The organism is Streptomyces sp. NPDC048349 (assembly GCF_040651925.1).
GTDB lineage: Bacteria > Actinomycetota > Actinomycetes > Streptomycetales > Streptomycetaceae > Streptomyces.
Genome location: NZ_JBEZLA010000031.1, coordinates 1 through 57,138, shown reverse-complemented (window position 1 = coordinate 57,138; position 57,138 = coordinate 1). Strand labels below are relative to the sequence as shown.

Annotated in this window: 49 protein-coding genes, 1 tRNA gene and 1 pseudogene (1 of these 51 only partly in view); 32 read left to right on the top strand and 19 right to left on the bottom strand. The window is 72.6% G+C overall.

Annotation, left to right across the window (positions count from 1 at the left end):
* A protein-coding gene (locus tag AB0D44_RS18590; protein WP_362591725.1) for a CoA transferase crosses the window boundary here: on the top strand, window positions 1-963 show its 3' portion. 378 nt of this gene lie to the left of the window's left edge; 963 of the gene's 1,341 nt are visible here — the last part of the coding sequence; the start codon falls outside the window, past its left edge; the stop codon is at window positions 961-963.
* Between the two features lie 25 nt (window positions 964-988).
* Here the strand turns inward: AB0D44_RS18590 and AB0D44_RS18585 are convergent, their stop codons facing one another.
* Window positions 989-1,492, bottom strand: coding sequence for a GNAT family N-acetyltransferase (locus AB0D44_RS18585; RefSeq protein WP_362591722.1), 504 nt, complete (start codon window positions 1,490-1,492; stop codon window positions 989-991).
* 38 nt (window positions 1,493-1,530) lie between these two features.
* Between AB0D44_RS18585 and AB0D44_RS18580 the strand changes: the two genes are divergently transcribed.
* Window positions 1,531-2,334 carry an exodeoxyribonuclease III gene (locus AB0D44_RS18580; RefSeq protein ID WP_362591719.1) on the top strand — a complete coding sequence of 268 codons (804 nt, stop codon included), beginning with the start codon at window positions 1,531-1,533 and terminating at the stop codon, window positions 2,332-2,334.
* Here AB0D44_RS18580 and AB0D44_RS18575 read toward each other — a convergent pair.
* Window positions 2,316-3,002, bottom strand: a complete 687-nt coding sequence (locus tag AB0D44_RS18575; RefSeq protein ID WP_362591716.1) for a MerR family transcriptional regulator — start codon at window positions 3,000-3,002, stop codon at window positions 2,316-2,318. The genes AB0D44_RS18580 and AB0D44_RS18575 overlap by 19 nt on opposite strands.
* A 165-nt stretch (window positions 3,003-3,167) precedes the next feature.
* Between AB0D44_RS18575 and AB0D44_RS18570 the strand changes: the two genes are divergently transcribed.
* The 4 genes from AB0D44_RS18570 (at window position 3,168) to AB0D44_RS18555 (ending at window position 6,769) form a co-directional block, all read left to right on the top strand.
* Window positions 3,168-4,706 (top strand): NAD(P)/FAD-dependent oxidoreductase, encoded by a 1,539-nt coding sequence (locus AB0D44_RS18570; RefSeq protein ID WP_362591814.1) that lies wholly within the window; start codon window positions 3,168-3,170, stop codon window positions 4,704-4,706.
* Window positions 4,703-5,623: an alpha/beta hydrolase gene (locus tag AB0D44_RS18565; RefSeq protein ID WP_362591713.1), complete on the top strand. Its 921-nt coding sequence runs from the start codon at window positions 4,703-4,705 to the stop codon at window positions 5,621-5,623. Before AB0D44_RS18570 ends, AB0D44_RS18565 begins: the two co-directional genes overlap by 4 nt.
* Complete coding sequence (locus AB0D44_RS18560) at window positions 5,620-6,504, top strand: SDR family oxidoreductase (RefSeq protein ID WP_362591710.1); 885 nt, start codon at window positions 5,620-5,622, stop codon at window positions 6,502-6,504. The genes AB0D44_RS18565 and AB0D44_RS18560 overlap by 4 nt, the downstream gene beginning before the upstream one ends.
* Window positions 6,505-6,580: 76 nt before the next feature.
* Window positions 6,581-6,769, top strand: a complete 189-nt coding sequence (locus tag AB0D44_RS18555; protein WP_362591707.1) for a hypothetical protein — start codon at window positions 6,581-6,583, stop codon at window positions 6,767-6,769.
* Between the two features lie 361 nt (window positions 6,770-7,130).
* On the opposite strand, the gene AB0D44_RS18550 is transcribed toward AB0D44_RS18555, so the two are convergent.
* Window positions 7,131-10,394 (bottom strand): S41 family peptidase, encoded by a 3,264-nt coding sequence (locus tag AB0D44_RS18550; protein WP_362591704.1) that lies wholly within the window; start codon window positions 10,392-10,394, stop codon window positions 7,131-7,133.
* Window positions 10,395-10,562: 168 nt separating this feature from the next.
* On the opposite strand from AB0D44_RS18550, the gene AB0D44_RS18545 reads away from it, so the two are divergent.
* Window positions 10,563-11,153 carry a TetR/AcrR family transcriptional regulator gene (locus AB0D44_RS18545; protein WP_215144686.1) on the top strand — a complete coding sequence of 197 codons (591 nt, stop codon included), beginning with the start codon at window positions 10,563-10,565 and terminating at the stop codon, window positions 11,151-11,153.
* 130 nt (window positions 11,154-11,283) lie between these two features.
* Window positions 11,284-13,485: an MMPL family transporter gene (locus AB0D44_RS18540; RefSeq protein ID WP_362591701.1), complete on the top strand. Its 2,202-nt coding sequence runs from the start codon at window positions 11,284-11,286 to the stop codon at window positions 13,483-13,485.
* 156 nt (window positions 13,486-13,641) lie between these two features.
* On the opposite strand, the gene AB0D44_RS18535 is transcribed toward AB0D44_RS18540, so the two are convergent.
* Window positions 13,642-14,037, bottom strand: a complete 396-nt coding sequence (locus tag AB0D44_RS18535; protein WP_362591698.1) for an SsgA family sporulation/cell division regulator — start codon at window positions 14,035-14,037, stop codon at window positions 13,642-13,644.
* A 165-nt stretch (window positions 14,038-14,202) separates the two neighbouring features.
* On the opposite strand from AB0D44_RS18535, the gene AB0D44_RS18530 reads away from it, so the two are divergent.
* From AB0D44_RS18530 to AB0D44_RS18510, 5 genes are all read left to right on the top strand, one after another.
* Window positions 14,203-15,252, top strand: coding sequence for an energy-coupling factor ABC transporter permease (locus AB0D44_RS18530; protein WP_362591695.1), 1,050 nt, complete (start codon window positions 14,203-14,205; stop codon window positions 15,250-15,252).
* A gap of 1 nt (window position 15,253) precedes the next feature.
* Window positions 15,254-16,015, top strand: coding sequence for a cobalt ECF transporter T component CbiQ (cbiQ, locus tag AB0D44_RS18525; protein ID WP_362591693.1), 762 nt, complete (start codon window positions 15,254-15,256; stop codon window positions 16,013-16,015).
* Window positions 16,003-16,782 carry an ABC transporter ATP-binding protein gene (locus AB0D44_RS18520; protein ID WP_362591690.1) on the top strand — a complete coding sequence of 260 codons (780 nt, stop codon included), beginning with the start codon at window positions 16,003-16,005 and terminating at the stop codon, window positions 16,780-16,782. The genes cbiQ and AB0D44_RS18520 overlap by 13 nt, the downstream gene beginning before the upstream one ends.
* A 28-nt stretch (window positions 16,783-16,810) precedes the next feature.
* Window positions 16,811-17,983 (top strand): serine hydrolase domain-containing protein, encoded by a 1,173-nt coding sequence (locus tag AB0D44_RS18515; RefSeq protein WP_362591688.1) that lies wholly within the window; start codon window positions 16,811-16,813, stop codon window positions 17,981-17,983.
* A 230-nt stretch (window positions 17,984-18,213) separates the two neighbouring features.
* Window positions 18,214-18,573, top strand: coding sequence for a hypothetical protein (locus AB0D44_RS18510; RefSeq protein ID WP_362591685.1), 360 nt, complete (start codon window positions 18,214-18,216; stop codon window positions 18,571-18,573).
* 272 nt (window positions 18,574-18,845) lie between these two features.
* Here AB0D44_RS18510 and AB0D44_RS18505 read toward each other — a convergent pair whose 3' ends face one another.
* From AB0D44_RS18505 to AB0D44_RS18495, 3 genes are all read right to left on the bottom strand, one after another.
* Entirely contained in the window at window positions 18,846-19,829 is a 984-nt protein-coding gene (locus tag AB0D44_RS18505) for a hypothetical protein (RefSeq protein ID WP_362591682.1), read from the bottom strand.
* A 253-nt stretch (window positions 19,830-20,082) separates the two neighbouring features.
* Window positions 20,083-21,726, bottom strand: a complete 1,644-nt coding sequence (locus AB0D44_RS18500; protein WP_362591679.1) for a penicillin-binding transpeptidase domain-containing protein — start codon at window positions 21,724-21,726, stop codon at window positions 20,083-20,085.
* A gap of 248 nt (window positions 21,727-21,974) precedes the next feature.
* The gene (locus AB0D44_RS18495) at window positions 21,975-23,651 is read right to left on the bottom strand and encodes a phospholipid carrier-dependent glycosyltransferase (RefSeq protein ID WP_362591812.1); all 1,677 of its coding nucleotides are present in this window, start codon (window positions 23,649-23,651) and stop codon (window positions 21,975-21,977) included.
* Between the two features lie 174 nt (window positions 23,652-23,825).
* Here AB0D44_RS18495 and rsmI point away from each other — a divergent pair, with 174 nt between their 5' ends.
* The 13 genes from rsmI (at window position 23,826) to AB0D44_RS18430 (ending at window position 39,744) form a co-directional block, all read left to right on the top strand.
* A complete protein-coding gene (gene rsmI, locus AB0D44_RS18490; RefSeq protein WP_362591676.1) occupies window positions 23,826-24,722 on the top strand; it encodes a 16S rRNA (cytidine(1402)-2'-O)-methyltransferase in 897 nt (298 codons plus the stop codon).
* Window positions 24,723-24,990: 268 nt separating this feature from the next.
* Complete coding sequence (locus tag AB0D44_RS18485) at window positions 24,991-25,380, top strand: hypothetical protein (RefSeq protein ID WP_362591809.1); 390 nt, start codon at window positions 24,991-24,993, stop codon at window positions 25,378-25,380.
* A 10-nt stretch (window positions 25,381-25,390) separates the two neighbouring features.
* A complete protein-coding gene (locus AB0D44_RS18480; RefSeq protein WP_362591673.1) occupies window positions 25,391-26,287 on the top strand; it encodes a TatD family hydrolase in 897 nt (298 codons plus the stop codon).
* Window positions 26,288-26,423: 136 nt separating this feature from the next.
* Entirely contained in the window at window positions 26,424-27,935 is a 1,512-nt protein-coding gene (locus tag AB0D44_RS18475) for a ubiquitin-like domain-containing protein (RefSeq protein WP_362591670.1), read from the top strand.
* A complete protein-coding gene (rsmA, locus tag AB0D44_RS18470; protein ID WP_362591667.1) occupies window positions 27,932-28,834 on the top strand; it encodes a 16S rRNA (adenine(1518)-N(6)/adenine(1519)-N(6))-dimethyltransferase RsmA in 903 nt (300 codons plus the stop codon). Before AB0D44_RS18475 ends, rsmA begins: the two co-directional genes overlap by 4 nt.
* Window positions 28,831-29,733, top strand: a complete 903-nt coding sequence (locus AB0D44_RS18465) for a 4-(cytidine 5'-diphospho)-2-C-methyl-D-erythritol kinase (protein ID WP_362591664.1) — start codon at window positions 28,831-28,833, stop codon at window positions 29,731-29,733. The genes rsmA and AB0D44_RS18465 overlap by 4 nt, the downstream gene beginning before the upstream one ends.
* A gap of 146 nt (window positions 29,734-29,879) precedes the next feature.
* Entirely contained in the window at window positions 29,880-31,235 is a 1,356-nt protein-coding gene (locus tag AB0D44_RS18460) for an acyltransferase (RefSeq protein ID WP_362591661.1), read from the top strand.
* A gap of 28 nt (window positions 31,236-31,263) precedes the next feature.
* Entirely contained in the window at window positions 31,264-33,072 is a 1,809-nt protein-coding gene (locus AB0D44_RS18455; RefSeq protein ID WP_362591658.1) for an ABC-F family ATP-binding cassette domain-containing protein, read from the top strand.
* 156 nt (window positions 33,073-33,228) lie between these two features.
* The gene (locus tag AB0D44_RS18450) at window positions 33,229-34,869 is read left to right on the top strand and encodes a PQQ-binding-like beta-propeller repeat protein (protein ID WP_362591655.1); all 1,641 of its coding nucleotides are present in this window, start codon (window positions 33,229-33,231) and stop codon (window positions 34,867-34,869) included.
* Window positions 34,870-34,910: 41 nt separating this feature from the next.
* Window positions 34,911-36,605 carry a PQQ-binding-like beta-propeller repeat protein gene (locus AB0D44_RS18445; RefSeq protein WP_362591653.1) on the top strand — a complete coding sequence of 565 codons (1,695 nt, stop codon included), beginning with the start codon at window positions 34,911-34,913 and terminating at the stop codon, window positions 36,603-36,605.
* 124 nt (window positions 36,606-36,729) lie between these two features.
* Complete coding sequence (locus AB0D44_RS18440) at window positions 36,730-37,419, top strand: LuxR C-terminal-related transcriptional regulator (protein WP_362591807.1); 690 nt, start codon at window positions 36,730-36,732, stop codon at window positions 37,417-37,419.
* Window positions 37,420-37,494: 75 nt separating this feature from the next.
* Window positions 37,495-38,454 (top strand): UDP-glucose 4-epimerase GalE, encoded by a 960-nt coding sequence (gene galE, locus AB0D44_RS18435; protein WP_362591804.1) that lies wholly within the window; start codon window positions 37,495-37,497, stop codon window positions 38,452-38,454.
* Window positions 38,455-38,970: 516 nt separating this feature from the next.
* Window positions 38,971-39,744, top strand: coding sequence for a response regulator transcription factor (locus tag AB0D44_RS18430; protein ID WP_362591650.1), 774 nt, complete (start codon window positions 38,971-38,973; stop codon window positions 39,742-39,744).
* Here the strand turns inward: AB0D44_RS18430 and AB0D44_RS18425 are convergent.
* The gene (locus AB0D44_RS18425; RefSeq protein ID WP_362591802.1) at window positions 39,703-40,200 is read right to left on the bottom strand and encodes a MarR family transcriptional regulator; all 498 of its coding nucleotides are present in this window, start codon (window positions 40,198-40,200) and stop codon (window positions 39,703-39,705) included. The two genes, AB0D44_RS18430 and AB0D44_RS18425, sit on opposite strands and share 42 nt — an antisense overlap.
* A gap of 161 nt (window positions 40,201-40,361) precedes the next feature.
* Between AB0D44_RS18425 and AB0D44_RS18420 the strand changes: the two genes are divergently transcribed.
* Window positions 40,362-41,219: a trans-aconitate 2-methyltransferase gene (locus AB0D44_RS18420; RefSeq protein WP_362591647.1), complete on the top strand. Its 858-nt coding sequence runs from the start codon at window positions 40,362-40,364 to the stop codon at window positions 41,217-41,219.
* 2 nt (window positions 41,220-41,221) lie between these two features.
* Window positions 41,222-41,614, top strand: a complete 393-nt coding sequence (locus AB0D44_RS18415) for a VOC family protein (protein ID WP_362591644.1) — start codon at window positions 41,222-41,224, stop codon at window positions 41,612-41,614.
* An 83-nt stretch (window positions 41,615-41,697) separates the two neighbouring features.
* Here AB0D44_RS18415 and AB0D44_RS18410 read toward each other — a convergent pair whose 3' ends face one another.
* Window positions 41,698-42,369, bottom strand: coding sequence for a TetR/AcrR family transcriptional regulator (locus AB0D44_RS18410; protein WP_257559415.1), 672 nt, complete (start codon window positions 42,367-42,369; stop codon window positions 41,698-41,700).
* Window positions 42,369-43,349 (bottom strand): fatty acid desaturase, encoded by a 981-nt coding sequence (locus AB0D44_RS18405; protein ID WP_362591641.1) that lies wholly within the window; start codon window positions 43,347-43,349, stop codon window positions 42,369-42,371. Before AB0D44_RS18405 ends, AB0D44_RS18410 begins: the two co-directional genes overlap by 1 nt.
* Window positions 43,350-43,696: 347 nt before the next feature.
* Between AB0D44_RS18405 and ppc the strand changes: the two genes are divergently transcribed.
* Window positions 43,697-46,444 (top strand): phosphoenolpyruvate carboxylase, encoded by a 2,748-nt coding sequence (ppc, locus tag AB0D44_RS18400; protein ID WP_362591799.1) that lies wholly within the window; start codon window positions 43,697-43,699, stop codon window positions 46,442-46,444.
* An 88-nt stretch (window positions 46,445-46,532) separates the two neighbouring features.
* On the opposite strand, the gene AB0D44_RS18395 is transcribed toward ppc, so the two are convergent.
* The 7 genes from AB0D44_RS18395 to AB0D44_RS18365 form a co-directional block, all read right to left on the bottom strand.
* Window positions 46,533-47,267, bottom strand: coding sequence for an LPXTG cell wall anchor domain-containing protein (locus AB0D44_RS18395; RefSeq protein WP_362591639.1), 735 nt, complete (start codon window positions 47,265-47,267; stop codon window positions 46,533-46,535).
* Window positions 47,268-47,452: 185 nt separating this feature from the next.
* A complete protein-coding gene (gene pth, locus AB0D44_RS18390) occupies window positions 47,453-48,043 on the bottom strand; it encodes an aminoacyl-tRNA hydrolase (RefSeq protein WP_362591636.1) in 591 nt (196 codons plus the stop codon).
* A 90-nt stretch (window positions 48,044-48,133) separates the two neighbouring features.
* Complete coding sequence (locus tag AB0D44_RS18385; protein WP_362591633.1) at window positions 48,134-48,718, bottom strand: 50S ribosomal protein L25/general stress protein Ctc; 585 nt, start codon at window positions 48,716-48,718, stop codon at window positions 48,134-48,136.
* Between the two features lie 206 nt (window positions 48,719-48,924).
* Window positions 48,925-49,902, bottom strand: coding sequence for a ribose-phosphate diphosphokinase (locus AB0D44_RS18380; protein ID WP_030716976.1), 978 nt, complete (start codon window positions 49,900-49,902; stop codon window positions 48,925-48,927).
* Between the two features lie 134 nt (window positions 49,903-50,036).
* Window positions 50,037-51,482, bottom strand: a complete 1,446-nt coding sequence (gene glmU, locus AB0D44_RS18375; protein ID WP_362591630.1) for a bifunctional UDP-N-acetylglucosamine diphosphorylase/glucosamine-1-phosphate N-acetyltransferase GlmU — start codon at window positions 51,480-51,482, stop codon at window positions 50,037-50,039.
* A gap of 105 nt (window positions 51,483-51,587) precedes the next feature.
* Window positions 51,588-51,667, bottom strand: a tRNA-Gln gene (locus tag AB0D44_RS18370).
* Window positions 51,668-51,682: 15 nt separating this feature from the next.
* Window positions 51,683-52,576, bottom strand: a complete 894-nt coding sequence (locus AB0D44_RS18365; protein WP_362591627.1) for a hypothetical protein — start codon at window positions 52,574-52,576, stop codon at window positions 51,683-51,685.
* Window positions 52,577-52,707: 131 nt separating this feature from the next.
* Here AB0D44_RS18365 and AB0D44_RS18360 point away from each other — a divergent pair, with 131 nt between their 5' ends.
* Window positions 52,708-53,967, top strand: a complete 1,260-nt coding sequence (locus AB0D44_RS18360) for a histidine kinase (protein WP_362591624.1) — start codon at window positions 52,708-52,710, stop codon at window positions 53,965-53,967.
* A gap of 56 nt (window positions 53,968-54,023) precedes the next feature.
* On the opposite strand, the gene AB0D44_RS18355 is transcribed toward AB0D44_RS18360, so the two are convergent.
* Complete coding sequence (locus tag AB0D44_RS18355; RefSeq protein WP_362591621.1) at window positions 54,024-54,533, bottom strand: SUKH-3 domain-containing protein; 510 nt, start codon at window positions 54,531-54,533, stop codon at window positions 54,024-54,026.
* 2 nt (window positions 54,534-54,535) lie between these two features.
* Window positions 54,536-55,144: a YwqJ-related putative deaminase gene (locus AB0D44_RS18350; RefSeq protein WP_362591618.1), complete on the bottom strand. Its 609-nt coding sequence runs from the start codon at window positions 55,142-55,144 to the stop codon at window positions 54,536-54,538.
* Window positions 55,145-55,374: 230 nt separating this feature from the next.
* Between AB0D44_RS18350 and AB0D44_RS18345 the strand changes: the two genes are divergently transcribed.
* Together AB0D44_RS18345 and AB0D44_RS18340 are read left to right on the top strand one after the other, a co-directional pair.
* Complete coding sequence (locus tag AB0D44_RS18345; RefSeq protein WP_362591615.1) at window positions 55,375-56,382, top strand: SMI1/KNR4 family protein; 1,008 nt, start codon at window positions 55,375-55,377, stop codon at window positions 56,380-56,382.
* Window positions 56,372-57,138 (top strand): annotated as a pseudogene (locus tag AB0D44_RS18340) (hypothetical protein); the annotation flags it as partial. The gene AB0D44_RS18345 and the pseudogene AB0D44_RS18340, both read left to right, overlap by 11 nt.

The window sequence follows — 57,138 nt, the reverse complement described above, 5'->3', positions numbered from 1 at the left end:
GAGGCCGCGCTGGTACGGGCCCTGGGTCTGCCGTCCGCGACGCCGCAGGCGCTGCGGGCCGCGGTGGCGGGCCGGACGGCGGTCGAGGTGCAGGAGCGCGTGTACGGCGAGGGCGGGCTCGCGGTCGCCGTGGCGGGCGGGTACGGGGACCCGCGGCCGCTCGTCGAGACCGTACGGCGGTCCGGGGCGCCGGGACGGGCGCTGGGGCGGGCCCCCGCAGGGCTGCCCGCGGCCGGGGTCCGGGTACTGGACCTGACCCGGGTGATCGCGGGGCCGGTCGCGACGCGCACGCTCGGGCTGCTGGGCGCGGACGTGCTCCGGATCGACCCGCCGGGGATGGCGGAGGCGGCCGACACGTACGCGGACACCGGATTCGGCAAGCGGTCGGCGCTGCTGGACCTGGCGGCCGCTGAGGACCGGGCGGTGTTCGAGGGGCTGCTGGCCGAGGCGGACGCGGTGGTGACCGGGTACCGGCCGGGCGCGCTGGACCGGCTCGGGCTCGGGGCGGCGGAGCTGCTGGAGCGGCGGCCGGGGCTGGTGGTGGCCCAGCTGTGCGCCTGGGGCTGGGACGGCCCGTGGGCCGGGAGGCGGGGGTTCGACTCGCTGGTGCAGGCGGGCTACGGGATCGCCGCGCGGTACGCCGGTCCGGACGGCGTGCCGGGGGTGCTGCCGGCGCAGGCGCTGGACCACGGCACGGGCTACCTGGTCGCGGCCGGTGTCCTGCGCGGGCTGGCGGAGGGCGGCGGGTGCGCCCTGCGGTTCTCCCTCGCCGGGACGGCGTCGTGGCTGGTCCGCGAGGTGCCGGCGGCCGGGCCCGGTGCCCCGGGGTACGCGGCGCAGCCGTGGCTGCGCGCGTCGGACTCGGGATACGGGCAGCTGCGCCACGCCGCCAGCCCCTTCGGCGACTGGCCGGCGGGCCCGTCCCGCTGGGGCACGGACCGGGCCGCCTGGCTCCCGCGGTAGGACGGCCTCCGGCGGACGCGGTCCGTCAGGAAGGAAGGTGCAGGGGCTTGGTCATGCAGCGGCTGGAGTCGTGGAAGCGGTAGTGGCCGAACTTCGCGGACGGGGCGTACCCGCAGGACAGGTAGAGGGCGATCGCCTCCGGCTGCTGGTCGCCCGTTTCCAGGACCATCCGGGTACGGCCCGCCGCGCGGGCGTCGTCCTCCAAGGCGGCCAGGATCCGGCGGGCCAGGCCCAGGCCGCGGGCCTCCGGTATGACGTACATGCGCTTGAGCTCGGCGTCGCCGTCCGCGTAGCCCTCGTCGTTCTGGTCCTGGCTGCGCCACCCTCCGCTGGCGACGGGCGCACCGGCGGCGTCGTACGCCAGCAGGTACAGGCCCCGCGGAGGGACGAACATGGCGGGGTCGAGGAAGGTGGCGTCGCCCTCGCCGTCGTTGTACCGCTGCTGGTACTCCAGCTGGACCTGGTCATTGAGCTTGACCGCGTCCGGGTGGTCGTACGGCACTGGCTGGAACTGGATCCCGTGAGACATCGGAACATCGTACGGAACCCTGCCGCTATGGTGCGGGGATGCTCATCGTGACCTCCGTGAACGTGAATGGGATCCGCGCTGCCGCCAAGAAGGGCTTCGGGGCGTGGCTCGAGGGATCCGACGCCGACGTCGTGTGCCTTCAGGAGGTACGGGCCGAGGAAGAACAGATTCCGCAGGAGGTGCGCCGCCCCGAGGGCTGGCACACCGTGTTCGCGCCGGCCGCCGTGAAGGGGCGGGCCGGGGTCGCGCTCTACACCCGGCGCGCGCCCGAGCGGGTGCAGGTGGGGTTCGGGAGCGACGAATTCGACGCGAGCGGGCGGTACCTCGAGATCGACCTGCCCGGAGTGACCGTCGCCAGTCTCTACCTGCCCTCCGGTGAGGCCGGCACCGCGCGGCAGGACGAGAAGTACCGCTTCATGGCGGAGTTCCACCTCTACCTGCAGACGCTGAAGGCGCGGGCCGCCGCGGACGGCCGCGAGGTCGTGGTGTGCGGGGACTGGAACATCTGCCACCGGGAGGCCGACCTCAAGAACTGGAAGACGAACCGCAAGAACGCGGGCTTCCTGCCGGAGGAGCGGGAGTGGCTCGGCACGGTGTACGCGGAGGCCGGATACGTGGACGTCGTGCGCGAGCTGCACCCCGACACCGAGGGTCCGTACTCCTGGTGGTCCTACCGCGGGCGGGCCTTCGACAACGACGCCGGCTGGCGGATCGACCTCCAGGTCGCCACCCCGGGCCTGGCGGCGAAGGCCGTGAAGGCGTTCGTGGAGCGGGCCGAGACGCACCCGGAGCGCTGGTCCGACCACGCGCCGGTGACGGTCGTCTACGAGCTCGGTGTGTGACCGGAGCCGGATGCCAGCAGACGGTCCATCGCCATCGTCAGTTCGGCCTCGACGACGCTCTTGGCCAGCGGGCGCAGGCGCGGGAGGGCGTCCGGCGGGAGGTGGGCCGAGATCAGCTCGGTGAACAGGGCCGCCATCGCGTCCGCGTGCTCGCGGACGCGGCGGCCCGTCTCCAGGACGGCCGCCAGCGGTACGCCCTCGCGCACCAGGGCCGAGGAGACGTCCAGCAGGCGGCGGCTGACGTGCACGATCTCGTCGCCGTCGGTGGCGAGGTAGCCGAGGTCCAGCGAGGCGGCCAGGTTCTCCGGGGTGACCTCCCCCTCGAAGTAGTCGGCCAGCGCCTCGGGGGTCAGCCGCACCGGGGTCTCCTCCGACCAGCCGATGCCGAGCAGCTCGCCGAGCTGGCTGACGTCGCGGCCGTTCTCGAAGGCGGCGGTGAGCTCCGCGATGCCGCCGAGGGTGTGGCCGCGCTCGAGCAGGGCGGCGATGGTGCGCAGCCGGGCCAGGTGGTGGTCGTCGTACCAGGCGATGCGGCCCTCGCGGCGCGGCGGCGGGAGCAGCTTGCGCTCGCGGTAGAAGCGCAGGGTGCGGACCGGGATGCCGGCCGCCTCGGCCAGCTCCTCCGTACGGTATTCGCGCACTGTCGTCCCCGCTTCCCTCTCCACCACGACCGAAGCCTATGGCGTACTGGCGGTAACTTTCCGGGCGCGACCCCTACCCATGGGTACGGGGCTGCTCTACTCTCCCGATTGTGCCAGTGATTGCTGGCAGCGTTGCGGAAGCGGATGCGGATGTGGAAGGCGGCGGGCATGGGCGGGACGGGCGGCGGCGACATCACGAAACGTGAGCACGTACGCGTGGCGGTGATCGGGTCCGGATTCGGCGGACTCGGCGCAGCGGTACGACTGCGGCGCGAGGGGATCACGGACTTCGTCGTACTCGAACGCGCCGACTCGGTCGGCGGCACCTGGCGCGACAACAGCTATCCGGGGTGCGCGTGCGACGTCCCCTCGCACCTGTACTCCTTCTCCTTCGCGCCCAACCCGGACTGGCCCCGGACCTTCTCCGGGCAGCCCGCCATCCGCGCGTACCTGGAGCACGTCGCCGACACCTTCGGGCTGCGCCGGCACATCCGGCTGGGCCACGAGGTCCTGATGATGCGCTGGGACGCGGACGAGCTGCACTGGGAGATCGAGACCTCCGCCGCACGGCTCACCGCCGACGTGGTGGTGTCGGCGACCGGGCCGCTGTCCGACCCCAAGATGCCGGAGGTCCCCGGGCTCGCCGAGTTCCCCGGCAAGGTCTTCCACTCGGCCCGCTGGGACCACGACTACGACCTCGCCGGCAAGCGCGTCGCCATGATCGGTACGGGTGCCTCCGCCATCCAGATCGTGCCCGCCATCGCGCCCGACGTGGAGCGGCTGACCCTCTTCCAGCGGACCCCGCCGTGGGTGATGCCGCGCACCGACCGGGCCATCACCGCTGTGGAGCGCTGGCTGCACCGCCAACTGCCCTTCACCCGGGCGGCGCGCCGCGGGCTGCTGTGGGGCATCCGGGAACTGCAGGTCAGCGCCTTCACCAAGCGGCCCCACCAGCTCGGGCTCATCGAATCGCTGGCCAAGGCCAATATGGCCCGCTCGATCAAGGACCCGACGCTGCGCGCCAAGCTGACGCCCTCCTACCGGATCGGCTGCAAGAGGATCCTGCTCTCGAGCGAGTACTACCCGGCGCTGGCGCGGCCCAACGTGGACCTGGTCGCCTCCGGGCTGAAGGAGATCCGGGGCTCGGTCCTGGTCGCCGCCGACGGGACGGAGACCGAGGCCGACGCGATCGTGTTCGGCACCGGCTTCCACGTCACGGACATGCCGATCGCCGACCGGGTGGTGGGCGCGGAGGGCAGGACCCTCGCGGAGGAGTGGAAGGACGGGATGCAGTCGCTGCGCGGCGCCACCGCGGCCGGCTTCCCCAACTGGATGACGATCATCGGCCCGAACACCGGGCTCGGGAACAGCTCGATGATCCTGATGATCGAGTCGCAGCTCACCTACATGGCCGACTACCTGCGCCAGCTCGGCATGCTGGGCGGGAAGGTGGCACTGGCCGCCCGGCCGTCGGCCGTGAACAAGTGGAACCGGCAGGTCCAGGCCCGGATGGAGCGCACGGTGTGGAACACCGGCGGCTGCACCAGCTGGTACCTCGACGCGCAGGGGCGCAACACCACCGTCTGGCCCGGCACGACCGGCGAGTTCCGCCGCGAGACGCGGACCGTCGACCTGGCGGAGTACGAGGTCGTACGGCTCCGCGAGCACGAGCGGGTCCCGGCCGGGTCGGGCTCGGACGCCGGGGCGGCCGAAGGGGCCGGTGCCGCGTGAGCCGGCTGATGCACGTCACCGCCGGGCCCTACGCCCCGCCCGCCGCGCGCCGCGAGCTCGTCGCCGAATCCGCCGACGGGGCCCGGCTGCACGTCGAGGTCCACGGGGAGGAGGGCGCGCCGGCCGTGGTGCTCGCGCACGGCTGGACCTGCTCCACCGCGTTCTGGGCCGCCCAGATCCGGGACCTGTCGAAGGACCACCGGGTCATCGCCTACGACCAGCGCGGGCACGGCCGCAGCCCCGCCGCCCGGACCCACAGCACCACCGCCCTCGCCGACGACCTCGTCGCGGTGCTGGGGGCCGCCCTCGCCCCCGGGGAACGGGCGGTCGTCGCCGGGCACTCCATGGGCGGCATGACGATCATGGCGGCCGCCGCCCGGCCGGAGTTCACCGAGCACGCCGCGGCCGCGCTGCTGTGCAGCACCGGCAGCGCCCGGCTGGTCGCTCAGGCGCTGGTCCTGCCGCTGCGCCCCGGGTGGGCGCGCACCCGCATCACCGGCGCGGTCCTCGGCTCCCGCGCGCCGCTGGGCCCGGTCACGCCCGTCGCCAAGAAGATCCTCAAGTACGCGACCATGGGCCCCGGTTCCGCCCCCGAGAAGGTCGAGGCGTGCGCCCGTATCGTGCACGCCTGCCCCACCCGGGTCCGCCGCGCCTGGTCCGAGGTGCTGGCCGGGCTGGACCTGGACGCGGACGTGGCCCGGCTGACCGTGCCCACCGCCGTCATCGGCGGCACGGACGACCGGCTCACCCCCGTGGTGCACGCCCGGGGACTCGCCGCTGCGCTGCCCCACTGCGTGGGCCTCACCGAGCTCACCGGCATGGGCCACATGACCCCGATCGAGGCCCCGGAGGCCGTCACCCACGCCCTGCGCGAGCTCGCCTCGCTGTACCTCGACCAGAAGGAGAAGTCGCTGTGAGCGCTCGCAGGAGTCTGGAAGGCCAGGTCGCCGTCGTCACCGGGGCCGCGCGCGGGGTCGGCGAGCTGCTCGCCCGCAAGCTCTCCGCACGGGGCGCGAGGATCGCGCTCGTCGGCCTGGAGCCGCAAGCCCTCAAGGAGGTCTCCGAGCGGCTGCACACCGACAGCGACCACTGGTACGCCGACGTCACCGACCACGTGGCCATGGCCCGGGTCGCGCAGGAGGTCAAGCAGCGCTTCGGCAAGGTCGACATCGTCGTCGCCAACGCGGGCGTCGCGGCCGGTGGACCGTTCGCCGACTCCGACCCCGACGCCTGGCGCCGGGTGATCGAGGTGAACCTCATCGGCGGGGCCGTCACCGCCCGCGCCTTCCTGCCGGTCCTGACCGAGAGCCGCGGCTACTTCCTCCAGATCGCCTCGCTCGCCGCCATCACCCCGGCCCCGATGATGACCGCCTACTGCGCCTCCAAGTCGGGCGTCGAGGCCTTCGCCCACTGCCTGCGCGCCGAAGTCGGCTACAAGGGCGTCAAGGTGGGCGTCGGCTACCTCTCCTGGACCGACACCGACATGGTGCGCGGGGCCGACCGGGACGAGGTCATGCGGGAGCTGCGCCAGCGCCTGCCGTGGCCCTCCAACCGCACGTACCCGCTGGGCCCGGCCGTCGACCGGATCGTGGCGGGCATCGAGCGGCGCTCGGCGCACGTGTACGCGCAGTGGTGGCTGCGCGGCATGCAGGGGGTGCGCGGCTATCTGCCGGGGATCATCGGAGCGGTGGGGCAGCGTGAGATGAAGCGGTTCGAACCGCGGCTGGCCGGGGTGTCCAAGGGGCTCGTGGGCGCCGGCGGGGCGGCGGACGAGCGGGAGCGCACACAGAGTAACTGATCGAAATGCGGCCTTTGTCCGCCCATGCCAATCTGGTCGAGGCCCCACCACCAACACCCCTCATGGAGTGAAAAGCATGGGTATCAAGGACCAGTTCAACGAAAAGGCGCAGGAACTCAAGGGCAAGGCCTCGCAGGCCGCGAAGGGCGTGCAGGACGAGGCGTCCGCGCGCTCCCGGCAGCCGAGGGAGAAGAGGCAGCCGCAGGCCGAGCGGCCGCCGGCCGACAGGACCCGCGACGAGTTCGACGAGAACTGGGACGCCTGACCCGAACGAGCCGAAGGGGGGGGGGGGCGCGCGGGCGCCCCCCCCCCCCCCGCCCCCCCCCCCCCCCGCCCCCCCCCCCCCCCCCCCGCCGCCGCGCAGCGGCCGCCAGCCGGTGGGGGCGGCCCCCCGCCCCCGCGCCCCGCCCCCCCCCCCCCCCCCGGACCTCCAGCCCCCCACGGCCCCCGCCCCCCCGCCCCCCCCCCCGGGGCCCCCCCCCCCCGCCCCCCCCCCTTCCGCATGCCCCGCGTCCGCGTCCCGCCCCCCCGCCGCCCAGTGCAGTCCGTGTTGCGCCCCCCTGTGTTGCGCCCCGCAGTCCGCCCCCGCCGCCCCCCCCCGCAGTCCGCGTTCCGCCCGCCCCGCGCTACGGCCTCGGCGGTAGCTTCGGGCGCCGCAGGTCCGGTACGTCCGTGTAGCCGGGCGGCACCGCGGCCGGGTCCTGCTCCAGCAGTTCCAGCGCCAGGTGCACGGCGTCGTCCAGTTGCGCGTGCCGCCCCTCCGCCCAGTCGAGCGGGGTGCGCAGGATCGCGAGGTCCGGTTCCACCCCGTGGTTCTCCACCGACCAGCCGTACTCCGGGAACCAGGCGGCGTTCATCGGCACCGTGATGACCGTGCCGTCGCCCAGGGTGTGCCGGCCGGTCATGCCGACCACCCCGCCCCAGGTGCGCTGGCCCACCACCGGGCCCAGCCCGAGCAGTTTGATGGCCGCGGTGATCATGTCCCCGTCCGAGGAGGTCGCCTCGTCGGCGAGCGCCACGATCGGACCGCGGGGCGCGTTGGAGGCGTACGAGACCGGCTGGGCGTTGCGGGTCAGGTCCCAGCCGAGGATGGAGCGGGTCAGCTTCTCCACGACCAGCTCGCTGATGTGCCCGCCCGCGTTGCCGCGCACGTCCACGATCAGCGCGGGCCGGGACATCTCCATCCGCAGGTCGCGGTTGAACTGGGCCCAGCCCGAGCCGCCCATGTCGGGGATGTGGAGGTAGCCGCACCGGCCGCCGCTGAGCTCGCGGACCACCGCGCGCCGCTTGGACACCCAGTCCTGGTAGCGCAGCGGCCGTTCGTCGATCAGCGGTACGACGGCCACCCGGCGGGCCCGGCCCTCGCCCTCCGCGGGCTGGAAGGTGAGCTCCACGGTGGTGCCCCCGGCCCCCGACAGCAGGGGGTAGGGGCCGGTCACCGGGTCCACCGGACGCCCGTCCACATGGGTGAGCACGGCGCCCTCCCGGATGCCGGTGCCGGCCAGCGGGGAGCGGGCCTTGGAGTCGGAGGACTCGCCGGGCAGGATCCGGCTGACCACCCACGCCCCGTCCCGCGGCACGAGGTTGGCGCCGAGCAGCCCGATCGCCCGCTGGTAGTGCGGGGGCCCCTCGTTGCGGCGCGCGGGGGCGACGTACGCGTGCGAGGTGCCGAGCTCGCCGAGGACCTCGCGCAGCAGGTCGCCGAACTCGTCGGGCGAGGCGACCCGTTCGACCAGCGGGCGGTACTGGCGCAGTACTCCGTCCCAGTCGATGCCGCACATCTTCGGCTCCCAGAAGTACGCGCGGATGATCCGCCCGGCCTCCTCGTAGGCCTGGCGCCACTCCGCCGCCGGGTCCACCTCGTGCAGGATGCGCCTCAGGTCCAGGTAGACGGTCGAGTCGCTGTCGCCCGACTCGGTGGCCGGGACCGCCCGCAGGTCGCCGTCGTCGTTGATGACGAGCCGGGTGCCGTCGCCGCTGACCGCGAACCAGTCCAGCCCCGAGGCCAGTTCGGTCTTGCGGGCCTTGGTGAGGTCGAAGTGCTCCAGTGTCGGCTTGCCGCTGATGTCCGCCGGGTTGGCGAAGGTCTCGCCGAGCGCGCCCGAGATCGGCCAGCGCAGCCACACCAGTCCGCCGCCGTGCACGGGGTAGAGGGCCGAGTACTTCGACGCGGTCACCGGGAACGGCGTGACCCGGCTCTCCAGGCCCTCCACCTCCACGATCACCGCGCCGTCGCCGGTGTCCTGCTCCCCTTCGCCGGGATCGAGCCCGCCCGCCGCCGGGCGCCCCTCGGCGGACAGGGCGAAGGGCGAGGGGGTCGCCGAGGAGAGCGGGACCAGGTACGGGCGGCAGCCCAGCGGGAAGGACAGGTCGCCGGTGTGCACGTCGTACACCGGGTCGAAGCCGCGCCACGACAGGAAGGCCAGGTAGCGGCCGTCCCGGGTGAAGACAGGATTCTCGTCCTCGAAGCGACCGTTGGTGACGTCCATGACGGTCCTCGCGCCCGGTCCGGAGATCCGGGCCATCTTGATCTGCCGCAGCGAGCGGCCGATGCCCGGGTGCGACCAGGTCAGCCAGGCCCCGTCGGGTGAGAAGGCCAGGTCGGTGACGGGCCCGTTGATGGACCGGACGAGCTCGGTGACCTCACCGTTCGACTCCTCCGTTGCATCGATCAGCAGCAGCCGCCCGTCGTTGGAGGCGACGGCGAGCCGCTCCCCGTCGGGGTCCGACAGGAGCTCGGTCACCCGCCCCAGCTCGCCCGAGGCCAGCCGGCGCGGTTCGCGCTCCCCGGAGGCCCGCGGGAGGTAGGCGATCTCGATGGCGTCCTCGCCCTCGGCGTCGGTCACGTACGCGACCTGCCCGCCGCTGCCGAGCATCTCGGGCAGCCGCACCCGTACGCCCGGTGTGTCGGCGATGGTGCGGGCCGGGCCGTCGCGGTGGGTCAGCCAGTACAGGCTCCCGCGGACGACGACCGCGCTGGCCCGGCCGGTGGCGTCCACGGACAGCGAGTCGACGTGGCTGGCGGCCGGCACCTGGTACGAGCGGCGGCCCGCGCGCGGCCCGCCGAGCCGGACGTCGAGCCGGCGCGGCAGGGCGTCGGGGGCCAGGGACTCCACGAGCCAGATCTCCCCGGCGCACTGGTAGACGATCCGGGTGCCGTCGCTGGAGGCGTGCCGGGCGTAGAACTCCTCGTGGTCGGTGTGCCGGCGCAGGTCGGTGCCGTCGGGCAGGCAGGAGTAGAGGTTGCCGATGCCCTCGTGGTCGGAGAGGAAGGCGATCCGGCCGCCGACGAACATCGGGGAGTCGAGGTGGCCCTCGACGTCCTCCAGCAGCTGGCTGCCGTGCAGCCACAGCCGGCCGGTGGCGCCGCCCCGGTAACGCTTCCAGGCGGCGGGCTCGTGCGGCGGTTTGCCGGTCAGCAGCAGCGTGCGGTGTTCCCCGTCGATGTCGGCGACCTGGATGTCGGAGCAGGGCCCCCAGGGGAGGCGGCCGCCGGGGCTGCCGTCGGTGGGCAGCTTGTAGGCCCACGCGTAGTAGGAGAACGGCTGGCCGTGCGAGGAGACCGCGAGGACGTTGCCGTCCGGGTCCCAGCCGCAGACCCGGGTGTCGGTGGAGCCCCAGTAGCTGAGCTGGCGGGCCGGGCCGCCGTCGACGGGGGCGAGGTGGATTTCGGGGTCGAGACTGCGCCAGGTGGTGAAGGCGATGTGCCTGCCGTCGGGGGAGAAGCGCGGGTGGCTGACCCGGGTCCGGTCGACGGTGATCCGCCAGGCGCGGCCGACCGGAGCTCCAGGGGGAACCAAGGGCGCCAACCAAAGATCGTCCTCGGTGGCGAAGCACAGCAGGTCGTCGTGCAGGTGCGGGAAGCGGAGGTACGCGACGTCGTGACTCACCCCCCAATGCTTTCCGCGCCAGGGGGGCCCGGCAACTCGTACAGGTGATCCATGCCACTCCCGAAACGAAACGGAACGGTTTCGTTTCGTTGGGCACCGGGGTATCGTCGTAGGCGTACGGAACACATTCGTTTCGATAAGAGGCGCGTTCGGGCGGGAGGCACGGAGATGACCGAGGCGATGGCGGCCCGGCGCAGCCGGATCACCCCCGAGCGGGAAGCCGAACTCCACGGAGCGGTCCTGGACCTGCTCCGCGAAGTGGGGTACGAGGCGCTGACCATGGACGCGGTCGCCGCCCGCACCAAGTCCAGCAAGGCCACCCTCTACCGCCAGTGGGGGAGCAAGCCCGAGCTGGTCGCCAAGGCCCTGCGATGCACGCAGCCCGTCTCGCTGCGGGAAATCGACACGGGCAGCCTGCGCACGGACTTCGCGCGCATGGTCGAATGCTCCGACGACGCGCAGATGGCCAAGGACACCGCGCTCATGCGGGGCCTGGCCCACGCCGTCCACGAGAGCCCGGAGCTCCACAAGGCCCTGCGGGACCTGCTGGTCGACCCGGAGATCAACGGTCTCCAGGCGATGCTCCAGCGTGCGGTGGACCGGGGGGAGATCCGCCCGGACTGTCCGGCACTGGACTTCGTACCGCACATGCTCATCGGGGCGTTCATCGCGCTCCCGCTGATCGAGGACCGCCCGGTGGACCGGAACTTCCTCGGCCACTTCATCGACGCCGTGGTCTTCCCCGCCCTCGGCGTCTGAACTCCCCGCTTTCCCCGTCCCCGCTGTACTGCCCGCTGTTCCTGACACGCCGCTCTCGTCGTCGGGCCGGCTCTCCATGCCCTGATCCGCACCGGATCCATCCCACGACCCGAACGGGAGAACCACCGACGTGGCCACCTTCCTCTACCGCCTCGGCCGGGGCGCCTTCCGGCGCCGCGGCCTCGTCGCCCTCATCTGGGTGGCGCTGCTGTTCGCCGCCGGATTCGGCGCGGCATCGGCGTCCGCACCCACCTCAGGTTCCTTCTCCATACCCGGCACGGAGGCCCAGAAGGCCTTCGACGTGCTGGACGAGAAGTTCCCGGGCATGGCCGCCGACGGCGCCACCGCCCGGATCGTCATCAAGGCCCCGGACGGCGCCAAGGTCACCGACCCCGCGCCCAAGGCCCAGGTCGAGAAGATCGTCGAGGACCTGAAGTCCGGTCCGGGCAAGGACCAGATCTCCTCGGTCGCCGACCCGTTCCAGAGCCAGGCCGTGAGCCAGGACGGCTCCACCGCCTACATCAGCACCAAGTACAAGGTCAGCGGCATGGAGCTGACCGACGCGACCCGCGACGCGCTGAAGGAGTCGGGCAAGGGCGCCCAGGCGCAGGGCCTGACCGTCGAGATCGGCGGCGACGCACTGATGACGGCGCCCGAGACCGGCCCGGGTGAGATCGTCGGCATCGTGGTCGCCGCGATCGTCCTCGTCATCACCTTCGGCTCGCTGATCGCGGCCGGTCTGCCGCTGCTGACCGCGCTGATCGGCGTGGGCATCGGCGTCTCCTCCATCACTGCGCTCGCCAACGTGCTGGACCTCGGCAACACCACCGCCACCCTCGCCACGATGATCGGCCTCGCGGTCGGCATCGACTACGCGCTCTTCATCGTCTCCCGCTACCGCGCGGAGCTCGCCGAGGGCCGCGCGCGGGACGAGGCCGCCGGCCGGGCCGCCGGCACTGCCGGGTCCGCCGTCGTCTTCGCCGGTCTGACCGTGGTCATCGCCCTGGTGGGCTTGGCCGTCGTCAACATCCCCATGCTGACCAAGATGGGCTTCGCGGCCGCCGGAACCGTGGTCATCGCGGTGCTGGTCGCCCTCACCCTGGTCCCGGCCATCCTGGGCTTCGCGGGCAAGAAGGTCCTGCCGGCGGGCGAGAAGAGCAAGCTGTTCGGCAAGGGCAAGCCGGCGGGCACCGAGAAGAAGGCCAACGGCGGCACCCGCTGGGCCCGCTTCGTCCTGCGCCGCCCGGTCACGGTCCTGCTGGCCGGTGTGATCGGCCTCGGCGTCATCGCCGTCCCGGCGGGCAAGCTGGAGATGGGCCTGCCGGACGACGGAGCCCAGCCGGTCTCCACCACCCAGCGCAAGGCCTACGACCTGCTGTCCGACGGTTTCGGCCCGGGCTTCAACGGCCCCCTGATGGTGGTCGTCGACGGCGACAGGGCGCTCGCCGACAAGACGGTCGACCGCATCAAGGGCCTGGAGGGCGTGGCCGCGGTCACCCCGCCGACCCCCAACGAGGCCGGCGACGCCGCGGTGATCACCGTCGTCCCGAAGGACCGCCCGTCCTCCACCGCGACGGAGGACCTGGTCCACACGATCCGCGACGGCAGCGGGGACGACGTCCTCGTCACCGGCGCCACCGCGATGAACATCGACTTCTCGCAGAAGATGAACGACGCACTGCTGCCCTACCTGGCGCTCGTGGTCGGCCTCGCCTTCCTGCTGCTGATGCTGGTGTTCCGCTCGATCCTGGTCCCGCTCAAGGCGGCCCTCGGCTTCCTGCTCTCGGTGGTCGCCGCTCTCGGCGCGGTCGTCGCGGTCTTCCAGTGGGGCTGGCTCGGCTCGCTCTTCGGCGTGGAGCAGACCGGCCCGATCATGTCGATGATGCCGATCTTCATGGTGGGCGTGGTCTTCGGTCTGGCCATGGACTACGAGGTGTTCCTCGTCACCCGCATGCGCGAGGCGTACGTCCACGGCGAGCGCCCGGGTCAGGCCGTGGTGACCGGCTTCCAGTACAGCGCGCGGGTGGTCGTCGCCGCCGCCGTCATCATGATCGCGGTGTTCGCGGGCTTCATCGGAGCCACTGAGCAGATGGTCAAGATGATCGGCTTCGGTCTGGCCGTCGCCGTCTTCTTCGACGCCTTCGTGGTCCGGATGGCCATCGTCCCGGCGGTGCTCGCCCTGCTCGGGCACAAGGCCTGGTGGCTGCCGCGCTGGCTGGACCGGCTCCTGCCGAACGTCGACGTGGAGGGCGAGAGCCTGCGCAAGCACCTCGCCGGGGCGTCGGATTCCCCGGAGGGGCCGGACAAGGACCGCGAGCTGGTCAACGCCTGACCGGCCCGCCCACGGCCGATACGCCGGCCCCGTACTGCCTGCTGACCAGGCAGTACGGGGCCGGTTCGCGTGGCGTCCGAACGGGTCGCGTCCTGTCCGAACGGCTCGCGTTGCGTCCGAACGGGTCGCCTTGCGTCCGAACGGGTCGCGTTGCGCCTACCGGGTGGCGGCGGCGTACGTACGGCGCAGGAAGCGGCGCAGGGCCGCGATGTCGAACTGGACCACGGCGACGCCTTCGGGGGAGTGGAACTCCACGACGGCCTGGACGCGGCCGCAGGGCCAGATGCGCACGTCCCCGGTTCCGCTCGGGGCCTGGAGGCCCGCCTCCAGGAGGGCGCGGGGGAAGACCCACTCGTTGTCGGTGCCCTCGGGGGACAGGTCCGCGGGGAAGACGATCCGCACGGCCAGCGGCTCGGACGCGGCGAAGCGCAGGGCCACCGGAACCTTCCGGTAGAGCGGGTCGTCGCTGATCACGCGCGCGGTGACGCGCTCCTCGACGGCGATCGCGGTGGCGGTGGCTGTCGCGGGGGGATTCTCGGCGGTGGCTGACACGACAAGACTCCTCTATTCGGAACATGTGCGTCCGTTTGCTCAAGCCTCGCATACCCACGCGAATCCGCACGGATCCATTTGTGACACAGACGCTCTTGCCAATCATTTGCAACTGGGCACTATTCTTGAACGGTTAAAGACGGTGTGAGAAGCGGAGCCCTCTCCATGCATGTGCCCGACGGATTCATCAATGCACCCGTATCGGTGGCTGCCGGAGTGGCGGCCGCCGCGGCTGTCGCCGTGAGCCTGCGCGGCGCCCGGCGCGAGCTCGACGAACGCACGGCGCCCCTGGCCGGCCTCGTCGCCGCCTTCATCTTCGCCGTGCAGATGCTGAACTTCCCCGTCGCCGCCGGCACCAGCGGGCACCTGCTGGGCGGTGCGCTCGCCGCGATACTCGTCGGCCCCTACACGGGCGTGCTGTGCGTGTCCGTGGTCCTGCTCATGCAGGGCATCCTCTTCGCCGACGGCGGCCTGACCGCCCTCGGCGTCAACATCACCGTCATGGGCGTCGTCACCGTCGTCCTGTCCTACGCCGTCTTCCGCGGGCTGCTCGCGGTGCTGCCCGCCACCCGCCGCTCGGTGACCGTCGCCGCCTTCGCCGGAGCCCTGCTCTCGGTGCCCGGCGCGGCCGCCGCCTTCACCGCCCTCTACGCCGTCGGCGGCACCGCCGACGTCTCCCTCGGCAAGGTGTTCACCGCGATGGTCGGCGTGCACGTGCTCATCGGCCTCGGCGAGGCCGCCATCACCGCGGCCACCGTGGGCGCAGTGATCGCGGTACGGCCCGACCTGGTGCACGGCGCGCGCCGACTGGCCGCCCCGCTGAAGCTGCGCGTCGGCGGCGTACTGGTCGACGCCCCGGCCGCCGCCTCCGCCCCCGCCCCGGCCCGCTCCACCACGAAGGTGTGGGTCACCGGCCTGGTCACCGCCCTGGTCCTCGCCGGCTTCGTCTCCTTCTACGCCTCCGCCAGCCCCGACGGCCTGGAGAAGGTCGCCGCCGACCAGGGCATCGACGCCAAGGCCGAGGAGCATGCGGCCGCCGGCTCCCCGCTCGCCGACTACGCCGTCAAGGACGTCGCCGACGCCCGCCTCTCCGGCGGGCTCGCGGGCGCCCTCGGCGTCGGGGCGACCGTCGCCGTCGGCACAGGCGTCTTCTGGGTGGTCCGCCGCCGCCGTACGGACGAGCAGGCCGCCCCGGCCCAGGCACCGGCGGTCTGAGGTGGGTGCGGGCCACGCCCACCGGCTCTACCGGCACGGGCACTCGGCGGTGCACGCGCTGCCGCCGCACTGCAAGCTCGCGGCGGCCTTCGCCTTCGTGGTGGTCGTGGTCTCCACCCCGCGCGAGGCGGTGTGGGCCTTCGGGGCCTACGCCCTCTTGCTCGGCGCCGTCGCGGCCGCCGCCCGGGTACCGGCCGGCTTCCTGCTGCGCAGGCTGCTGATCGAGATCCCGTTCGTGGCCTTCGCCGTGCTGATGCCCTTCGTGGCCGAGGGCGAGCGGGTGGAGGTCTGGGGCCTGTCGCTCAGCGTCTCCGGACTGTGGGGCGCCTGGAACGTGCTCGCCAAGGGCACCCTCGGCGTCGCCGCGTCCGTGCTCCTCGCCTCGACGACGGAGCTGCGGGCGCTGCTGCTGGGCCTCCAGCGGCTGAAGCTGCCGCCGCTGCTGGTGCAGATCGCCTCGTTCATGATCCGGTACGGGGACGTGATCACCGGCGAGCTGCGCCGGATGTCCATCGCGCGGCGCTCGCGCGGGTTCGAGGCGCGCGGGATCCGGCACTGGGGGGTGCTGGCCAAGACGGCGGGCGCGCTGTTCATCCGCTCCTACGAGCGCGGCGAGCGGGTCTACCTGGCGATGGTCAGCCGCGGCTACACCGGTTCGATGCCGGTGATCGACGAGGTGGTGGCCACCCGCACGCAGTGGGCGCACGCGGCCGCGCTCCCGGTGACGGCCCTCGCCGTCTGTCTGATGGGATGGACCCTGTGAACGCTGCTTCCCCCTCCCCGCAGTCCCCCTCCCTGGAGGTCTCCGGCCTCGCCTACGCCTACCCCGACGGGCACCAGGCCCTCTTCGGGGTGGACCTGACCGTCGCGCGGGGCGAGCGGGTGGCCCTCCTCGGGCCGAACGGCGCCGGCAAGACCACCCTCGTGCTGCACCTCAACGGCATCCTGGCCGGCGGGGTCGGCTCCGTGCGGGTGGCCGGCACGCCCGTGGAGAAGCGGCACCTCGCCGAGATCCGGCGCCGGGTGGGGATCGTCTTCCAGGACCCCGACGACCAGCTCTTCATGCCGACCGTCCGGGAGGACGTGGCCTTCGGCCCCGCAGCGGCCGGGATCCGCGGCGCCGAGCTGGAGGAACGGGTCCGGGACGCGCTGGAGAAGGTCGGCATGGCCGGCTTCGCCGACCGCCCGCCGCACCACCTGTCCTTCGGGCAGCGCCGCCGGGTCGCGGTGGCGACCGTACTGGCCATGCGGCCCGAGATCCTGGTCCTGGACGAGCCCTCCTCCAACCTGGACCCGGCCTCGCGGCGCGAGCTCGCGGACATCCTGCGCTCGCTCGACGTGACGGTGCTGATGGTGACCCACGACCTGCCGTACGCGCTGGAGCTGTGCCCGCGCTCGGTCGTCCTGAGCGAGGGCGTGATCGCCGCCGACGGCCGGACCCAGGACCTGCTGTGCGACGAGCAGCTCATGCGGGCCAACCGCCTGGAGCTGCCCTTCGGCTTCGACCCGCGTTCCGTATCGGTGGCATAAGCACCGGTCGCAGGTTGTTGCACAGCGCGTGGACATCCAGGGTGTGGTGACGGAGGGCTTCGAGCCCGTCAGAGAAGCGTTCGTACGCAATTTCGAGGTGCTGGGGGACCGGGGCGCGGCGGTGGCCGTCTACCGGGACGGCCGCAAGGTCGTGGACCTGTGGGGCGGCACCAAGGACGCGGACGGCACCGGGCCCCGGTCACCCTGGACCGCGGACACCGCGCAGATCGTCCGCTCCGCGACCAAGGGCGTGGCCGCCGCCGTCCCCCTGCTGCTGCACCAGCGCGGGCTGCTGGACCTGGACGCGCCGGTGGGCTCGTACTGGCCGGAGTTCAAGGCGGGCGGCAAGGACCGGACCCTGGTGCGCGATCTGCTCGCGCACCGCGCGGGACTTCCGGCGCTGGAGCGCGGGCTGACCGCGGCCGAGGCCGCGGACGGGGTCAGCGGACCGCACGCCGTCGCCGCGCAGCAGCCGTTCTGGGAGCCCGGGACCGAGCACGGCTACCACGCGCAGACCTACAGCTGGCTGCTGTCCGAGCTGGTGCTGCGGGCGACCGGTCGCACGGTCGGGGGGATCCTGGCCGAGGAGATCGCAGAGCCGCTGGGGCTGGAGTTCTGGATCGGCCTGCCGGAGGGCGAGGCCCACCGGGTGGGGCGGGTGGCGCCGGTCGACCCGCCGCAGGGCGCGGGCATGCTCAAGACCCGGCCGAGGAGAAACGTTTCGGAGGCCTACGCCGACCCCGACTCCCTGACCCGCCGCGCCTTCGCGGCCATCGACCCGCTGCCCGACGAGAACGACCCCGCCTACCGGGCCGCCGAGCTGCCGGCCTCGAACGGCATCGGCACGGCCCGCGCCCTGGCCCGCTTCTACGCGGCCACCATCGGCGTGGTGGAGGACGGCGCACGGATCTTCACCCCGGCCACCACCGCACTGGCCGGCAAGGAGCTCTCGGCCGGCCCGGACCGCGTCCTGGTGGTGAACACCCGCTTCGGCCCCGGCTACATGCTGCACGGCCCGGCCTCGCCGCTGCTCTCGCCCGCCTCCTTCGGCCACCCCGGCCGCGGCGGCTCCCTGGCCTTCGCGGACCCGGAGGCGGGCATCGGCTTCGGCTACGTCACCAACGCCCACGCCAAGTCGGTCACCGCCGACCCGCGCGCCCAGGCACTCGTACGGGCCCTGCGCACGGCGCTCGCCTCCTGACCCCGGGCCCGGCCGGCCCGGCCTTGTGCCCCCGGGCCGTCCGTCAACGAGGGCGAGGGGGCAGCTCCGGCGCGCGAACGAGCCGCCGGCCCGCGGTTTCACCCTCAGGACGGGGCGCTTGTCGTACGGCGGGCGTTCGCGCGGGGCCGGACGGGGGAAAGGCGGAGCCGAACGAGGGACGGGCCGGGCGGGACCGGTGTCCGGGGGCGGCGGCCGCGCGTTTCCCGTACATGCAGATCAACCGAACCTCAGTAGTCGGCGCCCTGGCCGGCACGGTCCTCCTCTTCGGCGGCGCGCCCGCCTACGCGGCCGACCCGCTGGTCTCGCTCCTCGACAGCCTCAACGTCTCCGACATCTCGCTCTCGAGGATCCTCAACCCGACCGTGGTCCTGACCAACGGCGGCGCGACGACCCTCCAGCAGGCGGCCGAGCCGCTGCTCGTGCAGCCCGCCACCCCGGCGGCCGCGCCCGCCGCTCCGGCCGCCGCCCCCGCCGCTCCCGCCGCGCCGGCGCGCACCGTCGTCGCGCAGGCCAGCTCCGTCATGCCGGGCGGTCCGGCGCTTGCCGTCGTGGCCCCGGCCGCGCCCTGACACAGGAACACCCCGCCCGACGACGGCCCGTGCAACTCCGCTGGAGTGGTACGGGCCGTCGCCATGTGCAGGGCATGGGGCGGGGCGGGGTTCTCGTGTCCTCGTCGTGGAGGTGCGGGGAGGGTCCACGACCACCGGGACGCCGGACGGCCCGGAGTGTCCGCCGGACCGAGGTCCGACGGCACTCCGGGCCGCGTGGGTACTGCGTGTGGGCACTGCGTCAGGTCAGGGGCGCATCGCCCGCCCGTCGCCGCCGCCGCTCGTGAGCGGGGTCAGGAACGGCGCAGGCTCTGCGGGATGTTGCTGGGCGAGCCCAGGCTCATGTCGCCCTTGAACTTGCCCCGCAGCGGAGGGTTGGCCGGGGTGGGCGTCGTCTGCTGGACCCAGGCTTCGTCCCAGACGAAGGTCTGGCCCTGGATGTCGCCGTGCGTCTGCCACACGGTCCCGTCCGTCGTCACGACCTTGACGAACGCGTCGTTGCCCTGGGCCTCGATCGCGATGCCGCAGACGTTGGGCGGGTAGTTGGGGTTCGCCGGGTCGGTCATGGTCGGGACCGTGTTGGTGAGGTCCTGCCAGACGATCGTGCCGCCCGGTACGGACGCCTTGCCCACGTACGCGCGCCCGCCGGTGAGGACGGCCTGGAAGTCCTCGGTGTTGGAGGGGCTGTAGGTGTCGATGTCGGAGCAGGGGCCGGTGGCACCCGTCGCTCCGGTGGCACCCGTGGCACCGGTCGCGCCCGTGGCTCCGGTGGCACCGGTCGCGCCCGCGGGGCCCGTCGGGCCGGTCGCGCCGCCGCCGGCGCCGGTCGGACCGGCCGGGCCGGTCGCACCCGTCGCACCCGTCGGGCCCGCCGGACCCGTCGGGCCGGTCGCGCCGCCGCCGGCGCCGGTCGGGCCGGTCGCGCCCGTCGCTCCGGTGGCACCCGTCGCACCCGTCGGGCCGGCCGGACCGGTCGGACCCGTGGGGCCCGTGGGGCCTACGGCGCCGTCCGGCGGGCAGTGCTCGTCCCGGCCGTCGTGCCCGGGCGGGGGCCCGTCATCGTCGCCGCCCCCCAGGTACTTGTCGAGCAGCACGCTGTGCAGCGGCTGGCCGTACGGCGGCTCGTCGTGCGGCGGCCGCCCGTCGTGCGGGTCGCACTCGTCGCCGCCCGAGGGGGTGGCGGCGCTGACGACCGGGACGGCCGGCTTGGCCGCCGCGACGACCGGGCTGGCCATGCCCACGAGCACCAGGGAGAGCGAGGCCAGAGCACCCCCCATTTGCCATGCCCGAGTGGACGGGATGGGACCGAGCGGCGTTCTGGACCTGTGCTCACGAGTCATTTGCAGCGCTCCTTCGGGACGGAATGCGACCGGCAGCGGGTGACGCCCAGGCCGCGAGTTCGAAGTTCCTCCGAGAGCAACGGACGACGGCCCCGGGATCTTGAGCGCTCCGGGACGGAGGTCAACAGATCGGCCTACAAGACCCCCTCGAACGGATGCATGGACGCCCCCGGGTGGCCGCAGGCGGGAGTCAGCCGCCGTTCAGCACCGAGGCCACGATGGGGCCCGCCGCGTCGCCGCCGTGGCCGCCGCCTTCTACCATGGCGGCCGCGGCCAGGTCGCCGCTGAAGCCGGTGAACCAGCTGTCGGGGCTGCCCGCGCCGTCGACCTCCGCGGAGCCGGTCTTGGCCCCCTTGTCCGAGCCGCCGACCGAGGACATCGCCTCGCGGCCGGTGCCGCTGGTCGCCGTCAGCTTCATCATGGAGACCAGCTGCTGCTGCACCGCGGGCTTCATCCGGCGCTGCGCCGTCGCGATGGTGCGGCCGTCGAGCTCGGCGGAGACCAGCAGCGGCTGGCGGAAGACGCCCGTTCGGGCGGTCGCCGTGATGGAGGCGACGTTGAGCGGGTTCATGGTGATCTGACCCTGCCCGATGTACTCCGCGGCGGCCGCCGCGCCCGTCGCCGCCGGGACCTTGCCGTCGGTGGACTTGATGCCCGTCTTCCAGTCCAGCCCGATGCCGAAGACCTCCTCGGCCTCCTTGGGCAGCGCGGAGTCGTCGTCGACGGGCTTGATCTGCTTGATGAAGGCGGTGTTGCAGGACCGGGCGAACGAGGTCGCGAAGCTCGTGCCGGCCGGCAGCTCGAAGTTCTTCAGGTTGTGGAAGGCGCGGCCGCCCCACGAGACCTCCTTCGGGCACTCCGCGGGCTTGTCGGCGGCCACCAGGCCGCGGTCCAGCAGCATCGCCCCCGTCACGATCTTCATCGTGGAACCGGGTGCCCGGTTGCCCGCCATCGCCGCGTTGAAGCCGTCCTGCCGGTGGTTCGCGACCGCGAGGATGTGCCCGTTGCTCGGCTTGATCGCGACCACCGAGGCCTCGGGGAACCGGGCCACCGCCCGCTCGGCCGCCGCCTGGACCTTCGCGTCCAGGTACGTCTTGAGGACGCTCGGCTCTCCCTCGACCAGGGTCAGCAGGGTCCGCTTCGGCGTGTTCTGGTCCGCCGGCTCGATCCAGACCTCGGCGCCCGCCTTGCCGCCCGCCTTGGCCCCGTACGTCTCGCGCAGCTGGTCCAGGACCGGACGCAGCGAGGGGTACTTCTCGGCGGTCAGCTCCTCGCCGCTGCGGTCGACCGCCTTGACGGGCGGGCTCGCCGGGGTGCCCGCGCGCAGCTTCTCGTCCTTCTGCAGCTGAGGGTGGATCACCGAGGCCTGCCAGTCGACCAGCGGCTTGCCGCTGGTCAGGCCGCGCACCACGGTCAGCTGGGACTCGTACGCGAGGGGCTTGGTCACGCCCTCGTACGTGATCTCCGCCTCGACCTTGAACGGCACGGTGGTGCCGTTCGGCGTGCCCGGCGTGATGGCCGCCTTGGACACGTAGGCCTTGGCCCGGTAGTCGGCCACGGCGGTCTGCGCGGCCTGCTGGTTGTTCGTCAGGTCGGCCGCAGCCCGGTCGTCCCCCGCGGCCCACGCCGCCAGGAAGGCCTTCGCGGTGGCCGCGGTCTCCTTCTCGGTGACGGGCCCGCTGCCCTTCTGCGACTGGACGCCGGTGTCGCTCCCGGCGCCGCCCTTGCCGTTGTCCCCCGCGTCCCCGACCAGGGAGTACACCCCGAATCCGGCGCCGCCGACGAGGGCGATGACCACCCCGCCGATCATGGCGCCCTTGGCTGCCCCGTTCACTTGAGTCCTCCCCCGAGAGCCACGATTCCCTGAACGTGTTCAAAGAATCCTTGGTGTGGACCTTACGCGGGGTTTCAGTCGTCGTTCGCTCTTGTTACCGGACCGGTACGGCTGATGGCCGAAAAGGGCCGGTACATGGCCGGGGGCCCTCCCGTCCCACGGGAGGGCCCCCTGCCGCTCGAGCGGCCGTCAGGATCACGGGTCGATGTCCCCGAGCTCCCGGACGATGTGCGTCGATCCCTGGGGGATCACACCCAGGTGTCCAGCCACATCCTGGCCCGCCAGGAGTCCATCGGGAGGGTCTGGCCCGTGAAGATGGGCCAGAAGTAGATGAAGTTCCACACGATCAGCAGGACCAGGAGCCCCGCTCCGATCGCGCCCAGCGTCCGCCGGCGCTCGCTCGATCCGGCCGGGCCCAGCAGGGCGCCGATCATCATCGCCACCGCCAGGCACAGGTACGGGACGAAGACCACCGCGTAGAAGAAGAAGATGGTCCGCTCCTGGTAGTTGAACCAGGGCAGCAGGCCGGCGCCCAGCGCGCACGCGATCGCGCCCGCCCGCCAGTCACGGCGGAAGAACCACCGCCACAGGACGTACAGCAGCGCGAAACACCCCGCCCACCACAGCAGCGGCGTGCCCAGGGCCAGCACCTCGCGGGCGCACTTGCCCGCCGCCGTCGCCGGGCACCCGTCGGTCCCGGGCTCCGGGGACTCGTAGAAGTACGACACGGGACGGCCCAGGACCAGCCAGCTCCACGGGTTCGACTCGTAGGTGTGCCCCGAGGTCAGGCCCACGTGGAACCGGTACACCTCGGTCTCGTAGTGCCACAGGCTGCGCAGCCACTCCGGCAGGAACGACAGCGCGCTGCCCTGGTCGTTCTTGGCCGCCCAGTCGCGCAGGTAGCCGCCCTTGCCGTTGTCCGGGCTCAGGATCCAGCCCGACCACGAGGCCACGTACGTCACCACCGCGACCGGAACCGTGGACAGGAAGCCGGGCAGCGCGTCGCGGCGCAGCATCGCCGCGTACGGGGCGCCCGCGCCCGCCGTGCGCCGCGCGGCGGCGTCCCACAGCACGGTGAGGATGCCGAAGAAGGCCAGCACGACGAAGCCGTTCCACTTCGTGCCCGCGGCCAGGCCCAGACACACCCCCGCCAGGATCCGGTAGGGGCGCCAGCCCAGCCCCAGCGTCTCCGCGATCTTCACGTCGGGCCGGGTCCGGCCCTCGTCGTCCACGGGGAGCGCGTCCGCGAGCCGGGCCCTGGCCCTGTCCCGGTCGATGAGCAGCGCCCCGAAGGCGGCCAGGACGAAGAACATCAGCACCAGGTCGAGCAGCGCGGTGCGGCTCATCACCAGGTGCAGGCCGTCCACCGCGAGCAGCGCCCCCGCCAGGCAGCCCAGGAACGTCGAACGCAGCAGGCGCCGCCCGATCCGGCACAGCATCAGCACCGAGAGGGTGCCGAGCACGGCGGTCATGAACCGCCAGCCGAAGGGCGTGAGGCCGAACATCCACTCGCCGAGCCCGATGACCCACTTGCCGACGGGCGGGTGCACGACGTAGCCCGGGTCCGGCGGGAGGGGCACGGAGCCGGGGTCGGCGAGGATCGACTTGTCGATGTCCTTGGGCCAGCTCGCCTCGTAGCCCTGCTTGATCGTGGCCCAGGCGTCCTTGGCGTAGTACGTCTCGTCGAATATCACCGCCTTCGGGCTGCCCAGGTGCACGAACCGCAGCGCACCGGCGACGAGCGCCACCAGCAGCGGCCCGGCCCACGCCATGACCCGCTGCCAGGTGCCCCACACCTGCTGCGGAAGCCCGAAGGTCATCCACAGCTGGGGGGAGGGCCGGACGTACGGGGGCACCAGGCGGGTGCGCACGTCACCGTGGACCGCGCCCGCGCCGCCGCCCGGCGCGTAGCCGAAGGCGCGCAGCCGGCGCAGCCAGGTGGACGGCTCTTCTTCACGTCCTGCCGGCGGGGCGGGCGGGGCCCCCGCGGGGCTGGGCGGCGGCGTCGCGGTCTTGGTCACCGGCACATCGTAGGGAACGGATCTGTGAGAACCCCAGCACCGGGGAGGCCGGGGGCGCGGGACTGAGAGGATGGACGGGTGACGACCGACCAGCCCCGCACGACCGGGCCCACCCCTCCGGCAGGAGTCCTCGTACTCGCCGGCACCCCCATCGGCGACCTCGCGGACGCCCCGCCGCGACTCGCAGCCGAGCTGGAGCGGGCCGACGTGATCGCCGCCGAGGACACCCGGCGGCTGCGCCGGCTGACCCAGGGCCTGGGCGTGCACACCACCGGGCGCGTCCTGTCGTACTTCGAGGGCAACGAGTCCGCGCGCACCCCCGAGCTGGTCGAAGCCCTCCTGGACGGCAAGCGGGTCCTGCTGGTCACCGACGCCGGCATGCCCTCGGTCTCCGACCCCGGCTACCGGCTGGTGGCCGCCGCCGTCGAGAAGGACGTCAAGGTCACCGCCGTCCCCGGGCCGTCCGCGGTGCTCACCGCGCTGGCCATGTCCGGACTGCCGGTGGACCGCTTCTGCTTCGAGGGGTTCCTGCCGCGCAAGGCGGGCGAACGGCTCGGCCGGCTCCGTGAGGTGGAGGCCGAGCGGCGCACGCTCGTCTACTTCGAGGCCCCGCACCGGCTCGACGACACCCTGGCCGCCATGGCCGAGGTGTTCGGCGCCGAGCGCCGCGCCGCCGTGTGCCGCGAGCTGACCAAGACGTACGAGGAGGTCAAGCGCGGCGGGCTCGGCGAGCTGGCCGCCTGGGCCGCCGAGGGCGTCCGCGGGGAGATCACGATCGTCGTGGAGGGCGCCCCGGCGGCGGCCCCCGGCGACGTGGACGACGAGGAGCTGGTGCGCAGGGTGCGGGTGCGCGAGGAGGCGGGAGAGCGGCGCAAGGAGGCCATCGCGGCGGTCGCAGCCGAGGCGGGGGTACCCAAGCGCGACGTGTTCGACGCGGTCGTCGCGGCAAAGAATGCGGCACAAAAGGTGCCGTAAGACGGTAAAGAGCTAACCTGAAAAGCAAAGCTCAGACCGCGCACCGGGGTCTTTGGGCATGAGTCGCCCAAAGACCGTCCAACACTGGACAGGGCCTGATGCGCTCCCGCCCGAAGAGGCGTCCACTGGCAAGGGCACCAGTGGAACAAGAGGAGCTGGCATGAGTGAGATCGCTGAAACCCCGGTACCGGTGACGGCGCCGTCCGCCCCCGGCACATCCGTCGGCGCCGCCGTGCAGACCGTGCGCGAGGCGTACTCCTTCGCGTGCATGAGGTGCGGGTACGGGTGGGAGCAGGCCTACGACATAGAGCACCACGTGGACGCCAAGGGCGATCCGTTCATCATGTACAAGGCCGAAGGCGAGCGCGTGCCCTCCCCGCTGTCCAACCCGACCTGTCACAACTGCGGCGGACACGTGGTCCGCATCATGCGCGCCGGACAGGTCTCCTCGGTGCTCGGCATGCTCGACCAGCTCTACCACCACCGGATCGCCCCCGGGATCGCCGGCCCCGTCCCGGCGGGTGCGAACGTCCCGCGGCCCCCCAAGCGGCACAAGGCGCCCCGTACGCACGACGCCCCCGGGCCCGTCGCCATCGACGAGGCGGAGAAGAACCCGGGCCTGCTCTCCCGTCTGCTGGGGATCTTCCGCCGGTCATAAGATCGGCCGTATGAGCACTTCGCCGGCCTCCGCCTCCCGGGCCTCCAAGGACGCACCGCCACCGCTGCCCGAACCCCTCCGGGTGGCGGTGGCGGATTCGCACACCCACCTGGACATGCAGTCCGGCACCGTCGAGGAGGGCCTCGCCAAGGCCGCCTCGGTGGGTGTGACCACGGTCGTCCAGGTCGGCTGCGACGTGAAGGGCTCCCGCTGGGCCGCCGAGACGGCCGCCGCGTACGACAACGTCCACGCGGCCGTGGCCCTGCACCCGAACGAGGCCCCCCGGATCGTGCACGGCGACCCCGACGGATGGTCCCGCCAAGGTGCCCGCACCGGCGGCGGAGAGGCCGCGCTCGACGAGGCGCTCGCCGAGATCGAAGCCCTGGCCGCGCTGGACCACGTCAAGGCGGTCGGCGAGACCGGCCTGGACCACTTCCGCACCGGACCGGAGGGCATGGCCGCGCAGGAGCGTTCTTTCCGCGCCCACATCGAGATCGCCAAGCGCCGGGGCAAGGCCCTCGTGATCCACGACCGCGACGCCCACGCGGACGTACTGCGCGTGCTGCGCGAGGAAGGCGCGCCCGAGCGCACCGTCTTCCACTGCTACTCCGGGGACGCCGACATGGCGCGGGAGTGCGCCGCCGCCGGGTACTACATGTCCTTCGCCGGAACGGTCACCTTCAAGAACGCGGCCCCGCTGCGCGAGGCCCTGGCCGTGGCCCCGCTGGAGCTGGTGCTCGTCGAGACCGACGCCCCGTACCTCACCCCGGCGCCGTACCGCGGACGGCCCAACGCCCCGTACCTCATTCCGCTGACGGTACGGGCGATGGCCGCGGTCCGCGGCATCGACGAGGACGCGATGGCCACCGCGCTGGCCGCCAACACGGCGCGCGCCTTCGGGTACTGAGCACGTACCGAGCACCCTTGAGCACGCCCGCCGTACGACACGCTGTGTGACGGGACGACTTTGGTGCGTGACGACTCCTCCGCTATGGTGCCGTGCCCGAACCACCGGGTGCCGCAACAGCAGTGGAGCGAGCGTCGTGAGCGATACGCAGGGCAGTCACCGCCGTGGCGGTCCCGTTCCGGGGGCGTACGGGGATCCGGGGGCGTACGAGGGTCCAGGGGCGTACGAGGATCCGGGGCCGCCGGATCCCGGCGTCCCGGGCCCGCGGCGGGCCGGTCGCCGCCGCGCCCGCCAGGGCGGCCGGGCGGCCGGGCGTCCCGACCCCGAGGCGCCGACGGTGCCCGCCGTGGCCGCCACGGCCCCCGGGTACGGTCCGGGCGGCGGGGCGGCCGCAGCCGTCGCGGCCGGGTCGGGGCGCCGCCGGGCCCCCGCTCCGGCCCCGGTCGCCCTGCTGCCCGAACCGGCGGCCGCGCCCGCATTCGCGCCGGGGCCCGCCTCCCCCGCGTCCGCGCCCGGTACCGGCAGGCGCCGCCGCGCCGCCCCCGCCGAGCCGCCGCCGGGCGCCTGGCGGCGGATGGTGCCGCAGGCCCTGGTCGTCGCCTTCCTCGCCGGCGGCACCACCGCCTTCGTCGCCGCCGACAAGGCGGTGCGCCTCACCGTCGACGGGGTCCCGCGCACCCTGCACACCTTCGCCGACGACGTCGACGAACTGCTGGCCTCCGAAGGCCTCGACGTCGGACCCCACGACCTCGTCGCCCCCGCCCCCGGCGCACCCCTCGACGACGGAGAACAGGTCGTCGTCCGCTACGGCCGCCCCCTGCGCCTGACCCTCGACGGACAGCAGCGCCAGGTGTGGACCACCGCCCGCACCGTCGAGGGGGCGCTGCGCCAGTTCGGCATCCGCGCCGAGGGCGCCTACCTCTCCGCGCCCCGCACCGCCCCCGTCCCGCGCAGCGGGCTGGCCCTCAGCGTCCGCACCGAACGCAGCGTCACCTTCATGGCCGACGGCCGCGAACGCACCATCCGCACCAACGCGGCGACCGTGCAGGAGGCCCTGGACCAGGCCGGCATCACCCTGCACGGCCAGGACGCGACCTCCGTGGCCCCCACCGCCTTCCCGCGCGACGGCCAGACCATCACCGTGCTGCGCATCACCGGCACCCGCGAAGTCCGCGAGGAGCGCATCCCGTACGAGACGGAGAGGGTCAAGGACGCCACCCTCTTCGCCGGCACCGAGGTCGTCGAGCGGGCCGGCCGGCCCGGGGCCCGCCGGGTCACCTACAGCCTGCGCACCGTCAACGGTGTGCGCCAAAAGCCCCGCCCCATCGCGGAGGAGACCGTCCGCGAGCCCGTCACCCAACTCGTCAAGGTCGGCACGAAGCCGCTGCCGACCTCCGTCTCCGGCGCCGACGGCCTCAACTGGGGGGCCCTCGCCCAGTGCGAATCGGGCGGCCGCCCCTCGGCCACCGACCCCTCGGGGACCTACGGCGGCCTCTACCAGTTCGACGTACGGACCTGGCAGGGCCTCGGCGGCAGCGGCCGTCCGCAGGACGCCCCGGCCTCGGAGCAGACCTACCGGGCGAAGAAGCTCTACGTGCAGCGGGGGGCGAGTCCGTGGCCGCACTGCGGCCGTAGGCTTAGCGGGTGAGCACCGCAGAGCAGCAGCCCAACGAGACCCCTTCCGACGCCCTCCTGGGGCCGGCCGACATCCGGGAACTGGCCGCCGCGCTCGGTGTGCGCCCGACCAAGCAGAAGGGCCAGAACTTCGTCATCGACGCCAACACGGTGCGCCGGATCGTGCGCACCGCCGAGGTGCGGCCGGACGACGTGGTCGTCGAGGTCGGCCCCGGCCTGGGCTCGCTGACGCTCGCGCTGCTGGAGGCCGCCGACCGGGTCACCGCCGTCGAGATCGACGACATCCTCGCGGCGGCGCTGCCCGCCACCATCGAGGCCCGGATGCCCGGGCGCAAGGACCGCTTCGCGCTCGTCCACTCCGACGCGATGCTGGTCACCGAGCTGCCCGGCCCGGCGCCGACCGCGCTCGTGGCGAACCTGCCCTACAACGTGGCCGTGCCCGTCCTGCTGACCATGCTCGACCGGTTCCCGACCATCGAGCGGACCCTGGTGATGGTGCAGTCGGAGGTCGCCGACCGGCTCGCCGCCGAGCCGGGCAACAAGGTCTACGGGGTGCCCTCGGTCAAGGCCAACTGGTACGCGCACGTCAAGCGCGCCGGGGCCATCGGCCGCAAGGTGTTCTGGCCCGCGCCGAACGTCGACTCCGGGCTGGTCTCGCTGGTGCGGCGCGCGGAGCCGATCAAGACCACCGCCTCGAAGGCGGAGGTCTTCGCGGTCGTGGACGCCGCCTTCGCGCAGCGCCGCAAGACGCTGCGCGCGGCGCTGGCCGGCTGGGCCGGGTCGGCGGCGGGAGCCGAGGCGGCGCTGGTCGCCGCCGGGGTCTCCCCGCAGGCGCGCGGAGAGTCGCTGACGGTGGAGGAGTTCGCCGCGATCGCCGAGCACAAGCCCGAGGCGCAGAGGCCGGCCCTGTGACCCGTACGAGCGTGACCGTACGCGTCCCCGCGAAGGTCAACGTCCAGCTCGCGGTGGGCGCGGCCCGCCCCGACGGCTTCCACGACCTCGCCAACGTCTTCCTCGCCGTCTCGTTGTTCGACGAGGTCACGGCGACCGCGGCCGACGAGCTGACCGTGACCTGCGCGGGCCCGGACGCCGACCAGGTCCCCCTGGACCGCACCAACCTGGCGGCGCGCGCCGCCGAGGTCCTGGCGGCGCGGGCCGGGATCGCCCCGTCGGTCCGCCTCCACATCGCGAAGAACATCCCGGTCGCGGGCGGCATGGCGGGCGGCAGCGCGGACGGGGCGGCTGCCCTGCTGGCCTGCGACACCCTGTGGGGCCTGGGCACGCCGCGCGCCGAACTGCTCGACATCTGCGCGGAGCTGGGCAGCGACGTGCCGTTCAGCCTGGTCGGCGGGGCGGCGCTCGGGACGGGGCGGGGCGAGCTGCTGACCCCGGTGGACGCGGGTGCGTTCCACTGGGTGTTCGCGGTGGCCGACGGCGGCCTGTCGACCCCGGCGGTGTTCCGCGAGTTCGACCGGCTCACCGCCGGGACGCCGGTCCCGGAGCCGGTGGCCTCGCCGGCCCTGCTGGCGGCCCTGGCCTCGGGGGATGCGGACCTGCTGGCGCCGGTGCTGGCGAACGACCTCCAGGCGGCCGCGCTGTCGCTGCGCCCGCAGCTGGCGCGGACGCTGGCAGCGGGCACCGGGGCCGGGGCGCTGGCCGCGCTGGTCTCGGGCTCCGGCCCGACGACGGCCTTCCTCGTCCGGGACGCGGAGGCCGCCGCGAAGGTCGCCGCGGGCCTCGAGGCGTCGGGCACGTGCCGCACCACCCGCGTGGCCTCGAGCCCGGCCCCGGGAGCGACGGTGGTCACCTGACCCCCTGACCCCTGGCCCTGACCCCCCGGCCCCGCGGGCCGGGCTGGGGCCGGGCCGGGTGGATCGACCAGGGGACGTCGTACTCAGGCCGGAGCTGAGTACCGGCGCTCTGCCGAGGACCCGGCATGCCGGGGGAGCGTAGGCCCATGCGAAGCACTGCCTGCGAACTCGCCCTCGCCACCCCCGCCACGCGGGACCGTTACGTCGACCTGTTGAGGGTCGCCTCGCTCGGGACCGTCGTGCTGGGGCACTGGCTGATGGCCGCCGTCGGCAGCGACGGCATCGGGAACCTGCTCGCGATCCTGCCCGGGCTCCAGGTGCTCACTTGGGGGCTCCAGGTCATGCCCGTCTTCTTCTTCGTCGGCGGGTTCTCGCACGCCCTGTCCTACCGCTCCCTCGCCCGCCGCAGCGACCGGCCCGTCTACGCCGCCTTCCTGCGGGCCCGGCTGCGCCGGCTGCTGCGGCCCACCCTCGTCTTCGTCCTGGTCTGGGCCGTGGCCGCGCTCGCCGTGCAGATCGCCGGGCGGGGCGAGGGCGGGCTGAGCGGGGCCGCGCTGCGGCTGGTCACCCAGCCGCTCTGGTTCATCGGGATCTACCTCGCCATGGTCGCCCTCACGCCGCCGCTGCTGAGGCTGCACGAGCGCTGGGGGTGGGCCGCCTTCGCAGGGCTGGCGTCCGCCGCGGCCGCCGTCGACCTGCTGCGCTTCGCCTTCGGGGTCCCGTACGTGGAGTTCCTCAACTTCGCCTTCGTCTGGCTCGCCGTCCACCAGCTGGGCTTCCTGCGCGCCGACGGCCGCCTCCGCCGGCCCGCGGCTGCGGCCGCGGCGGCCGCAGCCGGGCTCGCCGGAGCGGTCCTGCTCGTCGCGTACGGCCCGTACCCGCTGTCCATGGTCGGGATGCCGGGCGAGAAGGTGTCCAACATGGCCCCGCCGACCCTCGCGCTGCTCGCGCACGGCCTGTGGCTCGTCGGCGCCGTCCAGCTGCCGGCCCGGCCCGCCACCGCATGGCTCGCCCGCCCCCGCGTCTGGCGGGGGGTGGTCGCCGCCAACGGGATCGCCATGACCGCCTTCCTCTGGCACCTCACGGCGATGCTCGGCGTGTACGGGGCCCAGCTTGCCCTGGGCGTGCCCCTGCCCGAGCCCGCGACCGGCGCCTGGTGGGCGCAGGTTCCCGTACGGATCCTGCTGGCGGCCGCGCTGACCGGCGTCCTGGTGGCCCTCTTCCGGCGCTTCGAGGCCCCCGGCCCCGCCCCCACCGCGGCCCCGGGCTCCGCCCCGACCGCGGCCCCGGGCAGCGGACCCCGCGCCGCCCTCGGCACCACCCTGTGCCTGCTCGGCATCCTCGGCCTGTCGATGACCGGTCTCGGGGGCCTGCTCGAGGGGCACAGCGCCACCCTGATCGCCCTTCCGGTCACCGCACCGGCCGCGATCGGCATGGCCCTGGGCGGCTGGCTCCTGGTGGAACGGTCCGCCCCGGCCCGGAGGGTTAGGCTGAGGGGCTGATCCCCACCCTTTCCCTGGAGCGCGTCTGATGGCCGTCAATCTGGTCAATGTCGAGGCAGTCAGCAAGGTGTACGGCACCCGTACCCTGCTCGACGGCATCTCCCTCGGCGTGTCCGAGGGAGACCGGATCGGTGTCGTCGGCCGCAACGGCGACGGGAAGACCACCCTCATCCGGATGCTCGCCAAGCTGGAGGAACCCGACTCCGGCCGGGTCACCCAGTCCGGCGGCCTGCGCATGGGCGTCCTCACCCAGCACGACTCCCTGGACCCCGCGGCCACCATCCGCCACGAGATCATCCGGGACATGGCCGACCACGAGTGGGCCGGCAACGCCAAGATCCGCGACGTGCTGACCGGTCTGTTCGGCGGGCTGGACCTGCCCGGCTTCGGGCAGGGCCTCGACACCGTCATCGGCCCCCTCTCCGGCGGCGAGCGCCGCCGCATCGCGCTCGCCAAGCTGCTCATCGCCGACCAGGACCTCCTGGTCCTCGACGAGCCCACCAACCACCTCGACGTCGAGGGCATCTCCTGGCTGGCCCGCCACCTCCAGGAGCGCCGCTCCGCCCTGGTCTGCGTCACCCACGACCGCTGGTTCCTCGACCAGGTCTGCACCCGCATGTGGGACGTGCAGCGCGGTGAGGTGCACGAGTACGAAGGCGGCTACAGCGACTACGTCTTCGCCCGCGCCGAGCGCGAACGCATCGCCGCCACCGAGGAGCAGAAGCGGCAGAACCTGATGCGCAAGGAGCTGGCCTGGCTGCGCCGCGGCGCCCCCGCCCGCACCTCCAAGCCCCGCTACCGCATCGAGGCCGCCAACGAGCTGATCGCCGACGTGCCGCCGCCGCGCGACCGCTCCGAGCTGATGCGCTTCGCCAACGCCCGCCTCGGCAAGACCGTGTTCGAGCTGGAGGACGTGACCGTCCAGGCCGGCCCCAAGACCCTCCTCAAGCACCTCACCTGGCACCTGGGCCCCGGCGACCGGATCGGCCTCGTCGGCGTCAACGGCGCCGGCAAGACCTCCCTGCTGCGCGCGCTCGCCGAGGCCGCCCGCACCCAGGGCGAGGCCCAGCCCGCCGCGGGCAAGGTCAGCGTCGGCAAGACCGTCAAGCTGGCCTACCTCTCCCAGGAGGTCGGCGAACTCGACCCGTCCCTGCGCGTCCTGGAGGCCGTCCAGCGCGTCCGCGACCGCGTCGACCTCGGCAAGGGCCGCGAGATGACGGCGGGCCAGCTGTGCGAGCAGTTCGGCTTCACCAAGGAGAAGCAGTGGACGCCGGTCGGCGACCTCTCCGGCGGCGAGCGGCGCCGGCTGCAGATCCTGCGCCTGCTGATGGACGAGCCCAACGTCCTGTTCCTCGACGAGCCCACCAACGACCTCGACATCGAGACCCTTACCCAGCTCGAGGACCTCCTCGACGGCTGGCCGGGCTCGATGATCGTGATCTCCCACGACCGGTTCTTCATCGAGCGCACCACCGACACCGTCATGGCACTGCTCGGCGACGCGAGCCTGCGGATGCTGCCGCGCGGCCTGGACGAGTACCTGGAGCGCCGTCAGCGGATGATCGAGGCGGCCGCGCCGGCGCCCGCCCCGGCCGCCGCCGCGGCCGCGGCGAAGTCCACCTCCTCCGGGGACTCGCGCGCCGCGAAGAAGGAGCTGCAGAAGATCGAGCGGCAGCTGAACAAGCTCTCCGACCGCGAGAGCAACCTGCACGCGCAGATCGCGGAGAACTCCACCGACTACGACAAGGTCGCCAAGCTCGACGCCGAGCTGCGGGAACTGCTTTCCGAGCGCGACGACTTGGAGATGCGCTGGCTGGAGCTGGCCGAGGAGGCGTAGCCCCCCGGGCCGCCTGCGCGGCCAACTGGCCGGATAACGACGTCATCACGGGCCGGTCCGCCCTTGGGAACAGGGGGCGGACCGGCCCGGCGTACGGCCTGCGGCAGTGATAGAAAGGTCATCTTCCCCGACCCCTGACGACGAAGGTACGCGCTGATGACCGAGCCGCCCCAGCCGCCGAACCAGCCGCCGACACCTTCCGGTTACGGGCACCTGCCGGGCCCTCCGCAGTCGGGTTACGGCCAGGCGCCGCAGGGTGCGAACCCGTACGCCCAGCAGCCGCCGACCGTCCCGCAGCAGCCGGCCGCCGCCCCCGGTTACGGCTACCCGCCGCCGCCCCCGGGCGCGCCGACGGTGCCGATGGGCGCTCCCGGCACGCCTGCGCCGGGGAAGAAGAAGACGACCGTGCTCATCGCCGCGGCCGTCGCCGGAGCCCTCGTGCTGGGCACCGGCGCGTACTTCGCCTTCTTCCGGGGCGACGACAAGGACCCCAAGCAGCCCGTCGCGCAGGAGTCCGCCTCCCCCGACGCCAAACCCTCCGGCTCCCCTTCCGTCGACAAGGGGGACGGCAGCGGCAACGGCGGCTCCGAGGCCGACCTCAACTCCGGCCGCAAGCAGGGCGAGGACAAGGTCCTCTGGCTCAAGACCGCCAAGATCGACGGCCCCGGCGCCGGAGTGAGCACCGACGGCCAGTGGGTCGTGGGCGACACCGTCGTCAAGACCGTCGACAAGTCCGTCACCGGCTACGCGGTCGCCGACGGCAAGCAGAAGTGGACGCTCGCCCTTCCCGCCCAGGTCTGCGCCGTCACGCGCCACACCACCGCCGACGGCAAGACCGTCGTCATGTACCGGGACGGCGAGTCGGACACGGCCAACTGCAACCAGATGCGGCTGATCGACCTCAAGGCGGGCAAGGAGGGCTGGTCGAAGGAGGTGCCCAAGGAGGGTGCGTTCGACCTCTTCGTCGACCCGAGCCTGGCCATCACCGGGGACACGCTCACCGTCAGCCGCCTCACCCGCGCCACCGCCTTCAAGGTCAGCACGGGGGACAAGCTGTTCGCGAGCCCCACCGAGGGCTGCATGCCCGGCGCCTACCCCGCGGGCAGCGGCAAGATGCTCGGGATCGCCACCTGCCACGACGCCGACAGCACCGTCGAGGTCCAGGACGCCGACCCGGTCACCGGCAAGAGCACCTGGTCCTACCGGCTGCCCAAGGGCTGGAAGGTCAACCGGGTCTTCTCGCTCGACCCGATCGTCCTCGACCTCGGCAACCGCAACTCCAAGGAACGCTCCATCGTGGTCCTCGGCCCCGACGGCAAGCAGCGCGCCACCGTCACCGGCGAGGGCAACTTCGCGGTGGAGTGCGGGATGAACCACGACGACTCCCTGCAGGGCTGCGCCACCGCCGTCGTCGACGCGGGCACCCTCTACATGCCCACCACGACCGACATCGGCACCGCCAACGAGATCGTCGCCTTCGACCTCGCCACCGGCAAGGCCAAGTGGCGCGTCCCCGCGGGCAACAAGCGCACCATCGTGCCGATGAAGGCCGCGAACGGCCAGCTGGTCGCCTACCGCAAGGCCGAGTACGACATGGGCGGCGAGGTCCTCACGATCCCGGCCGGCGGAGGCACGCCCACCGTGGTGCTGCGCCACCCGTCCGGCCCGGCCTCGGAAGTGGAGAGCACCTTCTACGCCCCGGAGATCGATTACGTGGACGGGCGGTTCTTCATCTCCACCATCCGTCTGCTCGCCCAGGGCAAGGACGAGAAGCTCCTGATGGTCTTCGGCAAGTGAACGCGTCCACCGAGCCGCCCAGCGAGAGGCAGTAGCAACCCATGAGTACCCCGCCGCCCCCCAGCCAGCCGCCGTCCGGCGGCTTCGGAGCGCCCCAGGATCCCCCGCCCGGGCCGCCGCAGCAGCCGCCCGTGCCCCCCGCGCCGCCGCAGCAGCCGCCCACGCAGCCCGCCTACGGCTACCCGCAGCAGCCCGGCCCGGGTTACGGCTACCCGCAGCAGCCCGGTGCGCCGGCGCCCTTCGGGCCGCCCACCACGCCCATGTACACCGCCCAGCCCGCGGCCGGCGGCACGGGCGGCGGCGGCAACGACGTGCGCACCCAGCTGATGATCGTCGGCGCGGCCCTGCTGGCCATCGTCCTCATCGTCGGCGGCGGGTTCTGGTACGTCTCGGGTGACGGCGACGGCACGAACGACTCCGCGCACAGCGGCCCCGCCAAGCCGGGCGACGACAAGTCCCAGCCCGGGGCGGGCGGCACCGAGAAGGTGCCCGCCAACCCCAAGTCGAAGGTGCTGCTCAACCAGCCGAGCCCGACGCCGGAGGAGATGGTCCAGGTCCCCGGCTCCTGGCTGACCGACACCACCTACGTGAAGTCCGACGTGTACAAGATCGTCGGCTACAACGTCGTCGACGGCGGCAAGAAGTGGGAAGTTCCCCTGCCGGGTGAACTCTGCGGCGCCACCCCGCACGTCACCGACAAGAAGTCGGCCGTGCTGTTCAGGCCCGCGAAGCCCACGCCCGAGGCCAAGTACCCGCCGTGCACCGAGGTCGGCGTCATCGACCTGGAAGCCGGCAAGCTCCTGTGGTCCGGCAACGCCAAGAGCGCCACCAGCGGCGACAAGCCCGTGTCCTACTACGAGGTCACCCTCAGCGGGCAGACGGTCGCCGCGGGCGGCTCCTCCGGCGGCGCCGCCTGGAACCTGGCCGACGGCAAGTCGCTGTGGCTGCCCAAGACCGACGGCGAAGGCTGCCGCGACGCCGGCTACGCGGGCGGCGAGGCCCTCGCCGTCATCCGCAAGTGCGGCCAGAGCTCCAGCCCGAGCCTGTTCGCGCAGGTCCTCGACCCCGCCACCGGCGCACCGCAGTACTCGTACAAGCTCTCCGCGGGCATCGAATACGCCAGCATCGTCTCCACCAAGCCCCTGATCGTCGCCGCCGACGTCGGCAAGACCGCCAAGAACGCCAGCGGGGTCAGCGACCTGTTCGTCATCGACGGCGCGGGCCAGCTGAAGGCGCGCATCTCGCTGTCCTCCGGCAACTTCGGCGGTGAGTGCGAGACCGAGGTCGAGCGGTGCACCGGCATGGTCGTCGGCAACGGCAAGCTCTACCTGCCCTCGTACGAGCACCAGGGCCAGGACCCCTACGCCAAGACCAACGAGCTGCTCTCCTTCGACCTGGAGACCGGCAAGCAGACCAACGAGGCCGCCCCCGCGGGCGAGCGGTACAAGCTGTTCCCGCTGCGCATGGACGGGTCGAACATCATCGCCTACAAGGAGCCCCCGTACGACAAGGGCGGCCAGATCGTCAGCATCGACGGCAAGACGATGAAGGAAACCCTCCTGATGGAGAACCCGGCCGACAAGACGCAGCAGCGCATCGAGACGGCCTACTCGCCCGACCACTCCGAGTACCGCTACCACAACGGCAAGCTGTTCCTCGCACGCGTGACGGTCAAGAAGCCGTACTCCGACAAGTCCGACCCCGAGTACATCTTCTCCTCCTTCACCGCGAGCTGACCGGCCCGCGTCCACGAAGCCCCCGCAAGGTCCGCCTTCCGGGGGCTTCTGCGCGGTAACCCCCGCGCTCCGTCGAACAAGCGTGTAGCTTGCCGGGTCAGAAGGGTCGGGGGTGGGTGCCGCAATGGGCGTACGGGTCGTGGTGGTCGACGAGCACCGGCTGCTGGCCGAGGCGCTCGCCTCGGCCCTGAAACTGCGTGGTCACCGGGTGCTCGCCGCCGCCGCACCGGCTGCGGGAGCCGCCGAGCTGGTCATCAGCCGCGCCCCGGAGGTCTGCCTGATGGGCACCGCCGTCCCCGCCGAGCCCGGGGTGTTCGAACCGGTCGTCCGGATCAAGCGGGAGCGCCCGCAGATCGCCGTGGTCGTCCTCGGCCCGGTGCCCAGCCCGCGCGGGATCGCGGCCGCCTTCGCCGCGGGCGCCTCGGGGTACGTACGCCACGACGAACGCATCGAGGGCGTGGAGCGCGCGCTGGCCAAGGCCCGGGCCGGCGAGGTGGCGATCGCCCCGCAACTGCTGCAGGGCGCCTTCGCGGAGCTGCTCAACCCCGCCTCGCAGCCCGACGACGAGGGGAGCAGGCTGCTGAGGCTGCTCACCCCGCGCGAGGTGGAGGTGCTGGTCCGGGTCGCCGAGGGCGAGGACACCCGGCTCATCGCGGCGGGCATGGCCATCGCACCGAGCACCGCCCGTACGCACGTGCAGCGGGTGCTGATGAAGCTGGGCGTGGGCTCGCGGCTGGAGGCGGCCGCGCTGGCCGCCCGTACCGGCCTGCTGGACCGGGCGGCGCCGGCGGGGTCGGGCCAGACGGTAGTTTGACGGCACGAACCGGCACGCGCACGCACCCCGCGCGTGTCCCCCGCGAGAGGCAGTAGGCGAGTGAGCAAGACGGCGATGCACAAATACCTGGTGACCGGCGGCGCCGGATACGTCGGCAGCGTGGTCGCGGCCCATCTCCTGGAGGCGGGTCACGAGGTCACCGTCCTCGACGACCTCAGCACCGGCTTCCGCGAGGGGGTGCCGGCGGGCGCCGCCTTCATCGAGGGCCGGATCCAGGACGCCGCCCGCTACCTGGACCCCTCCTACGACGCCGTGCTGCACTTCGCCGCCTCCTCGCAGGTCGGCGAGTCCGTGGTGAACCCGGGCAAGTACTGGGAGAACAACGTCGGCGGCACCCTGGCCCTGCTGGCCGCCATGCGCGGGGCGGGCGTGGGCAAGCTGGTGTTCTCCTCCACCGCCGCCACCTACGGGGAGCCCACGGAGGGCCTGCTCACCGAGGCCTCGGTGACCGCCCCGACCAACCCGTACGGGGCCTCGAAGCTGGCGGTGGACCACATGATCGCGGGCGAGTGCGTGGCGCACGGCCTGGCCGCGGTGTCCCTGCGCTACTTCAACGTGGCCGGCGCGTACGGCGAGTTCGGCGAGCGGCACAGCCCCGAGACCCACCTGATCCCGCTGGTCCTCCAGGTGGCGCTGGGCGAACGCGAGTCGATCTCGGTGTTCGGCGAGGACTACCCGACCCCCGACGGCACCTGCGTGCGCGACTACATCCACGTCGCGGACCTGGCGGAGGCCCACCTGGCCGCGCTGGAGGCGGCCGCCGCCGGGGAGCACCTGATCTGCAACCTGGGCAACGGCAGCGGGTTCTCGGTCCGCGAGGTCGTCGAGACCGTCCGCAAGGTGACCGGGCGCGAGATCCCCGAGGTGGTGGCCCCGCGCCGGGCGGGTGACCCGGCCGCGCTGGTCGCTTCGGCCAGGACGGCCCACGAGCGGTTGGGCTGGACGCCGAGCCGCTCGGACCTCACCGGCATCATCACGGACGCGTGGAACTTCGCGCGGACGCACACCTCCTGAGCCTTCCGCACCTGCCCGACCTTCCCGAACACGCCCTTCCCGCACGCCCCCCGCACCTTCCTCCCCCCGGACCGCGTCCGAAGGGAGCGCCAGTGCGGGGGGCGTGCGCATGTTCGCAGTGCGCCGTGGGCGGGCGCTGTGCGCGGGCGCCCGGCGTGCACACGCCGGGTGAAATGCACACCGTGCAACTGCCCGTGGCACGCGCCGGTCCACAAGCCGCCATCCGGACCTCCGGAGCAGGCGAAATCAAGCCACCGCAAAGGCCGTTCAGGAGGGCAGCGCCGGAAAATCCCCGGGAAAACTTCTGCTATTCGGCCAACCGCGAGCCGTACCGCGCCCTACGCTGATGCGTGACACCGGTGGGGGCCGGTGTTGATTCAGGGGTCGAGACAAGTCGGGTACGGCGTCCGCTCCGGGGTAGTGCAGAGATGTCACGGCGGCGGCCGCGACAGCTGTGGATCACCCGGTCCGGGCGCCGTACCCGCCGTCGTCCGTTCCCCGACCCTTGGGGGTTTTGTGGTTCGTATCCGGGTTCTCGTGGTCGACGATCACCGCATCTTCGCCGAGTCGCTCGCCGCCGCGCTCGCGGCCGAGCCGGACGTGGAGGTGTCCGCGGCCGGCAGCGGCCCCGCCGCGCTGCGCTGCCTCGAACGCGCGGCGGCCGAGGGCCGCCGCTTCGACGTCATGCTGGTCGACGCCGATCTCGGCACCGTCGCCGGGGCCGTACCCGGCCAGCGGGAGCCGGGGGCCGGGTCCGGGCCGCCGCCCCCCGCACAGGACGGGCTCGCGCTGGTGGCGGGCGTGCGGGTGTCCCACCCCGGGGTGCGCACCGTGGTCCTCGCCGAGCGGGACGACCCCCGGCGGGCCGCCATGGCCCTGCAGGCAGGGGCTTCCGGCTGGGTGGCGAAGGACTGCTCGCTCTCGCGGCTGCTGGCCGTCATCCGCGGGGTCCTGCGCGAGGAGACGCACCTTCCGCCCGCGCTGCTCACGGGAGTACTCCGCGAACTGACCGCCGCGCGCAAGCACCGTACGGACAGCGAACGGCTCGTCGAGTCGCTGACCCCGCGCGAGCACGAGGTGCTGCGCTGCATGGTGGCGGGGCTGGGCCGCAAGGACGTGGCGGCGCGGCTGTTCCTGTCCCCGCACACGGTCCGCACCCACATGCAGAACGTCCTGGGCAAGCTCGGGGTGCACTCCACGCTCGCGGCGGTGGCGCTGGCCAGGCGGGCCGGCGTGCGACCGGCCGACCTAGCCGGGGATGTTGTCGAACGGAGCGGTCAACTGGCGTAGCAGAGCCGCGAGATCGCCCCGCTGGATGCGCGAGAGCTGGGCCAGGATCGCCCGCTCCTGGGCCAGCAGCCCGGCGAGTGCCTGGTCCGCGCGGTCGCGGCCCTCGGGGGTCAGCCGCACCAGGACCCCCCGGCGGTCGCTGGGGTCGGGCAGCCGCTCGACGAGCCCCTTCTTGGCGAGCCGGTCGATCCGGTTGGTCATGGTCCCTGAAGTGACCAGGGTCTGGGTCAGCAGCTGGCCGGGCGAGAGCTGGTACGGCGCGCCGGCGCGGCGCAGGGAGGTGAGGACGTCGAACTCCCACGGCTCCAGGCCGTGCTCGGAGAAGGCGAGCCGGCGGGCGCGGTCGAGGTGCCGGGCGAGCCTGCTGACGCGGCTGAGCACCTCGAGCGGTTCCACGTCGAGGTCAGGGCGCTCCCGCCGCCATGCGGCCACAAGTCGGTCGACCTCGTCCTCCATGCCGATCAGTGTAAGGGGTCTGTCGATGTGAAGTCTCTTCATGTCATGCATCTCGTGATCAAGTATCTTGACATCGAGATATAAATGCGGCGACCATGGGGCATGGAGGGGGCCGGAACTGATTCCGCTTCCGACCGCCCCGCCAGCAGGGAGGCTCGAACATGTATTCCGATACCGCGCAGGCCGCGATCCCCACGGCCACCGCACCCTCCGCACCCACCTGGGATCCCCAGCAGTACCTCCGGCACGCCGGCCATCGCACACGCCCCTTCCTGGACCTGCTGACCCGCATACCCGAACTCCCCACCCGGCCCGCCCGCATCGCCGACCTCGGCTGCGGCCCCGGCAATGTCACCACCCTGCTCGCCGGCCGCTGGCCCGACGCCCGCATCACGGGCTTCGACCTTTCTCCCGAGATGCTCCACCGCGCCGGCCAGGAGTACGCCGGCCCCACCGCCGGCGGCGGCAGCCTCGAATTCCGCCACGGAGACCTCGCCACCTGGCTGCCCGAGGAGCCCTACGACCTGATCGTCTCCAACGCCGCCCTCCAGTGGGTCCCCAGCCACCCCGGCTCCTTCGGCGCCTGGATCAACGGCCTGCGCGCCGGCGGCACCTTCGCCTTCCAGATCCCCGGCAACTTCAACGCGCCCAGCCACGCCCTGCTCGCCGAACTCTGCGACGCCCCGCGCTGGCGGGGCCGGCTCGCCGGACACGGCGCCCGCTACGTCCACCTGCTCGAACCCGCCGAATACCTCGCCCGGTTCACCGAGCTCGGCTGCGCCGTCGACGTATGGGAGACCACCTACCACCAGATGCTGCACGGTCCCGATCCGGTGCTCGACTGGGTCAAGGGCACCGCGCTGCGGCCGGTCCTCACCGCCCTGGGAGACGACCGGGAGGCCGTGGACGCCTTTCTGACCGAATACCGCGACCGGTTGCGCGAGGCCTACCCGCCCGGACCGCGCGGCACCGTGTTCCCCTTCCGCCGGATCTTCGCCGTCGCCCGCAAGGAGGCCTGACCGTGCTGACCGCAGTCGACCACGTCCAACTCGCCGCGCCGCCCGGGTCGGAGGACCGGCTCCGCGCGTACTACACAGACGTCCTCGGCATGACCGAGATCTCCAAACCGGCCGTCCTCGCCGCGCGCGGGGGCTGCTGGTTCGCCGCCGGACCGGTGCAGCTGCACCTCGGCGTCGAGGAGGGCTTCCGGCCCGCCCGCAAGGCCCACCCCGGGCTCCGGGTGACCGGCATCGAGGCCTACGCGAGGAGACTCGAGGAGCGCGGCGCCGAGGTCGTGTGGGACGGGAACCTGCCCGGCCACCGCCGCTTCTACTCCGAGGACCCCGTGGGCAACCGGCTGGAGTTCCTGGAGCCGTTCGACCCGGAGCCGCACGGCTCCCGGCCCACCTCCTGACACCCGCGCACCACACGACGGCGCCCCGCCACCGGACCTGCCGGTGACGGGGCGCCGTCGCGCGTGCGGGGCGACTGCGGGGCTCAGCTCTTGCGGCGGCCCACCAGCTGAGGCTTGGACTCCAGGCCGTCCAGCCCGTGCCAGGCCAGGTTCACCAGGTGCGCCGCCACCTCCGCCTTCTTCGGGCGGCGCACGTCCAGCCACCACTGGCCGGTCAGCGCCACCATCCCCACCAGGGCCTGGGCGTACAGGGGGGCCAGCTTCGGGTCGAAGCCGCGGGCCTTGAACTCCAGGCCCAGGATGTCCTCGACCTGCGTGGCGATGTCACTGATCAGCGAGGCGAAGGTGCCGGTGGACTGGGCGACCGGGGAATCCCGTACGAGGATCCGGAAACCGTCCGTGTAGGACTCGATGTAGTCCAGCAGTGCGAAGGCCGCCTGCTCCAGCAGCTCCCGCGGGTGCCCGGCCGTCAGCGCGCCCGTCACCCCGTCCAGCAGCTGGCGCATCTCCCGGTCCACGACGACCGCGTACAGGCCCTCCTTGCCGCCGAAGTGCTCGTACACCACCGGCTTGGACACCCCGGCCTTCGCCGCGATCTCCTCCACCGAGGTGCCTTCGAAGCCCTTCTCGGCGAACAGGGTCCGGCCGATGTCCAGCAGTTGCTGGCGCCGCTCCGCGCCCGTCATCCGAACCCGGCGGCCACGCCTGGGCTTGTCGCTGCTGGAATTACCGCCGTCGATCGCCACGCCTCCCATCATGCCGGGTTCGGCTCGGTTTCCCTGCGCCGGGCTTCGATGCGGTCCGCCGAGGGCCAGCGCACGTCGGTGGCCCAGCCCAGCTGCTCGAACCAGCGGATCAGCCGGGCACTGGAGTCGACCTGGCCGCGCAGCACCCCGTGCCGGGCCGAGGTCGGGTCGGCGTGGTGCAGGTTGTGCCAGGACTCCCCGCACGACAGCACCGCCAGCCACCACACGTTGCCCGAGCGGTCGCGCGACTTGAACGGCCGCTTGCCCACGGCGTGGCAGATCGAGTTGATCGACCACGTCACGTGGTGCAGCAGCGCGACGCGCACCAGCGAACCCCAGAAGAACGCCGTGAAGGCGCCCCACCAGGACATCGTCACCAGGCCGCCCACCAGCGGCGGGATCGCGAGCGAGAGCATCGTCCAGTAGATGAAGTCCCGCGAGATCCGCCGGATCGCCGGGTCCTTGATCAGGTCGGGGGCGTACTTCTGCTGGTCGGTCTGCTCCTCGTCGAAGAGCCAGCCGATGTGCGCCCACCACAGGCCCTTGATCAGCGCCGGCACCGTCTCGCCGAACCGCCACGGCGAATGCGGGTCGCCCTCGTGGTCCGAGAACTTGTGGTGCTTGCGGTGGTCGGCCACCCAGCGCACCAGCGGGCCCTCCACCGCCATCGAGCCCATCACGGCCAGGACGATCCGCAGCGGCCGCTTCGCCTTGAAGGAGCCGTGCGTGAAGTAGCGGTGGAAGCCGATGGTGACCCCGTGGCAGGCCAGGAAGTACATGAAGACCATCAGGCCGATGTCGAGCCAGCTCACCCCCCAGCCCCACACCAGCGGCACCGCCGCCAGCAGCGCCAGGAAGGGAACGGTGATGAACAGCAGAAGGGTGATCTGCTCGATGGACCGCTTGTTCTCGCCGCCGAGCGTGGCGGACGACGCAGAGGTGTCGGAGGACGCGGAGGCGCCCTCGATCAGATCGGGACTGGTGGTCATGGGTGTCCCCTGGGGGGTGAGAGATGTCGGCAGGCTCCCCGGTCACGGACCCTACGGACCCGTAACCTACGGCATCGTAAGTATGGCAAAGCGGGGTCCGGCGGCAACAGGAGCGCGGCCGGGGACCGTGGTGGCGGCCCGAGCCGTTCACGAGCCGCCTGATGAGACATCTGCCCAGGCACGCGCCTCGGACACCTATCCTGTTGTCGTCGGACAGCGCGGTCCGCACGGGCAGCCCGAGCTGCGCATCAGGATCGGCATCGCCGTGCGCGGTCGGGAGCCCACCGCCCAGTAGCGCTCGAACACTGCAAGGAGCCGCACCTGTGAGCAGTGCTGACCAGGCCCCCCTGGCCACCCAGCCGGCCGCCCCCGCCACCCCGGAGGCCGCCGCCAACGCAGAGTTGCGCGCGGACATCCGCCGGCTCGGTGACCTCCTCGGCGAGACCCTCGTACGCCAGGAGGGCCAGGACCTCCTCGACCTCGTCGAACAAGTGCGCGCACTGACGCGCACCGACGGCGAAGCCGCCGCCGCCCTGCTCGGCGACACCGACCTGGAGACCGCCGCCAAGCTGGTGCGCGCCTTCTCCACCTACTTCCACCTCGCGAACGTCACCGAGCAGGTGCACCGCGGCAAGGAGCTGCGCGCCCACCGCGCCGCCGAGGGCGGGCTCCTCGCCCGCACCGCCGACATGCTCAAGGACGCCGACCCCGAACACCTGCGCGAGACGGTCAAGAACCTCAACGTCCGCCCCGTCTTCACGGCGCACCCCACCGAGGCGGCCCGCCGCAGCGTCCTGAACAAGCTGCGCCGCATCGCCGCCCTGCTGGAGGAACCCGTCACCGGCGCCGGCGACCGCCGCCGCCACGACCTGCGCCTCGCCGAGAACATCGACCTCGTCTGGCAGACCGACGAGCTGCGCGTGGTCCGCCCCGAGCCCGCCGACGAGGCCCGCAACGCCATCTACTACCTCGACGAGCTGCACGCCGGCGCGGTCGGCGACGTCCTGGAAGACCTGGCCGCCGAGCTCCAGCGCGTCGGCGTCGAGCTCCCCGCCGGCACCCGCCCCCTCACCTTCGGCACCTGGATCGGCGGCGACCGCGACGGCAACCCCAACGTCACCCCCCAGGTGACGAGGGACGTGCTGATCCTCCAGCACGAACACGGCATCACCGACGCCCTCGAGCTGATCGACTTCCTGCGCGGACTGCTGTCCAACTCCATCCGCTACACCGGCGCCACCGAGGAGCTCCTCGCCTCCCTCCAGGCCGACCTCGAACGCCTCCCCGAGATCAGCCCGCGCTACAAGCGGCTGAACGCCGAGGAGCCGTACCGCCTCAAGGCCACCTGCATCCGGCAGAAGCTCGTCAACACCCGCGAGCGCCTCGCCAAGGGCACCCCCCACGAAGAGGGCCGCGACTACCTCGGCACCGCCGAGCTGCTCACCGACCTCACCCTCATCCAGACCTCCCTGCGCGAGCACCGCGGCGCCCTCTTCGCCGACGGCCGCATGGACCGCACCATCCGCACCCTGGCCGCCTTCGGCCTCCAGCTGGCCACCATGGACGTACGCGAGCACGCGGACGCCCACCACCACGCGCTGGGCCAGCTCTTCGACCGGCTCGGCGAGGAGTCCTGGCGCTACGCCGACATGCCGCGCGACTACCGGCAGAAGCTGCTCGCCAAGGAGCTGCGCTCCCGCCGCCCGCTGGCCCCCACCCCGGCCCCGCTCGACGCCGCCGGACACAAGACCCTCGGCGTCTTCTTCGCGATCAAGGACGCCTTCGAAAAGTTCGGCCCCGAGGTCATCGAGTCCTACATCATCTCGATGTGCCAGGGCGCCGACGACGTCTTCGCCGCCGCCGTCCTCGCCCGCGAAGCCGGTCTGATCGACCTGCACAGCGGCTGGGCCAAGATCGGCATCGTGCCGCTCCTGGAAACCACCGACGAACTGCGCGCCGCCGACGTGATCCTCGACGAGATGCTCGCCGACCCCTCCTACCGCCGCCTGGTCTCCCTGCGCGGCGACGTCCAGGAGGTCATGCTCGGCTACTCCGACTCCTCCAAGTTCGGCGGCATCACCACCTCGCAGTGGGAGATCCACCGCGCCCAGCGCCGCCTGCGCGACGTCGCACACCGCTACGGGGTCCGGCTGCGCCTCTTCCACGGCCGCGGCGGAACCGTCGGCCGCGGCGGCGGCCCCTCGCACGACGCGATCCTCGCCCAGCCCTGGGGCACCCTGGAGGGCGAGATCAAGGTCACCGAGCAGGGCGAGGTCATCTCCGACAAGTACCTCGTGCCGTCCCTGGCCCGCGAAAACCTCGAGCTGACCGTCGCCGCCACCCTGCAGGCCTCCGCGCTGCACACCGCGCCCCGCCAGTCCGACGAGGCCCTCGCCCGCTGGGACGCGGCCATGGACACCGTCTCCGACGCCGCGCACGCCGCCTACCGCGCACTCGTCGAGGACCCGGACCTGCCGGCGTACTTCTTCGCCGCCACCCCCGTCGACCAGCTGGCCGACCTGCATCTGGGCTCGCGCCCCTCGCGCCGCCCCGACTCCGGCGCCGGCCTCGACGGCCTGCGCGCCATCCCGTGGGTCTTCGGCTGGACCCAGTCCCGCCAGATCGTCCCCGGCTGGTACGGGGTCGGCTCGGGCCTCAAGGCCCTGCGCGAAGCGGGCCGCGAGGACGTCCTCACCGAAATGGGCGAGCGCTGGCACTTCTTCCGCAACTTCCTGTCCAACGTCGAGATGACGCTGGCCAAGACCGACCTGCGGATCGCCCGCCACTACGTCGACACCCTCGTACCGGACCACCTCAAGCACGTCTTCGCGCGCATCGAGGCCGAGCACGAGCTGACCGTCCGCGAGGTCCTGCGCATCACCGGCGGCGAGAAGCTCCTGGACTCCCACCCGGTGCTCCAGCAGACCTTCGCCGTCCGCGACGCCTACCTGGACCCGATCTCCTACCTCCAGGTCTCCCTGCTCGCCCGCCAGCGCGCAGCGGCCGCCCGCGGCGAGGAAGCGGACCCGCTGCTCGCCCGCGCCCTGCTGCTCACGGTCAACGGCGTGGCCGCGGGCCTGCGCAACACCGGCTGACCGGCGAAGCCCCACAACGCGCAAGCCCCCGCAACGCACGGCGTTGCGGGGGCTCTTGCGTACCGCTACGGGCGGCCCGCCACCGGACCTACTGGGCCCGGCGGCGGCGCATCACCAGGACGCCGCCCGCGGCGACGAGGGCCACGGCTAGCGCGGAGACCAGGGCCACCGGCAGGTCGGACCCGGTGTTGGCCAGGTCACCGCCCGGAGCCGGGGCGGGAGAGCTCTGCGTGGCGCTCGGAGTGCCCGAGGGGCCGGTGCCGCTCTGGCTCGGCGTCACCGACCCGGAGGCGGAGACGGACGTGGAGGGCGTCGTCGACGGGGTTCCCGAGGTGCTGCCCGAGGGGGTCCCGGACGGCGTCTTCGACGGACTGGCCGAGGTGCTGGTCAACGGGCTCGGCGTAGCGGTCGCCGGGCAGGTGTGCGACAGGTTGAACCACTCCAGCCGGCCGCCCTTCACCTCGGCGACGGCCGACGTGAGCTTGGCGCCGGGGGCGGAGGCCACGTAGGCGTGGTTGTCGTTCGGCGGACCGAAGGACGTGATCACCTGCTGGCCGCCCGGCTCGAACGTCACCGTCAGCTTCACGAACGAGATCTCGTTCGGGTTGCCCGGCGCGATGAAGTGCCAGCCGTCCTGCGTCGCCGGTATGTCGGCGCACTTGGGCTCCGGCTTCCCGAAGGAATCCGCCGTGATCGGCACGGGCTGGTGCAGCGGAACGGTGTACGAGTCGGTCGCGAAGGCGGGGGCCGTACCGGCGGCTGCGAGGAGGAGCGAGGACGCGGCGGCGGCGAAGGCCGCCCGGCGGATCCTGGAAAGGGCCATGGAGTACCTCTGACACTGATGAGGAGCAAGAGCCGTGGGGGGCGGCGCTCAGCTTCGTGACAGCGAGCCGCTCCGGTCAAGAGGTATGCGTCGGTATTCATCGCAGTTGGGCGCGTGGACACCGGTATGTCCGGTGTAACAATCCCTGCGCGGCGGCACCCTGACGGGGCGCCGCCGCGTCCCGCTCAGGAGTTGTACGCCGACTGGGCGCGCTCCAGGCCCTCTTGGATCAGGCACTCCACCGAGTCCGCGGCCCGGTCCACGAACCAGTCCAGCTCCTTGCGTTCGGTGGAGGAGAAGTCCTTCAGCACGAAATCCGCGACCTGCATCCGGCCCGGCGGCCGGCCGATGCCGCAGCGCACCCGGTGGTAGTCCGGACCCATCGACTTCGTCATCGACTTCAGCCCGTTGTGGCCGTTGTCCCCGCCGCCCAGCTTCAGCCGCAGCGTCGGGTAGTCGATGTCCAGCTCGTCGTGGATCGCAACGATCCGCTCCAGCGGCACCTTGTAGAAGTCGCGCAGCGCCGTCACCGGGCCGCCGGACAGGTTCATGTACGTCATGGGCTTGGCCAGCACCACCCGGCGGTTGGCCGGTCCCGGCGGGCCGATGCGGCCCTCGACCACCTGCGCCCGGGCCTTGTGCGCCTTGAACTTCCCCCGGATCCGGTCCGCCAGCAGGTCGGCCACCATGAACCCGATGTTGTGGCGGTTGCCCGCGTACTCCGGTCCCGGATTGCCGAGGCCGACGATCAGCCAGGGCGCCGCATCGTCCGACATCAAAAGCTCCTTAAACGAGACGACCGCCGTCCCGCTCCAGTGGAGCCGGACGGCGGTCGGTCAGCAACTGCTGAGGGGGAGGGGCGAGGCTCAGGCCTCGGCGCCCTCGGAGCCCTCGGCGGCCGGCTCCTCGGCCTGCGGGGCGACGACCTGCAGGACGGCGATGTCGCCGTCGACGGCCAGGGTGGTGCCCTTCGGGAGGACCAGGTCCTTGGCGTGGATGGTGGCGCCGGCCTCGAGGCCCTCGATCGAGACGGTGACCTCGGTCGGGATGTGCGTGGCCTCGGCCTCGACGGAGACGGTGTTCTGGAGGGTCTCCAGCATGTTGCCGCCGGCGGCCAGGTCGCCCTCGGTGACGATCGCGACGTCGACGGTGACCTTCTCGCCCTTCTTGACGATCAGGAAGTCCACGTGGGAGATCGAGCGCTTCAGCGGGTGCTTCTGCACGGCCTTCGGGATGACCAGCTCGGTGCCGGCGCTGCCGAGGTCCAGGGAGATCAGGACGTTCGGGGTGCGCAGGGCCAGCTGCAGGGCGTGGGCGTCGACGTTGACGTGCTTCGGGTCGGTGCCGTGACCGTAGATGACAGCCGGGGTCAGGGCGTCACGACGGGCCTGGCGGGCAGAGCCCTTGCCGAAGGTGTCACGGAGCTGGGCGGAAAGCTTTACCTCGGACATGCTCACTCCTCGTGGGGGTGACGGAAAAAGGACAACGGTCACCCGGCCGGAACGGCCTGCTACGAAGAGCGCGTCGATAACGGAGCGTCCGCACATGACAGTGCGGCCTCCCTCGCCGAGCAACTTCATGAGTCTACCCGGCGGGGAGGCCGCCCACAAAAAGGATCACAGCAGATCCGCTGTGACATCCGTGCCCAGCGCTGTGCCTACTGCTGCTCTTCGAACAGGCTGGTGACGGAGCCGTCCTCGAAGACCTCGCGCACCGCGCGCGCGATCATCGGGGCGATCGACAGCACCGTGATCTTGTCCAGCTCGAGGTCGGACGGGTCGGGCAGGGTGTTCGTGAAGACGAACTCGCTGACCTTCGAGTTCTTCAGGCGGTCGGCGGCCGGGCCCGACAGGATCCCGTGCGTGGCCGTCACGATGACGTCCTCCGCGCCGTGCGCGAACAGCGCGTCGGCGGCGGCGCAGATGGTGCCACCGGTGTCGATCATGTCGTCGACCAGCACGCAGACGCGGCCCTTGACCTCACCGACGACCTCGTGGACGGTCACCTGGTTGGCGACGTCCTTGTCGCGGCGCTTGTGCACGATCGCCAGCGGCGCGTCGAGGCGGTCGCACCAGCGGTCGGCCACGCGCACGCGGCCGGCGTCCGGGGAGACGATCGTCAGCTTGGTGCGGTCCACCTTGGCGCCGACGTAGTCCGCAAGGACGTTCAGGGCCGAGAGGTGGTCCACCGGGCCGTCGAAGAAGCCCTGGATCTGGTCCGTGTGCAGGTCCACCGTGAGGATGCGGTCCGCACCCGCCGTCTTCAGCAGATCGGCGACCAGGCGGGCCGAGATCGGCTCACGGCCCTTGTGCTTCTTGTCCTGGCGGGCGTACCCGTACGACGGGACGATCACGGTGATGGAACGTGCCGACGCGCGCTTGAGCGCATCGATCATGATCAGCTGCTCCATGATCCACTTGTTGATCGGAGCCGTGTGGCTCTGGATCAGGAAGCAGTCCGCGCCGCGAGCGGACTCCTGGAAGCGGACGTAGATCTCACCGTTCGCGAAGTCGAAAGCCTTGGTCGGCACGAGGCCGACTCCCAGCTGGTGCGCGACCTCCTCGGCCAGCTCGGGGTGGGCGCGGCCGGAGAAGAGCATCAGCTTCTTCTCGCCGGTCGTCTTGATCCCGGTCACAGCACTGTCTCCTCAGACGTGTTGAAAGCTGCTCGCCCCCGTGTGCGTCCGTCCCGCACACGGTGAGCCAGCCGAATTGCGTGCACCTATCACGGTACGCCGTCGCGGACGTACTCCGTTCCGTTCAGATCACCTCAACGGCTGTCGGAGTCCACCTGGACCGCCGACTGAGCCGCCGTCGCAGCAGCACTTCCCGGACGCTTGCGGGCCACCCAGCCCTCGATATTCCGCTGCTGGCCACGGGCCACGGCCAGCGCGCCGGCCGGCACGTCCTTCGTGATCACGGACCCGGCGGCCGTGTAGGCACCGTCCCCGATGGTGACGGGCGCCACAAACATGTTGTCCGAGCCCGTCTTGCAATGCGAGCCGACGGTGGTGTGGTGCTTGTGCTCACCGTCGTAGTTCACGAAGACGCTCGCCGCGCCGATGTTGGTGTACTCGCCGATCGTCGCGTCGCCCACGTACGACAGGTGCGGGACCTTCGTGCCCTCGCCGATCGTCGCGTTCTTCATCTCCACGTACGTACCGGCCTTGGACTTCGCGCCGAGGACCGTGCCCGGGCGCAAGTACGCGAACGGGCCCACGGACGCCCCGTCGCCGATCACCGCGCCATCGGCCACCGTGTTGTCCACGCGGGCCCCCTGGCCCACCCGGGTGTCCTTCAGCCGGGTGTTCGGACCGACCTCGGCCCCCTCGGCGACGTGGGTGGCGCCGAGGAGCTGGGTCCCCGGGTGGATCACGGCGTCCTGCCCGAAGGTGACCGTCACGTCCACGAACGTGCCGGCGGGATCGACCACGGTCACGCCCGCGAGCATGGCCTGCTCCAGCAGCCGCGCGTTGAGCAGGGCGCGGGCCTCGGCGAGCTGGACGCGGTTGTTGATCCCGAGGATCTGGCGGTGGTCGGAGCCGACGGCCGCACCCACGCGGTGCCCCGCCTCGCGCAGGATCCCCAGCACGTCGGTGAGGTACTCCTCGCCCTGGCTGTTGTCGGTGCGGACCTTGCCGAGGGCGTCGGCCAGCAGCGCGCCGTCGAAGGCGAAGACACCCGAGTTGATCTCGCGGATGGCACGCTGGGAGTCGGTGGCGTCCTTGTGCTCCACGATGGCCGTCACGGCGCCGCCGGCGTCGCGCACGATGCGCCCGTAGCCGGTGGAGTCCGGAACCTCGGCGGTGAGCACGGTGACGGCGTTGCCGTCGGCCTGGTGGGTCGCCGCGAGCTGCTCCAGCGTCTCGCCCGTCAGCAGCGGGGTGTCGCCGCAGACGACGATCACGGTGCCGTCGACGACGCCGCCGAGCTCTTCGAGGGCCATCCGGACGGCGTGCCCGGTGCCGTTCTGCTCGTACTGGACGGCGGTGCGGACCCCGGCGTCGATGCCGGCGAGGTGCGCGGTGACCTGCTCCCGGGCGTGTCCGACGACCACGACGAGGTGGGCGGGGTCCAGCTCGCGGGAGGCGGCGACCACGTGACCGACGAGCGACCGCCCGCAGATCTCGTGCAGGACCTTGGGAGTGGCCGACTTCATGCGGGTGCCTTCACCCGCTGCGAGTACGACGACGGCTGCCGGGCGGTTGGCGCTCACGGGGATGCCCTTCGGCTTCGGGGGTGGACCCGTGAAGGATACCGGGGCGTTAAGGGGCCGAAACGAGGCCGGGTCCCGACCATGGAGGTCAGGACCCGAACCTGCTGGCTCCCGGGGCAGGAGTCGAACCTGCGTCGTACCCAGATTCAAAGTCTGGTCGCCCCTGCCGACAGAGCAACCCGGGAATGGCCGCCGCCAGCCTACGCGTTTCTGTCGCGCGCCTCCACTGCCATGCTCGACCACCACCCTTCGATGCGGCAGTAGAGCTCGGCGCTGTCCAGCACGCCGACGACCAGGCAACCCCTGTAGTTCTCGCCCACGTTCTTGCGGACTGTCTTCGGATTGTGCTTCTTGAGGGTCGTCCGTTGCAGGTGGGCGTGATCCACTTGTACCTGGTCAGCCCAGTAGCGCTCGGCGCCCACGACATCGGCCGACTCGTGGATCATCACGCGATACCGGATGCGCTCCGGCTCGATTCCGAGGAGGTCGAGCCAGGCCAAGAAGACCTGGACCATGCCGGGGTCGCTGTTGACGAAGATCACTCGCTCGCGACGGGCGTATGGCTTGCTCTTCTGGCCCTCCGCCCAATAGAGGCCGATGCCCACGAGGAACAGTTCGCGTTCGGTGAGGGTGCCGACCTCCGCCTCGGCGGCTGCCCTGGTTGCCTGGCGGGCGTCGGCCTGGGACTGCCGCAGCCGCCTCAGGCCAGCGTTCATGAGGGCCCTGTGTTCCTCCTCCGTGTAGCGGGGTTCCGGCTTCGGGAGGTCGCGGACCCAGAGGGAGATCGAGCTCTTCGAGCAGCCGAGCTCGAGCTGGATCTGGTCGTAGGTCATGCCCTGGAGGCGCAGCTCGCGGGCCTTGGCGCGGAGGTCGTCCTTCGCGTTCGGCCGCTTCGTCCATTCCGGTGGCGGCTCGCCCTCCAGGAGGCGGTTGAGGATGTCGTTGTTGTGGATGGCCAGGCGGTCACGGATGTCCCGGCGGCTGAGGCCCTCCCGGCGCAGGGCCACCGCCTGCTCGCGGAGGGATTCGAAGGTCGCGGTTCCGCTGCGGAGGCCGCCGGTGCCGTCGCCGGGGCGACGTCGGATGTCGGTCATGACGCCAATGTCGTCCGGAATGCGGGATTCAGGTCTCGGTCAGCGGACGTTTCCGTCGTACGTGCGATTACTGGCGGTTCTCGGGATTTTCGTTCGACCGTGTGCAGGGGGCGCTGCGTACGCTGGTCGGCATGACCAGTACGGGGGATGGGGAAGGCCGCGCTGGGCCGCCGTTGTGGTGGGCGCGGCGGCGGGATGCCGTGGTGGACGTGGGGCTCGGCGGGGTGTCCGCGGTCGAGTGCGCGTGGGAGGGCGTGACCTTCGCCGGAGAGGCGGAGGTGCCGGTCGTCGCCGGCGTGCTGTTCGGGTTCGCTGTGGGGGCCGGCCTGGTGCTGCGGAGGCGGTGGCCGGTCGCCGTGGTGCTGGTGGGGATCGCCGTGGCGCCCGCCGCGATGGGGTTCCTGCTCGGGGTGGTGGGCCTGTACACGCTGGCCTCCTCCGCGGTGCCCCGGCGGATCATCGCCACCCTGGCTTCGATGACGCTGGCCGCCACCTTCGTGGTGATGTACCTGCGGACCAGGGGGGACGTCGAGGCCGATCCCCTGCTCGTGGTCTCGCTGTCCGGGTTCGTCGCGGTGGCGCTGACCGTGCCGCCGGTGCTGTTCGGGCTGTACATCGGGGCGCGGCGGCGGTTGATGGAGAGCCTTCAGGAGCGGGCGGACTCCCTCGAGCGGGAGTTGTCGCTGCTGGCGGACCGGGCCGAGGAGCGGGCGGAGTGGGCGCGTACGGAGGAGCGGACGCGGATCGCGCGGGAGATGCACGACGTGGTGGCGCACCGGGTGTCGCTGATGGTGGTGCATGCGGCCGCGCTGGAGGCCATAGCGGCCAAGGATCCGGCGCGGGCCGCGAGGAACGCGGCGCTGGTGGGGGACATGGGTCGGCAGGCGTTGACCGAGTTGCGGGAGATGCTGGGCGTGCTGCGGGCGGCCGAGAAGCCGGTGCGCCAGGCGCAGGTGCAGGCGCAGCAGGTGTCGGTGGCGTTGGCCGGGAGTTTTGACGAGGGTCCCTCGCTCGATGAGCTGGAGGCGTTGGTGGGGCAGTCGAAGGCGGCGGGGATGGTCGTGGAGATGGTGGTGCACGGGGCGGGGGCCGCGTATGCGGCGGAGGTGGAGCAGACGGCGTACCGGGTGGTGCAGGAGGCGCTCACCAATTGTCACAAGCACGCTCCCGGCGCGCGGGTGACCGTCCGCCTGGCGCACCGGGACGGGGAGGTGGCCATGCAGGTGGAGAACGGGCCCTGTGACGGGAAGGCCGCCGAGCCCGGCCTGCCGAGCGGGGGCAACGGGCTGGTCGGGATGCGGGAGCGGGTGTTGGGGCTGGGTGGGGTGTTCGTGTCCGGGCCGACCGACGAGGGCGGCTTCAAGGTGTCGGCGGTGCTCCCCGCCGGTTAGCCCGGGAGGCCGGGTGTTGGGGGTCGGGTGTCGGGGCCCGGGGGCCCTTGGCCCCGTCAGCCGGTGGTCAGGCGGGTCGGCTGGAGGCCGGTGAGGAGCAGGGTCAGGGCTTCGTCGATGCCCGCGCCGAGGTACCAGTCGCCGGTGTGGTCGATGCCGTAGACGCGGCCCTCGCGGTCGAGGGCGAGGTGGGAGCCCCCGTCGGCCTCGACGCCCAGGGGGCAGAGCTGCGTCGACAGGGCGCGGCCCAGGTCGGCGAAGGTGCGTGCCAGGTGCAGGCCGGTCAGCGGGTCGAGCCGGACCGTCACGGGCGCTATCTGCCGGCCCGGCCCGGGGGCGCCGACCGTGAGTCCGCCGAACTCGGCCCAGGCCTCGACGGCGGCGGGGAACACGGTGTGCTGGTGTCCGGCGGGGGTGGTGTGGTCGCGGAGCGCGTCGGCCCAGAACTCGGCCTGCTTGATGTCCCAGCGGCCCGGTTCCCAGCCGGCGGTGCGCAGGGCGGAGTCCACGGCGGCGGGGAAGCGGGTCGCCGAGGAGCGGTCGTAGGAGGCGGAGGCGGTGGTCATGGCTACTCGGAGGGGGTGAGGTCGACGGGGCGTACGCCGAAGTGGGCGAGGAGTGCGTCACAGGACCGGCAGGGCGGCGCGTAGCTGCCGTGGAGGGGGTCGCCGTCCTCGCGGATGCGGCGGGCGGTGATCTTCGCGTGTTTGAGGGAGCGGCGGGCTTCGCTCGGGGACAGCGGCTTGCGGGAGGCGCGCCGGGAGCGGGCGCCTTCGACGGCGGCGAGGTGGCGGGAGAGCAGGATCGCCTCCGGACATCGGCCGGTGAAACGTTCGCGCTGACCGCTGGTGAGCGTGTCGAGGAAGTCCTGTACGAGGGGGTGGAGTACGGGTGGCTGGTCGGCCTTCCCGGCTGTGCCGGTGAGGGTTTCACCGCGTACGGACAGGGCGGCGGCGACGGTGGGGAGGATGCCGTCGCGGCGGAAGCGCAGGACGGGTACGGCGGGGCGGCCGCCGGTGCTGCTCCAGCGCAGGCGGGGGTCGCCGGCGGGGCCGCCCGTTTCGGGAACGGCTCCTGACGGTCCGGCGCTTTGCGGGCCGCCGCCCGGGCTACCCGCGGTACCCGCGTCGTGCGGGGTGGCGTCGCCCGGATTCGTGCGTGTTGCCGTGTTCTGCATGGTCGTGCTTTCCCTCCCGTGGCGGCGGTGGTGGCCGCTGTCGCGCACGCCCCCGTGCTGCGGGGACAGCCTGCCAAATGTCATCTGTCATGCGGAAGCGGGGTCGAATATTCGTATCAATTCGGATGTTCCCGGCCGACGGCCGGGCGTCCGGGTCGCGCGCGGGTGAGCCCCTTGCCCCAGCGCATAGGCTGTGGTGAACCAGCCAGATCCAGCAGGGGGCTACCGCCATGACGACAGGTCGGCTCGGGCAGCAGGCCGCGCCACCCAACGCCGCTTATTCGGGGCAGGTCGTGCATTTCCCGGACCCGGTCCGGGCCGCTCGGCATCCCCACGGAGTGCGGATGGACGGCAACGGGCATCCGGACTTCTCCGCGTACGCGCGCGCGGCGGTGGAGATCGCAGAGCCGCCGGAGGGCTTCGGCGTGGACGAGCTGCGGCTGACGGACTACGTTTCCGCGAACGCGGCGATGCGGGCGGCCGGGCACGAGCTGTGGGACACGGTGGGCCCGGTGGCGACCCCGCACGGCTGGACCTGGCACCACGTCGCGGGCACGCGGCGCATGGAGCTGGTCCCGGTCGAGGTGAAGGCGCTGCTGCGGCACCACGCGGGACTGGCGACGGCGCCGGTGGACCACGCCAAGCGCGGGACGCGGCCGCTGCAGGAGGTGCGCCCGGCGCACATGGGCCTGCCGAAGTCCGTGGTGTCGGTCTCCGAGGAGCAGGTGCAGGGGGTCGAGGAGGATCTCGGCTACCGGCTGCCGGAGGCGTACCGCTCCTTCCTCAAGGCGGCGGGCGGTTGCGCGCCGGTCGGCGCCGGGCTGGACGTGGACCTCGGACTGCTGGTGGACCAGCCGTTCTTCACGGTGCGCGAGGAGGCGGCGGTCAACGACCTCGTCTACGTCAACAAGTGCCTGCGGGACCACCTGACGAAGGACTACCTGTGCGTGGCCTTCGTGCAGGGCGGACTGCTCGCCCTGAAGGTGAAGGGCGAGGGCATCGGTTCGGTGTGGTTCTCCCCGTACGACGATGCGCGCGATCAGGACGGCTGGTCCGTGCAGGAGCGCGTGGAGCGGCTGTTGCTGCCGTGCGGCGGTGATTTCGACGCCTTTCTGGAGAGGCTGGCGGGCAACCCGCCGGAACTGGAGACGGTGGCCGGTCTGATGGTGGACGGCGGATTCGCACGCTCGGTTCCCGTGGCGGGGCCCGGTGCCCGTGCCGGTTCGGATGAGGGGTGATGGCGCGGTGGTGACGTTCGCGCAGGCGCAGGAGCGCGCCGAGGAATGGATCAACGGCGACGTGCCCGCGTACCAGCACCGCGAGGTGCGCGTACGGGAGTTCGGGCTCGGGTTCGTCGTGTGGGCCGAGGACCGCGCGGCCGGTCCCGTCTCGGGTGGCGGCCGGCAGCGGCTGGTCATCGCGCGGGACAGCGGGGAGGTGACGCTGTGGCCGGGCCTGCCGGTGGGTGAGGTGATCCGCCGGTACGAGGAGGAGTACGGGGCCGCGGCTGCGGCTACGCCTGCGGAGGCTTCGGTTCCGCCGCCGCGGATCGACTCCGAGCAGACGTCGTTCATGCTGAGCCCGCCGGAGTGGCTGCAGGAGGCCGCGGACCGGGCGGGGATCCCGCCCGCGGCGGCCCCGGCCGCTCCGGCACCTTCGCCGGCTCCTTCCCCGGCTCCGGCTCGGGCTCCCGTTCCGGATCCGGTCGGGGCTCCCGCTCCCGTGGACGTGGTCGGAGCCGAGCCGGCCGCGGCGCCCGAGCCCGTTCGGGCCGCTGCGCCCGCGGCGCCCGTGGACGCGGTGCCGCTGCGGCGCGGGGGTGAGATCCCGTACGAGCCGACCGCCAACGACGGGGTGCCGGCCGGTTCCACGCCGTGGGCCGGGACCGATGTGAACCCCGGGGCGGACGATGCGTCCGTACCGCTGCCCGCGACCGTGTTCGCACCGCCGCTGTCCGGGTCGGACCTGGACGAGGCGCCGCCGTCCGCGGTGGC

Excerpts from the sequence above, each read along its gene's own strand:
- AB0D44_RS18585 (WP_362591722.1), bottom strand. The coding sequence starts at position 1,492 with ATGTCTCACGGGATCCAGTTCCAGCCAGTGCCGTACGACCACCCGGAC.
- AB0D44_RS18580 (WP_362591719.1), top strand. The coding sequence starts at position 1,531 with ATGCTCATCGTGACCTCCGTGAACGTGAATGGGATCCGCGCTGCCGCC.
- AB0D44_RS18555 (WP_362591707.1), top strand. The coding sequence starts at position 6,581 with ATGGGTATCAAGGACCAGTTCAACGAAAAGGCGCAGGAACTCAAGGGC.
- AB0D44_RS18545 (WP_215144686.1), top strand. The coding sequence starts at position 10,563 with ATGACCGAGGCGATGGCGGCCCGGCGCAGCCGGATCACCCCCGAGCGG.
- AB0D44_RS18530 (WP_362591695.1), top strand. The coding sequence starts at position 14,203 with ATGCATGTGCCCGACGGATTCATCAATGCACCCGTATCGGTGGCTGCC.
- AB0D44_RS18520 (WP_362591690.1), top strand. The coding sequence starts at position 16,003 with ATGGACCCTGTGAACGCTGCTTCCCCCTCCCCGCAGTCCCCCTCCCTG.
- AB0D44_RS18510 (WP_362591685.1), top strand. The coding sequence starts at position 18,214 with ATGCAGATCAACCGAACCTCAGTAGTCGGCGCCCTGGCCGGCACGGTC.
- AB0D44_RS18505 (WP_362591682.1), bottom strand. The coding sequence starts at position 19,829 with ATGGGGGGTGCTCTGGCCTCGCTCTCCCTGGTGCTCGTGGGCATGGCC.
- AB0D44_RS18485 (WP_362591809.1), top strand. The coding sequence starts at position 24,991 with ATGAGGTGCGGGTACGGGTGGGAGCAGGCCTACGACATAGAGCACCAC.
- AB0D44_RS18480 (WP_362591673.1), top strand. The coding sequence starts at position 25,391 with ATGAGCACTTCGCCGGCCTCCGCCTCCCGGGCCTCCAAGGACGCACCG.
- AB0D44_RS18460 (WP_362591661.1), top strand. The coding sequence starts at position 29,880 with ATGCGAAGCACTGCCTGCGAACTCGCCCTCGCCACCCCCGCCACGCGG.
- AB0D44_RS18455 (WP_362591658.1), top strand. The coding sequence starts at position 31,264 with ATGGCCGTCAATCTGGTCAATGTCGAGGCAGTCAGCAAGGTGTACGGC.
- AB0D44_RS18450 (WP_362591655.1), top strand. The coding sequence starts at position 33,229 with ATGACCGAGCCGCCCCAGCCGCCGAACCAGCCGCCGACACCTTCCGGT.
- AB0D44_RS18445 (WP_362591653.1), top strand. The coding sequence starts at position 34,911 with ATGAGTACCCCGCCGCCCCCCAGCCAGCCGCCGTCCGGCGGCTTCGGA.
- AB0D44_RS18440 (WP_362591807.1), top strand. The coding sequence starts at position 36,730 with ATGGGCGTACGGGTCGTGGTGGTCGACGAGCACCGGCTGCTGGCCGAG.
- galE (WP_362591804.1), top strand. The coding sequence starts at position 37,495 with ATGCACAAATACCTGGTGACCGGCGGCGCCGGATACGTCGGCAGCGTG.
- AB0D44_RS18425 (WP_362591802.1), bottom strand. The coding sequence starts at position 40,200 with ATGGAGGACGAGGTCGACCGACTTGTGGCCGCATGGCGGCGGGAGCGC.
- AB0D44_RS18420 (WP_362591647.1), top strand. The coding sequence starts at position 40,362 with ATGTATTCCGATACCGCGCAGGCCGCGATCCCCACGGCCACCGCACCC.
- AB0D44_RS18410 (WP_257559415.1), bottom strand. The coding sequence starts at position 42,369 with ATGGGAGGCGTGGCGATCGACGGCGGTAATTCCAGCAGCGACAAGCCC.
- AB0D44_RS18405 (WP_362591641.1), bottom strand. The coding sequence starts at position 43,349 with ATGACCACCAGTCCCGATCTGATCGAGGGCGCCTCCGCGTCCTCCGAC.
- AB0D44_RS18395 (WP_362591639.1), bottom strand. The coding sequence starts at position 47,267 with ATGGCCCTTTCCAGGATCCGCCGGGCGGCCTTCGCCGCCGCCGCGTCC.
- pth (WP_362591636.1), bottom strand. The coding sequence starts at position 48,043 with ATGTCGGACGATGCGGCGCCCTGGCTGATCGTCGGCCTCGGCAATCCG.
- AB0D44_RS18385 (WP_362591633.1), bottom strand. The coding sequence starts at position 48,718 with ATGTCCGAGGTAAAGCTTTCCGCCCAGCTCCGTGACACCTTCGGCAAG.
- AB0D44_RS18365 (WP_362591627.1), bottom strand. The coding sequence starts at position 52,576 with ATGACCGACATCCGACGTCGCCCCGGCGACGGCACCGGCGGCCTCCGC.
- AB0D44_RS18360 (WP_362591624.1), top strand. The coding sequence starts at position 52,708 with ATGACCAGTACGGGGGATGGGGAAGGCCGCGCTGGGCCGCCGTTGTGG.
- AB0D44_RS18355 (WP_362591621.1), bottom strand. The coding sequence starts at position 54,533 with ATGACCACCGCCTCCGCCTCCTACGACCGCTCCTCGGCGACCCGCTTC.
- AB0D44_RS18350 (WP_362591618.1), bottom strand. The coding sequence starts at position 55,144 with ATGCAGAACACGGCAACACGCACGAATCCGGGCGACGCCACCCCGCAC.
- AB0D44_RS18345 (WP_362591615.1), top strand. The coding sequence starts at position 55,375 with ATGACGACAGGTCGGCTCGGGCAGCAGGCCGCGCCACCCAACGCCGCT.